Below are 57671 nucleotides of genomic sequence, written 5' to 3' on the forward strand. Positions count from 1 at the left end.
GCTCGACACGGACGGGCGATACGGCGTCTTCTTCGCTGCCCTCCGCATCGCAGCCATCGACTTGACAACCAAGCAATCCGTCAGTGATCTATCCGAACAGGTGTCAGCTATCTCCCCGGGCTAAACACTCGTCACAGGGATGAGGACGGAGGAGAGATTGCATGTTTTTGTCCATTGATCGGCTACGATCAACAGCAGTGGCGCACCGTCGGTACTCAAGGAATTCAAGCGCATCGCCATGCGTGCCGACAAAACCGACCAGAGCTTCAACGCCATTATCCATCTCGCAGCAGCCGTCATAAACTCAAAATGAATCTCAACAGGCCTTAGGCTAAGACCTTGCCGGCATTGAGAATACCGTTCGGATCAAAGGCATTCTTGATGCGCCGCATGAGTTCGAGTTCGGCCGAACTGCGGGAGCGATCGAGAAAGTCGCGCTTCAGGAGGCCGATCCCGTGCTCGGCGGAAACCGAGCCGCTATAGGTGCCGACCAGTCCGTAGACGACGGCGTCGACCGCGTGGGCCGTTTCCTCGGTTGCGCCTGGAACGGAAAAGGCGATGTGAAGGTTGCTGTCGCCGACATGGCCGAAGAACGACACGTGCGCTTCGGGGAACTTGGCCCGGAGCGCCGTGCCGCAATCCTCGGCGAAGCTGCCGATTGCGCCGATCGGCAGGCTGACATCGAAGTTGAGAAGCAGGGGCAGCCGATCCAGCGCGTGACCCTCGCGAATACGCCAGAAGGCTTGAGCCTCTTTTTGCGATTGCGCGATCAGCGCGTCGCCGATTACGCCGTCCTCCAGGGCTCGCCCGAGAAAGATTTCGAACCGTTCGCGTTCCGCTTCATGGCCCTGCAGGTCCTCTTCGACGATGACGGCGAAAGCGGGAGAGGCTTCGAAAAGCCTGAGCCCTTCAGCCTCGCAGTTGAAACGGAAATAGCTCTCCCACATCGCCTCATAGGCGGAGAGGCCGGCGAGTTCCTTCTGTGCCCGCTTGAGCAGAGCGACGACATTCTCATAGCTGTCGAGCGCGCAGAGCGCCGTCAGCCGCCCGGCCGGTAGCGGGCGCAGGCGCAATACCGCCCGCGTGATGATGCCGAGCGTGCCTTCCGAACCGATGAAGAGCTGCCGCAGGTCGTAGCCCGTGTTGTTCTTGATCATCTTGTTCATCGACGAAATCACGGTTCCGTCCGCAAGAACGGCCTCGAGCCCCAGCACATTGTCGCGCGCGACACCGTTGCGGATCACCCGGATGCCGCCGGCATTCGTGGCCAGATTGCCGCCGATCTGGCAAGAGCCGCGCGCCCCCAGATCGATCGGCAACAGGAAGCCGGCATTCTCGGCCGCGCGCTGAGCGACTTCGAGGGGTGTTCCGGCGAGCACCGTCATCGTACCTGCCGCAGCATCGATCTCCTCGATGCCCGAAAGTCTCTCCAGCGATATGGCAACGTCGCCAGCGCACGGATTGGCGCCGCCGGCGAGCCCGGTCAAGCCACCCTGCGGCACCACGGTCTGGCGATGCGCGTTGCAGATCCTCAGCGCGTCGGCGACCTCGGCAACGCTTGCCGGGCGAACGACCGCCAGGGGGAGGATCCGGCCCGTGAGGCTCGCATCGCCGCGGTGACGTTCGGCGATCCGGTCGCCGGTGAGCACGGCATCGCCGAGTGCGCTCGTGAGATCATCGATAACAGACATTGGACGGTTTCTAGCGCAGGATTCATTCGATCGGAACGATTAATTCGGCAGATCAACGCCCGGCGTCCAGACCGGGCGAATCCGCGCTTCCAAAGCCCGGGTTCACCGCCTCACGTGCCGGTGGCCGCGAGCACCGGCGCCTCCGCCTCTATCGGCGGTGCTTCCTTTTGTCCGCCCTTGCGGAATAGCTTCCATCGCGTCGGCCGGAAGGCGATGCGCGTGTGGTCGGTGGAGGCGGCGCGTTCCGGCGGCAGCTCGATCTCGACCGGAGGGTGCGTACGTCCGAGGTCGAGTTCCAGATGCCGGGTGCCCGCCACGCGCCGGCTGGCCGTGACGAGGCCGGCGAGGCAACCGCCGCAGCCGTCGATGAGTTCCACGTCGTGCGGGCGGAAATAGAGGGTTGCGGCGCCGTCCGGTTCGTTCCCGGCACGAAGGCCGATCGGGCGGTCCTCATGCCAGATTTCGCCATTGGCGAGGGTGACGTTGAGGCAGTTGGACTGACCGATGAAGCCGTAGACGAAGGGCGAGACCGGATGGTCATAGATCTCGTCGGGCGTGCCGACCTGCTCGATCGCGCCCTTGCTCATCACGACGACGCGGTCGGCAAGCTCGAGTGCTTCCTCCTGGTCGTGAGTGACGAAGATCGTGGTGTGGCCGGTGCGATCGTGGATTTCGCGCAGCCACCGCCTCAGCTCCTTGCGCACCTGCGCATCGAGCGCGCCGAAGGGCTCGTCGAGGAGCAGAACGTTGGGTTCGACGGCCATGGCGCGGGCGAGTGCGACGCGTTGGCGCTGCCCGCCCGAAAGCTGGGCCGGGTAGCGTTTCTCCAGTCCGGAGAGTTGCACGAGTTCCAGCAGGTCGAGCGCCCTGCGGCGGATGTCGGCAGCCGTCGGCCGTCGTTTGGCGGGCCGCACCTTCAGACCGAAAGCGACGTTGTCGAGCACCGTCATGTGGCGGAAAAGCGCATAATGCTGGAAAACGAAGCCGATGTTGCGCTCCTGCACGGTCTTCTTCGACGCATCCTCGTCGCCGAAGAAAATCGTGCCTTCGGTCGGGCTTTCGAGCCCGGCGACCAGCCTGAGCAGCGTGGTCTTGCCGGAGCCGGAGGGGCCGAGGAGCGCGATCAGTTCACCCGAGCGGATGTCGAGGGAAACGTCCTCGAGCGCGGGAAAACGGCCAAATTCCTTGCGAATATTCTGGACGCGGACTTCCATGGAGGTCTGGACCTTTCAGTGCCTGCGGCTGGCAGCGATCTCGTCGCTGTAGCGAAGTTCAAGAGCAGTCTTCAAAACGAGCGTTACCAGCGCCAGGAGCGCCAGGAGCGCCGCCACCGCGAAGGCGGCGACGAAATTATATTCATTGTAGAGGATTTCGACCTGCAACGGCATGGTGTTCGTTTGCCCGCGAATATGGCCGGACACGACCGAGACCGCACCGAATTCGCCCATGGCGCGGGCATTGCAGAGAAGCACGCCGTAGAGCAGGCCCCATTTTATATTGGGAAGCGTCACATGCCAGAAGGTCTGCCAGCCGGTGGCGCCGAGCGAAAGTGCCGCCTCCTCGTCGGCCGTTCCCTGTTCCTGCATCAGCGGGATCAATTCACGCGCGACGAAGGGGAAGGTCACGAAGACGGTGGCGAGCACGAGACCCGGAACGGCAAAGAGGATCTGGATGCCGTAGCTCTGCAGGATCGGCCCGAGCGCGCTGTGAGAGCTGAATAGCAGCACGAAAACGAGGCCGGAGATCACTGGTGAAACGGAGAAGGGCAGGTCGATCAGCGTCGTTAGAAACGCCTTGCCCTTGAACTCGAATTTCGCGATGGCCCAGGCGGCCGCCACCCCGAAGACGAGATTGAGCGGCACGGCGATCCCCGCGACGAGCAGTGTCAGACGGATCGCGGAAAAGGTCTCGGGGTCGCCAAGCGCCGTGAAGAACTCCATCGCTCCTTTGCGGAACGCCTCGATGAACACCGTGGCGAGCGGCAGAAGCAGGAAGAGCGCGACGAAACCAAGCGCAACGGCGGTCAGGACAACGCGTGAAAGCGGCGTTTCCGAGGTTGCAGCCGTCACAAGCGTATTAGAAGCGTAGCCGGCATCATGCGCCATAACCATATCTCCGTCTGCTCCACGCCTGGATCACATTGATGACCAGCAGCATCATGAAGGAAAGCAGGAGCATTACCGCGGCGATCGCGGTTGCTGCCGGATAGTTGAATTCCTCGAGGCGGATGACGATCAGAAGCGGCGCGATCTCCGAGACATAGGGAAGGTTGCCGGCGATGAAGATCACCGAACCATATTCGCCGACGCCGCGGGCAAAGGCGAGTGCGAAGCCGGTCAACCCGGCAGGCAGGAGACCGGGCAACAGGACCCGGCTGATCGTCTGGAAGCGGGTGGCGCCGAGGGTCGCAGCCGCCTCTTCGACTTCCTTGTCGATCTCTTCCATGATCGGCTGCACGGTACGCACGACGAAGGGCAACCCGACGAAGATCAGCGCCACGACGATCCCGGCCGGAGTGAAGGCTATCTTGATGCCGAGCGGAGCGAGCAGCGAGCCGATCCAGCCGTTCGGCGCATAAAGCGTCGTGAGCGCAATGCCGGCGACCGCGGTCGGCAGGGCGAAGGGCAGATCGACCATGGCGTCGATCACGCGCTTGCCGGGGAAGCGATAGCGCACGAGAACCCAGGCGAGGAGCACGCCGAAGACCAGGTTGACAACGGCGGCGATGAAGGCCGTGCCGAAGCTGATCGTCAATGCGTTGACCGTGCGCTCGTCAAGCGCCAGTTCCACGAATTTCGACCATCCGAGGCCGCTCGAGCGCCACAGCAGTCCGGAGAGAGGAATGAGAACGATGATGGTGAGCCATGCCAGCGTCACGCCGAGCGCCAATCCGAAACCCGGAATGACGCTCGGCTGCCGAAACCGCCACCGCGTGTTGCTGCGAGCGGCCATCGATATCATTGCCCCGGCCTGTAGATCTGATCGAAGACCCCGCCATCGCCAAAGAACTTCGGCTGAGCTTCCTTCCAGCCGCCGAAGTCGTCGATCGTGACGAGCTTCAATTCGGCGAAGCGCGCGGTGTCCTTGGGATCCGCCAGTTCAGGCTTGAACGGCCGGTAGTAGTGTTTGGCCGCGATCTTCTGCCCGACATCGCTGTAGAGATAGTCGAGATAGGCCTCGGCGACCTTGCGGGTACCCTTGCTGTCGACGTTGCCATCGACCAGCGCAACGGGGGGCTCCGCCTTGATCGAGATCGACGGCGTGACGATGTCGAAATTGTCGGGGCCCAGCTCTTCCAGTGACAGATAGGCTTCGTTTTCCCAGGCCAGCAACACATCGCCAAGGCCGCGCTGGACGAAGGTGGTCGTCGCGCCGCGCGCGCCGGTGTCGAGAACCGGCACATGCTTGAAGAGCTGCGCCACATATTCCTGTGCCTTCGCATCGTCCCCGTTATTGGCGGCACGTGCCCAGGCCCAGGCGGCCAGGAAGTTCCAGCGAGCGCCACCCGAAGTCTTCGGGTTGGGCGTAATTACCTGCACATCCTCCCTGACGAGATCGCCCCAATCCTCGATTCCTTTGGGGTTGCCCTTGCGGACGAGGAAGACGATGGTCGAGGTATAAGGCGCGCTGTTGTTATCGAAGCGGGACTTCCAATCGGCGGGAATTTTGCCGCTTTCCTTGGCGATCGCGTCGATATCCGCTTCGAGGGCCAGCGTCACGACGTCGGCCTCCAGCCCGTCGATGACCGAACGGGCCTGCTTGCCGGAACCGCCATGCGATGTCTGGATCGTCACGGTTTCGCCGGTGTCGGCCTGCCATTTTTCGGCAAAGGCCGCGTTGAACTCCTTGTAAAGTTCCCGAGTCGGGTCGTAGGACACGTTCAGGATCGTCGTGTCCGCAGCCGCGAGGCCAATCGAGCCAAGCTGCAGGCTTCCGACGATAAGCGCTAATTTGACTATTCCGGCAAGACTATTCGAGCTCATTTCGACCTCCATCTTTTGCCAGATAAAGCTATCGATTTGGTAGACTACTTCAACGCAAACTTATGACGCCTGGAGGCGGTTTCTTGAAAAGTCCTGTCAATATGCGAGCTGCTGAAAGAATGCCGTGCCCGTTATCGGTCTTGGCTCTCTGCCGCCGATAAAATAGCACGACATTTTAGAAATGCACTAAAATTGTGGACTAATGGTTTTCGGCTCCCCAACGGGCTCTTAAGGCTCGCCGAGCGCGGTCGTGACCGGGAGCCCGCTCAAAGGACGCGGCCGCGGGCGACGACCGTCCATGTTCCTTTTGGCATGCCGCTCTCGATGACGTGGACCGCGTCGACCATGTTGGTCACGACGCAGGCATGGTTCGGAACGATGCGGACCTGTTCGCCGACCTTTAGCCCGATCGGACCGTCCGAGACAAGGCGGCCATGCTCCTCGGAGAGCTGATCGATACGTATGTCGTCGCGGCCGAGCACGTGGCCGTAGCCGGTGAGACCCAGCAGGTCGGAGGTCAGGACCTTGCTGCCGGCATCGATGATCGCCCGGTTTTCGCTGGGAACCGAGACCACGGTCGCGAGAACGGTGAGGGCGCAGTCGTCCCATGACGCCACGCCACGGGCAACCAGCGACCGGTCGTTATAGATATACGTACCCGGCCTGTGCTCGCTCGCTATCGGCGCCTCGGCTGCCTGCATCATACCGGGCGTGCCCCCTGATGTAATGCACGGAACTTCGAGCCCCTCTGCCTCGATCAGCCGCTTCGCATCGCTCATGAAGGTCTGGACGCGTGCGGCGCCATCGGCCGGCGGATAGGTCATCAATCCGCCGAAGCGCAGCCCCGGTGCCTCGGCTATGCGCCGGGCAAGGCGCGCCGCCTCGGACGGAGTCCCGACGCCGCAGCGATCTGCCCCGGTGTTGCATTCGACAAGTACGGTCAAGGGCTTGCCGGCATCGGCGAAGAAAGCTGCGAGCCCGTCGACGACGGTCGCATTGTCCGCGACGACGCTGACCGTCGCCTTTTCGTTCAGTCGCGCGAGCCGCGCGAGCTTCTCGGTCCCGAGGAGGTTGTAGGTGATCAGCACATCCTCGATCCGGACGCTGCCGTCGACCATCGCCTCCGCCTCCGTCACCTTCTGGCAGGTGATGCCGATCGCCCCTGCATCGAGCTGCAGCTCGGCCATCTGCGGAAGCTTGTGGGTCTTTATGTGCGGGCGCACGCGGATGCCGTTCCGGTCGGCATAGGCTTGAAACGCAAGGACATTGCGCCGGGCGATATCGAGATCGACCAGCACGGCGGGGGTTTCGATCGGCAGTGTCATGCGGGCGTTTCCTCGATGCGAAGTGGATCGGCGGCGAATGTAGCCGATCCTGCTTGACAAGTAATGGCCCAAGGCATTTGATGGGTAAATCCGTTATTCAGGACGCATGTCCATTATACCGGAATATACGAGTGGGAGCGAAAGGGGAGGTCTTTCAATGATCAGCAAATTCACGGTCGCCGCGAGCTTCATCGCGGCCGTGCTGGCGGCCATGCCGGCGCAAGCACAACAGGCATCGAGCAAGCTCGATGAGATTCTGAGCCGCGGCCATCTGATACTCGGCACCGGCAGCACCAACGCGCCGTGGCACTTCAAGAGCGCCGAAGATAAGCTCCAGGGTTTCGACGTCGACATGGGCCGCATCATCGCAAAGGCGCTCTTCGGGGACCCGGAGAAGATCGAGTTCGTCAACCAGTCGTCCGATGCTCGTATTCCGAACATCACCACCGGCAAGGTCGATATCACCTGCCAATTCATGACGGTTACCGGGGAACGCGCTCAGCAGATCGCCTTCACTATCCCTTACTACCGGGAAGGCGTCGGCCTGATGCTGAAGGCGGACGGCGAGTATGCCGATTATGAAGCGCTGAAAGCTGCCGGCTCTTCGGTGACGATTTCCGTATTGCAGAACGTCTATGCCGAGGACATGGTCCATGCGGCCTTGCCGGAGGCGACGGTCGACCAGTATGAATCCGTCGACCTGATCTATCAGGCGCTCGAATCCGGCCGCGCCGATGCCGCCGCGACCGACCAGTCCTCGCTCGCCTGGTACATGACCCAGAACTCGGGGCGCTATAAGGACGCCGGCTATGGCTGGAACCCGCAGACCTATGCCTGCGGCGTCCGGCGCGGTGATCAGGACTGGCTGAACTTCGTCAACACGGCGCTGCACGAAGCCATGACCGGTGTCGAATTCGATTTCTATGCGAAGTCGTTCAAGACCTGGTTCGGCAAGGACCTCACCCCGCCGCAGATCGGTTTCCCCATCGAGTACAAGTGAGCCCTGCCAATGGCGGCTCCGCCTCTTGGTGGAGCTGCCTTGTTCCACGAAACGGCTGCTTCCATGACATATTCCTTGAACTTCGCGGCCGTGTGGCGCTCGTTCGACCTGCTTCTCGAAGGTCTGGCGCTCAGCCTCGGCCTTGCATTTGTCGCGATCCTCGCGGGTTGCGTGATCGGGTTGATCACGGCCTTTGGGCTCGTTTCCAGAAGGGCATTGCTGCGCAAGCCTGCCGGGCTCTACGTCACCGTGATCCGCAACACGCCGATCCTCGTCCTCGTCCTCTTCAGCTATTTCGCGCTTCCTGAACTCGGAGTCCGTCTCGGCAAGATCGAGAGCTTCGTCGCGACGCTTGCAATCTACTCGGGGGCCTATCTTGCCGAAGTGTTTCGCGGCGGCCTCATCGCCATACCGCCGGGCCAGCGCGAGGCGGGGCTCGCGATCGGGCTTACGGAGATGCAGATACGCACGTCGATCATCATTCCGCTGATGCTGCGCAGCGTCCTGCCGTCGCTTAGCAGTACGATGATCTCGCTCTTCAAGGACACCTCGCTCGCCGCCGCGATCGCGGTTCCGGAACTCACTTTCGAGGCACGCAAGATCAACGTCGAGACCTTCCGCGTCATCGAGACCTGGATCGTTGCGAGTTGCCTCTATGTCGCGACCTGCTCGTTGCTGGCCGCGCTTATGCGCGCCGCCGAGCGGCGTCTTGCAGTGCCGAGGTGACCGTCATGGATTTCTCGTTTCTCGACCAGCTCTGGCTTGCCCGGATACCGCTCCTCAAAGGGCTCGGCGTCTCCGTCTCGATATCGCTTCTCTCGATCGTCGTCGGCACCGTGCTGGGTGTCTTCGTCGGTCTGGCGCTCGTCTACGGGTTTCGTCCCTTCAAATGGGTCGTGCGCGGTTACACCGATTTCATCCGCGGCACGCCGGTGCTCGTCCTGGTGCTCGCAAGCTACTACGTCCTGAGCACGATCGGCATCGATCTCGGACCGTTCCAGGCCGGTGTTCTGGCCCTTGCCGTCTTCTGCAGCTCGCATGTCGGCGAACTGGTGCGCGGCGCGCTGCAATCGATCCCCAAGGGGCAGACCGAAGCCGCCAAGGCGATCGGTTTGACCTTTGCGCAAACCTTCGCCTATGTGCTCGCCCCGCAGGCGTTGCGGCAGGCACTTCCTGCCTGGGTCAACACAGCGGCCGAGATGGTCAAGGCATCGACGCTGCTTTCGATCATCGGCGTGAGCGAGTTGCTGTTGCGGACGCAGGAAGTGATCTCCCGCACCTTCATGAGCCTCGAATTCTATTTCTTCGCAGGCTTTCTCTATTTCGTCATCAATTACGGCATCGAGCGCTTTGGCCGTTACGTCGAGCGCAAGACCGCCGTTCCATCGTGAGGCTCGCAATCCGATGACCAACCTTCTCGAAATCCGCGATCTTCACAAACGCTACGGCACGGTCGAGGTGCTGAAGGGCGTCGATTGCTCGATGCGCCAGGGGGAGGTGATCAGCATCATCGGCTCCAGCGGCTCGGGCAAGACGACGATGCTTCGCTGCATCAACATGCTGGAGGAGTTTCAGGGCGGCACGATCGCCATCGACGGCCAGGAGATCGGCTACGAGACGGCAGGAGGCGCCCGCCGGCGCAAGTCCGAGCGGGAGATCGCCCGTCAGCGCGCACTGACCGGCATGGCCTTCCAGCAGTTCAACCTGTTTCCGCATATGACCGCCGCGGCCAATGTCATGCTCGGGCTTGTCAAAGTGAAAAAGATGGGCCGCGACGAGGCGAGGGTGCTTGCCGAGAAATGGCTCGACCGGGTCGGCCTGCTCTCGCGCAAGGATCATTATCCGGGGCAGCTTTCCGGCGGCCAGCAGCAACGCGTGGCGATCGCCCGTGCCATCGCCATGAATCCGAAGCTCATGCTCTTCGACGAGGTCACTTCGGCGCTCGATCCGGAGCTCGTCAACGAGGTGCTGCAGGTCATCAAGGGTCTCGCCGAGGATGGGATGAGCATGCTGATCGTCACTCACGAGATGCGCTTTGCCTACGAGGTCTCGTCCCGGGTGATCTTCATGAACCAGGGGCGCATCGGCGAGGAGGGGGATCCGCGCGAGATGTTCCTGAAACCAAGGACCGAACGCCTGGCGGAGTTTTTGAAGACCTCGACGTTCAACTGAGCAAGCAATGAATTTGATGAAGAAGTGGAGTGAAGCGTGACGATCAAGCGTTATGGAACGGGCGAAACCGGTGCGGGCAAGCAGCCCCTGCCATTTGCACGCGCCGTGGAGGCGAACGGGTGGCTCTATGTTTCCGGTCAGGTCGCCATGGAGGCGGGCGAGATCGTCGGCGGCGGGATCGTCGCGGAAAGCCGCAAGGCGATCGAAAACATGATCGCAATCCTGCACGAAGCCGGCTATGGGCTCGAAGATGTGGTGCGTGTCGGCGTCTGGCTCGACGACCCCCGTGACTTCTGGACCTTCAACGGCGTCTATGCGGAGTATTTCGGCGCCAACCCGCCGGCCCGCGCCTGCGTTCAGTCGCGCATGATGGTCGACTGCAAGGTCGAAGTTGACTGCGTCGCCTACAAGGCTAATCGAGGTCAATTCTGAAGGACCGGAATAGAAGCGGCAAGGAGGGCGCGGTGGTGGAGGCGGAAGACACGATAAATCGCAGGGCGAGGGGTCTCGACCGGGCTTTCGAAATCCTCGATTTCCTGCGTCTGCGGCGTCAGCCCTTGCGCCCCAACGAGATCGCGCAAGGGATCGGCGCGCCGCGTTCGTCGGTCTATGAGCTCGTCAACCTGCTCGTCCGCCAAGGGATCATCGAATATCGCGGCGATGACGGCCGCGTCTTTCTCGGGCGCAAGCTCTATTTCCTCGGCGCGGCCTATGCCGAACAGTTCGACCTGATGCGCGAAAGCGAGCATCTTCTGGCGCGGATCGCCGAGGAGACGCGCGAGACGGCGCAGATGTGCCAGCTCGAAGGCAACAAATATGCCGTCGTTCTGATGAACGAGGGGAGCCGCCCGTTCCGAATCTCCACCAATATCGGCGAACCGGTCGCCATTCCGTGGACCGCATCCGGCCGTCTCCTGGTGGATCACATGAGCGACGAGGAGATCCTGGCCTTCATACCGCAGGAGGATTTCGTCCTGCCGGATGGCACGCGCCTCGAGCCCTCCGAATTCATCGCTCAAGTCCGCAAAGCCAAGAAGGAAGGCTATTTCACCTTCAACAGCATCGTCGACAGCTTCACCCATTGCTTCGCCGTCCCGGTCTACGACGCGGAAGCGGTCTGCATCGCGACGCTCTGCCTCGTAGCACCGAAAGAGGACGGTCTGCGCAATCGCGAGGCCTATCTTCGCGTGCTGATCGACGGAGCTGGCGAGCTCTCCGAGAAGCTTGGCTATCGCAGTGACCGGGAGGCTTCTGCACGAGCGGCTGCCGGACGGTGACAGCCGTCTCCGCATTGGTGGTAGGTCGCTCTCCTCTCTATTCCATTCTGAGCGAGCGGCCGCTTTCCGGATCGAACAGATGCAGGGCCGTCTCGTCGAAGGTGAAGGCATGAGCCGATCCCATTCCGACTGCCGTGCGCGGCGGCAGGCAGGCGGTGATGCGCTGTCTGCCGACTGTGGCCGTGGTCACGAGTTCCGGCCCTGTGAGTTCCACAACCTCGACATGCGCGGTCAATCGCCGAGCCTCTGACCCGGCTGCGAGCCGCAATGCCTCCGGTCGAATGCCGACCTTCACGCGCCGTCCGGCCGAGGCGGCCCCGTTAAAGGCTGCCGGCAGGGGAAGCACCTCCTCGCAACCGTCGAGCTTCAGGCCTCTTGCGGTCACCTGGGCGTCTAGAATGTTCATCGGCGGCGAGCCGACGAAGCCGGCGACATAGAGTGTCGCGGGGCGGTCGTAGACCTCTTCCGGCGTGGCGAGCTGCTCGATGCGACCGTCGCGCATCACGGCGATGCGGGTTGCGAGCGTCATCGCCTCGATCTGGTCGTGGGTCACATAGACGACCGTCGTCTTCAGCATCTGGTGCAGGCGTTTGAGTTCGGTGCGCATCTCCATCCGGAGCTTGGCGTCGAGGTTCGACAGCGGCTCGTCGAAGAGGAAGACCTCGGGGTTGCGCACCAGGGCCCGGCCGATCGCGACGCGCTGGCGCTGGCCGCCGGAAAGCTGGCCGGGCTTCCGGTCGAGCAGGTTCTCGATCTGCAGCAGCCTTGCGGTGTCGCGCACCGCCTTGTCGCGCTCGGCCGGCGGCACGCGGCGCATTTCGAGGCCGAAGCCGATGTTTCGGGCGACGCTCAGGTTCGGATAGAGAGCATAGGACTGAAACACCATCGCAATGTCGCGATCCTTAGGATGGACTCCGAGGACCGAACGCTCGCCGATCAGGATGTCGCCGCCGCTCGGTTCGGCAAGCCCGGCAATGATGTTGAGCAGCGTGGACTTGCCGCAGCCGGAGGAACCGAGCAGCACGAGGAACTCGCCGCTTTCGAGCGCGATGTCGATGCCCTTCAGCGTTTCCACTTCGCCGTAGCGCTTGTGGATGTTGCGGATTTCGAGAGCGCTCATCGCCTGGATTCCTCGAGAAAGGCAGAAAGGGGCTTGCCGTAGCGGCGCGGAAGGGTGGAGATCGCTTCCGAGGCGATCGCAACCCCGGTCTTGAGGCAGGCTTCGAGCGGCATGTCGGCGGCGAGTGCCGCCAGGAAGCCCGCATTGAAGACGTCGCCGGCGCCGATCGTATCGACGACCTGAACCTGCGGCGCCGGCACGGAAAAAATTCCGCCGTCCCGATCGATGGCGAGCGCTCCATTGGGGCCGCGCTTGACGACGACGATGGCGTCCGCAGGCATTTCGCCCTTCAGGCTCAGCGCGGCTTCGGCCGGGTCGGACAGACCCGTAAGCGTGGTCGTCTCCACCTCGTTGAAGAGGGCGCAATGACAGCGTTTCAGCCAGCCGAGCGCCTTGAGCCGGTTGGTCTCCGTCCAGCCCTCGAGCGGCCACCCGGTGTCGAGACCCACTGCGATGTCGTGGGCGTCCGCCCAGTCGAAAAGCGCGTCGTAGGCAAGGGTGAGCGCGTCCGTCAGGAAGGAACCGGAAAGCAGCGCATAGCCGCCTCGAAGTCGGTTGCCGTCTAGCATCGAGTGCACTTGCGGGAAGCTGAACAGCGGCAGATGGCCGCGCGTCGTGAAGAAGGTGCGTTCGCCATCGGGGTGGGTGATGCCCACCGAAAGCGTCGTGCCGACCGCTTCCACCGGCCAGTCGTGCGAGCGCTTCCCGAACGCCTCCTTCAGCCAGGTGCCGAACTGATCGTTGCCGACATTGGCCGCAATCACATAATCCACGCCGAGCGAATCCCAGGCAAGAGCGTTGTTGCCGGCGCAGCCGCCGACGCGCAGTTCGTCATGATCGACGATGACCTCGGTGCCGGGCTTCGGCCAGGGTTCGGCCGGGCCGAGTATCAGATCGACGTTGACGTTGCCGATGGCTGCAAGCGGACGCATCGTCATTCGCTCCGGGTGACCTTGGTGGATCGCACCGGCGTCCCGGCGTTTTCGACGCGGGCGTCGGCAAAGGCGATCATCAGGGATTGTGCGACCGGAAGCATGGCGAGGATCGCGGCCATGCCGGCCGCCGGCTTGAAGGGGATTGTCGTGGCACCCGCGGCCGGAGGCTCGCCCGATGCGTCGAAGACGATAACCGGCGAGCCGGCTTCGGCTGCCGAGGTTGCCATGGCTCCGACGAGCTTGGCGGTCGGATCGGCGGCGCGGAAGAGGACGACGCCGACAGGAGGCCCCAGCATTTCCATCGGCCCGTGGCGCAACTGCCCGCCTTCGAGCGAAAAACAGGGCAGACGTGAGAGTTCCGTAAGCCCAAGGGCGATCGCTTCGGCGAGCCCCTGCAGTTTGCGGCCGGAGGTGACGATCGCGCCGACATCGGCGAGCGTTGCGAGCGCGCCGTCGATTGCCGGCGCCTCGGGATCCTTGAGGGCGTGAAGTGCGTCGGCCGGATCGGCGCCGAGGGCGGCGAGAACCGCCAGGTGCAGCGCAAAGGTCACCGTCAGGCTGCGCGTTGCCGCAAAGGCCCGCTCCGTCCCGCCTGATCCGACGAGCGAAGGCACGGCCTTGGCTAGGAATGCGTCTTCTTCGAGCGTCAGCCCGAATGTCTCGCTTGCGCCGCCGCCCGTTTCGCGGAACCAGCGCAGCACTTCCGCGCTTTCGCCCGATTGCGAAGTGACGAGAACGGTCTTGCCTTCGATCGATAGCGGTTCGCCGAGTTGTTCGGAAAGCGGGACGGCGACCGCCTCGATGCCAAGGGCGCGATAGAGCGGTTCGACGGCGCGGCCGACGGCATGCGAGCCGCCCATGCCGAGAAGCAGAAGCCGGCCCGTCGCTTTCAGCGATGCGGCGATCCGCTGCGCTGTGGCCGTCGCTCCCTCGTAGGAAGCGATCGCGTCGGCATGCTGGCGCGCCATCTCCCGGTCGATTGCAATGAGCCCTGCCGGGCGGTCCTTCGATATGCTCATGGTCATCCCTTGACGCCGCCGCTGGTGAGCCCGGAAATCAGGGCTCTTTGCATGATAAGGCCGATCAACACCGGGGGCAGGGCGGCAAGGACCCCGGCGGTTGCAATCAGCCCGTAATCCGAAACACGGCCGCCGGCGAGGTCGGCGATGGCGACCGTGAGGGTCTTGGCGCGCTGGTCGGAGGTGAAGAGCAGCGCGTAGAAGAATTCGTCCCAGGCGAGCAGGAAGGCAAAGAGCGCCGAGGTCGCCATGACAGGGGCGGCAAGCGGCAGCGTCAGGAGCCTCAGGATCTGGTCCAGCCGCGCGCCGTCGATCATCGCCGCGCTCTCGATCTCCCGCGGTATGGAATCGAAGCCCGATTTCAGGAGCCAGGTCGTGAAAGGGGCGAGAATGGTGAGGTAGACGAGCGCTAGGCCGAAGACGGAATTGAGCAGGCCGAAATAGGCAAGACCCATATAGAGTGGCACGGCAAGGGCGACAGGCGGCAGCATATAGGTGGCGATTACGGCATAGAGCGACCAGGCGACGGCCGGCGTGCGCGACACGGCCCAGGCGGCCGGAATGGCAACGACCACAGCGGCGAGCGTCGCCATTCCGGCGACCTTGAGGCTGTTCAGGAGCGAGGCGATGAAGGCCGCACCGGCACTGTTCTCGACAGCCGACAAAAGCGTGCGGTACCGCGAGAGGTCGATGTCGCTCGGCCACCAGGCCAGCGGTTTGGCACTGAGGTCCGCGGCAGGCGAAATGCTCATGATCAACAGCCAGGCGACCGGCGCGAGGATGACGACGGCCAGAAGCAGGGCACTCGCATGGATGAAGACGGAAAAGAGGGGGCTTTGGCGTTCCATCACGAAGCTCCGGCGGCCTTTCGAAGGAGCGCCGCATAGGCGGCGGCAAGAATTGTCACGAGCAGGGTGACGATGAGTGCAAGCGACGCGCCGGAGCCAGCGCGTTGGAAGGAAAACGCTTCCTGATAGACGAGGATCGAGAGCGTGCGCGTGCTGTTTGCCGGTCCGCCGCGCGTCATCACCCAGATGATGTCGAAGACCTTGAAGGCCTCGATGGTTCGCAGCACCAGCGCCACCAGCAGCGGGCCGGCGAGATAGGGCATGATGACGAAGCGGAAACGGTTGAACGGACCGGCCCCATCGACGAGAGATGCAGCGGTGATGTCGCGCGGCACGGCCTGGAGCGCGGCGAGTGCGATCAGCGCCACCAGCGGAAAGTTCTTCCAGCAATCCGCGACGATCAGCGCGGCGAGCGCCGTTCCCGGCTCGCCGAGCCAGGAGCGATAGCTGTCGAGGAGGCCGAGCTGCGTCAGCGCGGCATTGAGCGCGCCATACTCCGGATTGTAAATGAGCCGCCAGAGGGTCGCGTTGACCACCGTCGGCAGTGCCCACGGCAGGATCATCAATGCACGAAGCGCCGTTCGCCCGCGGAATTGCTGGTTGAGAAGGAGCGCGGCAAGGACGCCGAGCACCATTTCTGCGGCAACCGAAATGACTGCGAACCAGGTCGTGGTGACGAGTGCCCGCTGAAAGTTCGATCCGGTCAGCATTTTGATGTAGTTCGCCGGTCCTATGAAACCGCCCTCGGTGCCGACGAGCTTCGCATCTGTGAAGGAGAGCCGAACGGTGTCGACGAGCGGCCAGCCGATGACGGCGGTCATCACCACGAGGAGCGGCAACATCAGAAGCCAAGCGCGGGTCGAAATCCAGGTGCCGGTCATGAATTGAAACCTCTTCTTCGGTAGCTACCGGCAATACGCAATCAGGACCCTCATTCCTGTGCCTGTCACAGGAAACCAGCCAGCCCAGGTTCCTGGGCTGAAAGCTCCTTCAGCGCCGCAGACGCGGCGCCGAAGGATCGCTGTGACAAGCACAGGAATGACGAGGAAACGCCGTCGCCGCACCGACCGCGCGCTGGGGCGCCGGCCCGGACGGCGAACGCGTCCGCGACCGATCGAGCCGTCATCAGAGACCGCTGTTCTCGGCGGCACTCTTCAGGGCATCTTCCGCAGAAGACTGGCCGAGCAGTGCTTCCTGGATCGCCTGCTGCAGGGCGGTCGAAAGCTCCTGATATTTTGGCGTCGTCGGGCGCGGATACATGGCGGCAAGTCCGCGCTTGGCGGCAGCGATCAGTTCCTCCTGGCCCTTCGTCACTTCGGGGTCCTCATAGGAAGAGGCCCAGATCGGAAGGCTCAGCTTGGCATAGTCGTTCTGCGTCTCCTGCGAGGTCATATGGACGATGTATTTCCAGGCTTCTTCGGGGTGCTTGCTGGTCGCGGTGATGCCGAGCCCCATGGAGCCGTTGACCGCCGAAACCTCGCTCTTGCCGGCAGCGCCCGGGGCCGGAACGACGCCCACCTTGCCGGCCACCTTGCTCTCTTTGGGATCGTTGGCGAGATTGTACATGTAGGTCCAGTTGAGCGCGAAGGCGGCTTCGCCGTTCTGGAAGACCTTCCGTACATCCTCCTCGAGGAATTCCTTCGAGTTCGGGTTGGTGAGCCCCGACGTGTAGCTCGTTACCATGTAGTTCAGCGCATCGAGCCCGCCGCCGGTGGTGAAGGCCGGCTTGCCGCCGTCGAGGAATTTGCCGCCATAGGCGCTGACCAGCGTCGTGTAGTCGCAGATCGCCGCTTCCGCCTGAGACCAGCTCCAGGCGATCGGGCTTTCGAGCAACCCCTTGTCCTTGATCGCCTTGGCTTGCTCGGCAAGTTCCTCCCAGGTCTTCGGCGGTTCCTTGATACCGGCTTTGTCAAGGATTTCCTTGTTGTAGAAGAGATACTTCGTGTCGAGGATCCACGGCATTCCGTAGCGTTTGCCGTCATATTCCACGGTCGTCCATGCTCCCGGCAGGACGCCTTTGTTCATCTCGTCCGTGACGCGGTCCGTAACGTCGAGGAGGACGTTGTTGGTCGCGTATTCGGCAGGCCAGATCACGTCGAAGAGGACGACGTCATAGCCGCCGCCGGAACCCTGGGCGAGCACCGTCTTGTCGTGCAGTCCCTCATAGGGAACGAATTCGAGATTGACCTTGATGTCCGGGTTGGCCTTGGCGAAAGCCTCCGTCATGGCGCGGACATCGGCCTCGCTATAAGCGGCCTGTGCCATGAACAGCGCGTTCAGCGTCGTCTCGGCCTGGGCATGGCCGGTGAAGCCAGCCCCGATGAGGGTCGCGCCGATCAAAGCGTTGCGGGTGGATTTCAACATTGTCGCCTCCAGTAGCTGACCGTTGCAGTCTTCGCTGCGCGCCTGCCGCGCGCCGAACAGGAATTCCGCCGCTTCTCCGCGGCCGCCATCGACAAATCAAACCGGAGCGTTCGCGGGCATTTCGGGCCGCTTTCGTTCCCCCGAGGTTCTTCGACCTCTTAATAAGTCAATTGTCTTGACTTATTTCTTGTTCAATAGTCCAGATGTGTCAAGAGGATTTGTTCATGAACGAGATCCGCCCGATCCGGGCGAAGAGCGGCACCAATCAGGAAGGCGCGAGCGCACACAACCGCCGCGTCATGATTGACGCTCTGCGGCTGAACGGGCACTTGTCGCGGGCCGACCTGGCGCGTGCGACCGCACTCACCAAGCAGGCCGTTTCCAACATCATCGAGGAGCTCGAGAACGACGGGCTCGTGGCGTCGCTTGCCGCGGTGCGCAAGGGGCGGGGGCAGCCATCGACGCCCTATCGGCTGGTGCCGGAGGGCGCTTTTGCCATCGGTCTTCAGATCGACCGCCACGTGACGCGCACGGTCGCCGTGGACCTGGTCGGCACAGTCCTCGCCCGCAACGAGGTAATCCTGCCAGCCGGCGGTCCTGAGACGGGTGTCGGGGCCATACTGACGTTGATCGACGAAACACGGCAGGAACTTTCGGCCATCGCACCGCAATCCAGGGACCGTCTCGTTGGTCTGGGTGTTGCTATGCCCGGCCCGTTCGGCGTCGACGCCGAGGCCGACGATCCCTGGATGATGGCTGCCTGGCAAAGCTTTCCCTTGCTTGAAAGGCTCTCGGCGGGGACCGGTCTCGACGTGCGCCTCCAGAACGACGCGGCGGCGGCCGCGACCGCGGAAAAGATGGTCGGCGCTGCCCATGGAGTGGACCACGCCCTCTGCGTCTATCTCGGTTACGGGCTTGGAGCGGGGCTGATCCTCAATGGCGAACTCTATCGCGGCTCGCATGGCAATGCCGGCGAGATCGGCATGATTCTGAGCAGGCCGCGTGGCGGCGCCGACGACGGGAGGGCACCGCTGGAGCATCGCATATCGATCGCCTCGCTGTGCAAGATTCTCGAGATCGATCCCGCCGATGGCGATCTCTACGGTCGCATCGACGCCATTGCTTGTTCGAAGGATCGTCGCGTAGCTGCCTGGATCGCAGACGCGGCGTTCGAATTGCGGGCGACGATCCAGTTGCTCGAAACGGTTTTCGATCCGCAGACGATCATTCTGTGCGGCGGCATGCCGTCCGGGCTCGCCCGCCTTCTCATGGACGCTCTCCACCCGCTGCTGCCATCGATCGCCGAGCGGAGGCAACGCAGCGCGCCGCGGCTGCAACTGGGTTTCACGGACCCGTGGGCGGTTGCGATCGGTGCCGCGGCCGAGCCGATCAGTCGGACCTTCGATCCGCGGTTCTCGGCGATCCTGAAGACGCGGGCCGTGGGGTTGCCCTGAGCGCTGCCGGGGCGCCGAATCGCTCGCGGAAATAAGGATTGTTATTCTTACTTGAAATATTGCCGATATAGCGCTTAAATGCGCACCAGTCGGCGGGATCACATTTAACTGCTGCACGATTATTTGATTGCGTCTGCAACATTTCGCAGGCGGCTACTTTTTTATTTGCATGCCATTTTTATTATTTAAAATCAGAGGGATTGCGATATGTCTCTTCCCCATCTTCGGCGGCTCGAAGCCGAAGCGATCCATGTCATTCGAGAAGTTGTTGCAACATTCTCAAACCCGGTCGCGCTTTACTCGATCGGCAAGGACTCCTCGGTATTGCTGCACCTGGCGATGAAGGCGTTCTACCCCGCCAAGCCGCCATTTCCATTCCTGCATGTAGATACCAAATGGAAGTTCCGGGAAATGATCGAGTTTCGCGACCGGATGGCGCGAGAGCTCGGCTTCGATCTCCTCGTTCACGTCAATCAGGACGGGATAGATCAGGGCATAGGCCCTTTTACCCACGGCTCCAACGTGCACACCCATGTCATGAAGACGATGGGGCTCCGGCAGGCGCTCGAGAAATACGGTTTCGACGCGGCGCTCGCGGGCGCGCGGCGCGACGAAGAGAAGTCGCGGGCCAAGGAACGCATCTTCTCGATCCGCAGCGCACAGCACGGCTGGGATCCCCAGCGCCAGCGGCCCGAGATGTGGAAGACCTACAATACGCGGGTCGGGCAAGGCGAGACGATGCGGGTTTTCCCGCTCTCCAACTGGACCGAATTCGATATCTGGCAGTACATCCTGCGCGAAGAAATTCCGATCGTGCCGCTTTATTTCGCGGCCAGGCGCCCGGTTGTCAAACGAGACGGCATGCTGATCATGGTCGACGACGACCGCATGCCCATCCAGCCCGAAGAGGAGGTTACCCGACAGCTGGTGCGTTTCCGCACGCTTGGCTGCTATCCGCTGACCGGGGCGGTCGAGTCCGACGCCGTCACTGTTCCCGAGATATTGCGGGAAATGCTGACGGTGCGCACGTCCGAACGGCAGAGCCGACTGATCGACACGGATGAAGTCGGGGCGATGGAGAAAAAGAAGCGGGAGGGCTACTTCTGATGTCGTATGTTCAATCCATACCGCCGCATGACATTGAAGCGCATCTGGCCGAGCACGACAACAAGTCGATCCTCAGATTCATCACTTGCGGTTCGGTCGACGACGGCAAATCGACCCTGATCGGGCGGCTGCTTTACGATGCGAAGCTGGTCTTCGAGGACCAGCTCGCGAACCTCGGGCGCGTCGGCTCTCCCGGCGCCGCCAACGGCAAGGAAATCGATCTCGCCTTGCTTCTCGACGGGCTTGAGGCCGAGCGCGAGCAGGGCATCACCATCGACGTGGCCTATCGCTATTTTGCCACGTCCAAACGCAAGTTCATCGTCGCCGATACGCCCGGCCACGAGGAATATACGCGCAACATGGTGACCGGAGCTTCGACGGCGGATCTCGCCATCATCCTCATCGACAGCCGGCAGGGCATTCTCCAGCAGACCCGGCGCCATTCCTATATCGCTTCGCTGCTCGGCATCCGCCATGTCGTGCTGGCCGTCAACAAGATCGATCTCGTCGATTTTCAACAGCAGGTGTACGAGGAAATCGTCGCGGACTACATGGCTTTCGCCAAAGAGCTCGGTTTTGCCAGCATACGGCCGATCCCGATCTCGGCGCGCGACGGCGACAACGTCATCTCGGCTTCGGCCAATACGCCCTGGTACAGAGGGGCGGCGCTGCTCGAATATCTGGAAACGGTAGAACTCGAGCCAACGGACCAGGCAAAGCCTTTCCGCTTCCCGGTTCAAATGGTCATGCGGCCGAACGCGGATTTTCGCGGCTATGCCGGGCAGATCTCCTGCGGGAGGATTTCCGTGGGCGATCCGGTCGTCGTCGCGAAGACGGGGCAGCGCACATCGGTCAAGGCGATCGTGACCTACGACGGGGAGCTTGCGACGGCAGGGGAAGGCGAAGCGGTGACGCTGGTTCTCTCTGACGAGGTGGATGCGTCCCGCGGCAATATGCTCGTCGCCCCCGGTGCCCGGCCCTTCGTGGCGGACCAGTTCCAGGCGCATGTGATCTGGTTCGATGCGAACCCGATGATGCCGGGACGAAGCTACATCCTGCGCACGGAGACCGACAGCGTCAGCGCGACGGTCACCACGCTCAAGCACCAGGTCAACATCAACAGCTTCATCCGTGAGGCGGCGAAGTCGCTGCAGATGAATGAAGTCGGTGTCTGCAACATCTCGACACAGGCTCCGATCGCCTTCGACGCTTACAAGGACAACCGGGCGACGGGCAATTTCATCATCGTCGACCGGGTGACGAATGCCACGGTCGGTGCTGGGTTGATCGATTTTCCGCTCCGGCGCGCAGACAACGTCCACTGGCATGCGCTCGAGGTGAACAAGAGCGCGCGCAGCGCCATGAAAAATCAGCTCCCTGCCGTTCTCTGGTTCACCGGGCTTTCCGGCTCCGGAAAATCGACCATCGCGAACGAGCTCGACAGGATCCTCCACGCCCAGGGCAAGCACACCTACCTGCTCGACGGCGACAATGTACGTCACGGCCTCAACCGAGACCTCGGCTTTACCGAGGAGGACCGGGTAGAGAACATCCGCCGCGTGGCGGAGGTGGCCAAGCTCATGGCCGATGCCGGTCTGATCGTTCTCGTCTCCTTCATCTCGCCGTTCCGCGACGAACGGCGCATGGCGCGGGAATTGATGGAGGAGGGCGAGTTCATCGAGATCTTCGTCGACACGCCGCTCGACGAGTGTGCGCGCCGCGATCCGAAGGGGCTCTACGAGAAGGCCCTCGCCGGCCAGATCGCGAACTTCACTGGCGTATCCTCGCCCTATGAGGCCCCGGAAAATCCGGAACTCCATATACGCACCGTCGGCCACGAACCGACCGACCTGGCGCTCGCGATCGAGGAATTCCTTGACCGCAGGATGGAGGAGAAATGACGCCCCTTTGCGAAATGCTGGAGCGCATGGCGCTCGATGCGGGTGCGGCAATTCTCGACGTCTACGACGCCGGTCCCCAAGTCTGCTACAAGGACGATCAATCGCCCGTCACCGAGGCCGACGAGCGGGCCGAAGCGATCATTCTCGAGAGACTTGCGGCGGCGTTTCCGCACATCCCCGTGGTTGCCGAGGAGTCTGTTTCCTCGGGCCGCGTCCCGGATATTAGCGGCGGCACGTTCTTTCTCGTCGATCCGCTCGACGGCACGAAGGAATTCATCAATCGCCGCAACGACTTCACCGTCAATATTGCCCTCATCGAGGGCAATGTGCCGGTTGCCGGCATCGTCTATGCACCCGCGCAGCGCTGTGCCTATGTCGCCGATGGCGGCAGGGCGGAAAAGCTTCTGCTCGATCCCGCATGGGCACTCGAGCACCGGCAGCCGATCCGCGTGCGGATGCGGGGTGCGGAACTGACGGCGGTCGCCAGCCGCTCGCACAACAGTTCCGAGACCGAGGCCTTCCTCACCGGCCATGGCGTGATGAATTACGCTTCCGTGGGATCGTCGCTGAAATTCTGCCTGCTGGCGGAAGGCAAGGCGGACGTCTATCCGCGGTTCGGCCGCACGATGGAGTGGGATACGGCCGCCGGCGACGCGGTGCTGAAAGCTGCCGGCGGATCGGTCGTTCGCTTGGACGGCTCGCGCCTCCTGTACGGCAAGACGGTGCAGGAGGAGGACAGCGCCTTCGCAAACCCGCACTTCATCGCCTGGGCGGATATGTCCTTGCTACACCTGTCCGGTGCCGAGGGTCTTTCGCCGGCTTACGCGCTGTTGTGAACAGCGAGATGTCCGCCGTAGCGTTGTCAAAGGGACGAGTGACGCATGAATGGACAGGACAAGATCTGTGCTGGCAGCCCTGCGTTCTGCCGGTATCGGGATCTCAGCCGAGAGCAACTGAACGTGGAGTTCCAGGTCCATACGAGTTGGACCGACGGGCAGGCGACGGCGCTTGAAATCCTTCAAGCGGCCAATGAACGCGGTCTCGCCGCGCTGGCGTTCACCGAGCATGTGCGCGAGGACACGTCGTGGTTTCCGGAATTCAGGGACGAGATTCTCTCCGTTGCACGGGGTTTCGGCCATATGAGCGTCTATGTCGGCTGCGAGACGAAGGCCATGGCTGAAGACGGCAGGCTGGATGTATCGCAGGACGTGCTGGATCAATGCGATATCGTTCTCGGCGTCGTTCACCGGCTCCCGGACGGCCGCGGCGGCTATCTGGATTTCAAGCAGCTTTCCTATGAAGAGACGGCCGAGATCGAGTTCCGCCTGTCGATGGGAATGGTCAGGAACGCGCCCATCGACATCCTGGCCCATCCGGGCGGCATGAGCCTGAGGCGGCACGGGCGTTTTCCGGAAACCTATTTCAGGGACTTGATGAGAGCGACCCTCGAACGGCGGATCGCGATCGAGATCAACTCCTCCTACCTCGTCGACATGCCGGCGTTTCTGGCTCTGTGCGAGGACGTCAATCCATTCGTTTCGATCGGTTCCGATGCACACCGGTTGGACGAACTGGGCCATTGCAGAGATCAGTTAATCGAATTGGGAGCAGGGCGGTCATGAAGGTCTTTATCACAGGGGCAGGCGCCCTGCTCGGGCAAGGCATCATTCGCGCCCTGCGGCGCTCGACGTTGAACGCGAGGGTAATCGTGGGAGACCCAAGTCCGCTCTCGGCCGGGCTTTACTGGGGGGATGCCGCCTATCTCGTGCCGATGGCCAGGGACCCTTCCTATCTGGACCGGCTTGGCGAACTCCTGGGTGCCGAACGGCCCGACATCCTCATTCCGGGAACCGATGTGGAACTTCCGATCCTCGCGGCGAACAGGGAGGCGATCGAGAGAACCTACGGAACCAAAGTGATCATCAGTTCGCCGCGGGTGGTGTCGATTGCCAACGACAAATGGCTGACCTCCGAGTTCTTTCGCGAACGGGGCCTGGGATATGTTCCCTCCTGTCTGCCGGGCGACGAAGACACGCTGATCGAGGAATGCGGATTTCCGCTCGTCGTCAAGCCGAGAGTTGGCGCCCGTTCGATCGGCTTTAGTGTCGTGCGCAATCGGGAGCAACTGGCGCGCGCAATCGAGGAGCAGCCAGGCATCGTGATCCAGAAACATGTCGGCTCCGAAACGAGCGAGTACACCGCCGGGACGCTGACTTTCGACGGGAAATGCCGTGCGACGATCGTCATGCGCAGGGACCTTCGGGACGGCAACACCTACAGGGCATTTGCCGAGCCTTTCCCGGCGCTGAACAAGGCCATGGCAGAAGCTGCCGATGCCCTCGGCGCCTATGGCCCGGCGAATTTCCAGTTTCGTTTGGACGACGGTGTTCCCCGCATCTTCGAGATCAATGCGCGGTTCTCCGGAACGACGGCGGTCAGGATTCATGCGGGCTTCAACGAGGTGGAAATGTGCATCCGCCATCTCCTCTTCGACGAGCCGATCGAGCAGCCGCAGATCACGCCGGTGACGATATTGCGGCACTGGTCTGAAACCGTAGTGAGACCCGGCGATCTGGTCACTGCTTCTTCTGCGAAGCTCGACGAAACGGTGTAGGGGAAATGCGGCTGGCAGTTACCGGCGCGACCGGGTTCATCGGTGCCAGGTTGATCGATCGAGCCCTATCCAGGGGCTACGAGGTCACCGCACTTGCGCGCGATCCGGAGCGGGTGGCAGCCGGAATGGGCTCGGGCCTCCGGATCGAGAGATGGTCGGTTGGCGATCCCCTCCCGCCGCTCGGTCGAACCGATGCGGTCCTTCATCTTGCCGCCTACATTCCCGCCGATCTCAGCGATGCGCGTCAGGCCGCCAGATGTTTCGAGATCAACACGACCGGAACCATCCAGGTCGGCATGCAAGCGGCATCGCAAGGCGTGAAGCGATTTGTTCTGTTCGGATCGGCGCAGGTCTATGCTCCTGGCGCGGGCCTCGCTTCGGAAGCGAGCCCGGCCTTTCCCGTGCACCGCGCGAGCTATTATCTGGCGAGCAAGCTCGCCGCCGAAATCTGCCTGCTCGCCCTCGGCAAATCCAATGCCATGCCGGTGACGGTGCTCCGCCTCGCATCGGTTTACGGTCCCGGCATGCATGACACCGGCATGGTGCCTGTCTTCGTGCGGACGCTCGGAAACGGGCGCTCCCTGGTCATTCAGGACGGGGGCCAGTACAGCGTCGACCTCGTTTATGTCGACGACGTCGTGACGTTGGCGCTCGAGGCTGCGGAGAGAGCCGAAGGCGGCGTCTTCAATGCGGGGAGCGGGCGTGCTTCTACTTCACTGGAGGCCGCCCAGATCGTCGCCGATGCCGTCGGAGCAGAACGGCAGCTCATTGCCGTCGAGGGCGGCAGCACCGATGCGGCGCCGCGCGGCTTCAGGGCCCTCAATGTTTCCAAGGCCGCAAACGAACTGAACTATGCGCCGCTCTCCTTCCGTGAGGGGATCGAAGCATGGAAATCGATGACCGGCCTGACGGATTTCAGGACGGGAGCGTGAACGCTTAGAGGCTTCGAACAGGCAATTGGTTGAAGCGCTGCGCCGCGTGTCCATACGCGCGGCGCAGCTCCGACCCTTCCTTCACCGATCAGGCGAAAAGGAAATCGCTGCTCGAAAAGTTCGCGGCGCTAAGGGTGCCGTTGGGATCGTCCAGCAGAATGGAGAAGGCTTTGCCGGAGGAGTCGTAGCCTTTTACCAGCACGTCGCCTCCGGTGCCATCATAGGCGTAGACGGTGCCTGCAGCGCCTGAGCTGGAGTATTGCTTGATCCCGAGCTTCTCTATCACGAGGAAATCGACACCATCCTGGAAATCCATGACGGTATCCTGGCCGCTGAGCGCTGGGGCGCCTTTGAAGACGAAACGATCGGCGTCGGCTCCGCCCCATAGAATATCGGTTCCCGCCTCGCCAACGAGGACGTCCTGGCCGGCGTCGCCGCGCAGGGTATCGTTGCCGTCGCCGCCGAAAATGCGGTCGTAGTTGTTGCCGCCGCTCAAGGAATCGTTGCCGGTTTCGCCGTACAGCATGTCGTCGCCGTCATCCCCGAAGACCCGATCGTCGCCGGCGCCGACGAAGATCTTGTCATTGCCGCTGCCCCCGTGGGCCTCGTCGATGCCGCCCTCGGAGTCCAGCACGTCATGACCGTCGCCGCCGTCGAGATAGTTGTTCCCGTCTCCGCCATCGACGATGTCATTGCCGATGCCGCCATAGACCCAATCGTTGCCGGATTGGCCCTTGAGAGCGTCGTTGCCCTCTTCGCCATATATCCTGTCGTGGCCGGCGCCGCCGGCAACGGCCTGCTGCGTGACCTGTCCGGTCGCGGGATTTACCCGATTGTTGAAGCCGTCGTCTCCCGAACCAGCATAGATGATGTCATCGCCATCGCCTGCGTCGATATAATCTTCTCCTGCGCCGCCGAAAATCTTGTCGTGGCCCCGGCCGCCCAGGATTTGGTCATGGCCGTCGCCGCCATCGAGGATGTCGCTGCCATCGCCGCCATCTAAGATGTCGTTCCCCAATCCGCCCTTTAGCGTGTCGTGGCCAAGGCCGCCGTCGATCCGGTCGTTACCCACGCCGCCTTCGGCATAGTCGTCGCCGGGTCCGCCGACGATGAAGTCGTTGCCATCGCCGCCAAAAAGCTTGTCATTGCCCTCGACGCCATCGAGATAATCGTCGCCCGCGTAGCCCCAAAGCTCATCGTCGCTCAGAGCGCCGCGGATCGTGTCGGAAAGATTGGTTCCCTTCAGAATCATTTTAATTTCCTCTAGCTTTGGGCCGGAGGGCGGGTAAATTGAGAATAGGTCGCAAAGTGATACTTATCCTATAGTCTCTTGCCGCCATCAGGAATTATTTACGCTTCCAATAAAAATATATTAATACTATTTTTCCTAGAAATCATCAATTACTTTCAACTGCACTGAAAGATTTGATGAAATTCTCTTGTATGAACCTCACTGGAAAAACGATGTTGGGCCATAATTAAACGGGATAGTCATATGTATTTTCTTGTATTCAAGCCGCCAGAAAATCTGAATATTTTGCGGTCACCGCAGCAATCGCATACTCACTTTCGATGCGTTCGCGCGCCGCGCGCGCATAACGCGCATACTCCGCCTCCGGCAGGTCGAGAAAGGCACGCATCGCACCGGCAAGCGCTTGCGGGTCGCGCGCCGGTACTGCGATACCGGCCTTTCCGGCGATCGCGGCCGCGTCACCGACATCCGTCGTGACGATGGGCTTGCCGAAGCTCATCGCCTCCGCGATGACGTTCGGGAAGCCTTCGGTCCGCGAGGAGAGGACCAAAAGATCGATGCTTTGATAGAATGCAGGCATGTCGCCGATCTCCCCCCGGAGATCGACGGCGTGGGCCGGAAGACCGGCTTGTGCCATCAGCTCGACGACGGCCGGGTTGTCGCGGACCAGGCCATTGCCGGCCGCGGAGAAGACTGCCTGCGGGTGGGTCTTCACCACCTGAGCGGCCGCCTTGAAGAAGGTTCCGTGATCTTTCTGCGGGTGGAAGCGACCCACTATACCGATCCGCCGGGCCGTTCGCGGTTCGGGAGCCGCGACTTGCGGAAGGTCGAAGCCGTTGGGAATGACGATCGCGTTCCGATTTGCGTAGCCGTAGGCGCGATGCAGTTCGAGCGCGCGGGCGCTGTTGTAGATGATGCCGCTCGGCCGGTGCGACAACAGTTTCGCGGCCGCAATCGCGACGCGGGAACTGCGCGTAAGGGAAGCGGGATCGTCCAGCGACTGGCGCACGTTCCAGAAGACCGGCGCTCCATGCCGAGCCATGCCTGCCGCCAGGGTGCCGGCGACCATCGCGTGGTACATCCAGCAGAGGATCACGTCGGGCTGCTCCTTCCGGATCAGCCGGGCAAGCCGCAGGATCGCGCCCGGAAGCGCCGCGAGCGAAGCGGCGCCTAGCGAGACATAAGCGACCCTCGGATTGTCGGCGAGGCGACGGTTGCGCTCGGAAACGCCGATGAGAGAAACCACGACGATGCGCTCGTCCGTCGCTCCGTGCAGCAGCCGTGCCAGCATCGTTTCGGCTCCGGCACTCGCGGTGAAATTGGTGATGACATGCATTATCATCGCGGTGCCCCATGTCTGTCGCGGCGACGTTCTACATGGCTGATCTGCAGCACCATGAAATCCCTCAGTCGGCCAGGTGCATGCCGGCAAACAGCATCCTGTTGATCATGTGGACGTCAAACTTGGATTCCGCGAGCTCTCGCGACCGCTTTCCCATTTTCTCCGCCAGGTCCGGGTCCCGCGCAAAAGCGGCCATGGCGTCGGCGAGCGCTGCGACGTCGCGCGCCTTTACGACCATCCCGTTGGTTCCCGGCTGCACGGTGTCTCGGCAGCCCGGCAGATCCGTCGTGATTACCGGGCGTCCCGTCGCCAGGGCCTCGAGAATGCTCCGCGGAATTCCTTCACGGTAATAGGAAGGCAGGACGAAAACGTTGGACGCCGCGAGATAGGGCCGCACGTCCACTGTCGTGCCGAGGTAGTCGAGTATTCCCTCGCGTACCCAGCCATCGATTTCCTCGCGCGAAATCGCCGTCGGGTTGCTGTCGAAATGGCCGAGCAGCTGAAATCTGGCATGCGGGAAAGAACGGCGCACGATCCGTGCGGCTTCGACATATTCGACGACGCCCTTGTCGCGCAGCAGCCGGGCGACCATCAGGAAAGTTGGCCCGCCCCGAGGCGGCTTCGAGAATTCGAAATGGTCGAGATCGACGCCCGATCCGGAGATCATCGTCGGCGAGAGGCCGCCCTGCAACATTCGGTAGCGGCGAATGTCGTCGTCGTCCGCGTCGTTGTAAACGAAGACGACGCGGGCACCCCGCAGCGCCGAACGGTATAGCCGGACACACAGGTGTCGTATTGCCCGCGCCTTGAGCGAAGCACCGGCGGCTTCCGAGAATATATGGCCGAGCCCCGTGACGAGGAAGCAGCGCTCCTTTATCCCGAGCGTCCTGGCCGCGATCCCGGCGTAGATGATCGGCTTCATGGTATAGGGAAGGACGATGTCGGGCTGCAGGCGGGCGAAGTGGCGCCGCAGCGTCCAGAAGGTCCGCAGGTCCTCCAGCGGGTTGAGCCCGGTGCGCGCCATGGGGATCTGGATGAAGCGCACGCCGATGCGCGCAAGCTCCTGCTCGACCCGGGGGTCGTGTTCGGGTGCGAAGGCTATGACATCGTGCCCGGCGGCGACCAATCGCTTCAGCAGCTCGAGCCGAAAGATTACGAGAGAGGCTGTCAGGCTGGCGACGACGGCAACAACGCGCTTCTGCCGCAACGGGCGCGCCACTCCGTCGTGTTTTGCCGAACGGTCCGTAAAGTTCTCGGCTTCGGTTCGAGAAACCTTTTCAACAAGATCCACTGCTCGTCTCCCGGGATCGGCTCCACCGTCGAGCGGTGGTATTCAACGTTCAACTTCCAACTGCGTCGGCCGTACACGCGTGCCGCGCGGGGTGCGCCGACTGGTCTGCTGCAAGATCGGCGCGCGACACGGCTTCCGATCGGCGGACTTTCGCAGGCGGCCGCAATGCCGTCCCGATGTATCCGCACCGATCGTGTACGCCGTCGTCACCTTCCGGGCAGGCGGACCTCCGCGCCGTAGCCGCGTGGTGATTTCGCTGCCTTGGCCCTGATCCGGCTCTTCGGCCGCAACGGCGTGCGTGTGCTCGCCGCCGCCGTTTTTAAATCCGCCTCGTGCTCATATCGCGGCAGCAATTCGCGCATGACCGCCACGACGCTGGCCTCGTTGCCACGTTCCGAATAGCGCTGCAGGCGCGCGAACGCGTCCCTCAGCGTCGGCAGCGGAATGGGTTCAGGCACCGCTCCAAGGACGCCCGGCACCGGCGAGCTTATGCGCTTGTCGGTCTCGTCGAAAAGCTCCTCGAAGAGCTTTTCACCCGGCCGGCAGCCGATGATCTTGATTTCGATCTCCTGGTCCGGCGTGAAGCCGGCAAGCCGGATCATCCGGCGGGCGATATCGATGATCTTGATCGGCTCGCCCATGTCCAGCACGAAGATTTCGCCCTGGCCCAGCTGCTTTTCAAAGCCATAGGCGGAAGCCTGCAGGGTGAGTTCAACCGCTTCGCGGATCGTCATGAAGAACCGCGTCATATTCGCATCGGTCACGGTCAGCGGGCCGCCCCGGGCCAATTGACGCTTGAAGAGCGGGATCAGCGAACCGCTGGAACCCAGCACGTTGCCGAAGCGGACCGTCATGAAGCGCGGGCCGAGACCCGTTTCGATGCCGTTCAGGTCGAGCGCCTGGCAGTAGAGTTCGGCAAGACGCTTCGTCGCGCCCATGACGCTCGTCGAATTGACGACCTTGTCGGTCGACACCTGGACCATCGCGAGCGTGCCATATTTCTTGGCGGCGTTGGCGACATTCATGGTGCCGACGACATTGGTGAGCACGCCCTCGCAAGGATTCATCTGCACCATGGGCACGTGTTTCAGAGCCGCGGCATGAAAGACGAGTTCAGGCCGGTGCCGCTCGAATATCTCCTCGACCCGCTGGCTGCGGCGGACGCTGCAAAGATAGCTCCACCGCGGCACTTGGGGGAAGCTTTCCGTGAGCGTCATGTCGATTGCGTAGAGATTGTATTCCGTGTTGTCGATCAGGACGATCTCCGCCGGATCGCAGGCGGCGACCTGGGTCGTCAACTCGCTGCCGATCGAGCCGCCGGCCCCGGTGATGAGTATCCGGCGCCCGCGAACGAGGCGACCGATCGCCTCCCGGTCGAGCGCTGCCTGCGGCCGCTCCAGGAGGTCGGTCAGTTCGATCGAGCGCAGCTCGTAGGGGTTGTCGCCCTTGGCCCGCTTCAGCTCCGTCATCTGCGACAGGCGCGAGACGGCGATGCCCAGCCTTTCGGCGGATCGCAGCAGGCCGTCGGAGGCCTCCTCTCCAAAGGCCGCAGGGGCCTCGGTGAAGACGATATGACGGGGTTGCTTGCCCTGTTGCTGCAACTCCGCAACCACCCCTTCGAAGTCCTGGATACGGCCGGCGATCGGCACGCCGCGCAGGCTCATGCCGATCTGATCCTCGCTTCTGTCGAGGCATGCGACGGGCGTATAAGTCGCGTTGGGATCGCGTGCGAGAGCGCGAAGATAAAGGTCGGCGGCATCGCTCGCACCGATAAGCAGCAGCGGAATTCGGTTGTCGTCCTGCGCGTCCTTGCTGCGCCCGGGCCGCCTCAGCGCGAGTTCCTCGGCGCGGAAGCTCAACCTTGCTGCTGCCAGGAAGGCGATGAGCAGGAGAGACTGCATCGGAACGACGGTGCGCGGGATGTCGGTGAGCCTGGTGGAGAAAAACAGCAGCGTGACGAGCAGCAGGGAGGTCAGCAACACCGCCCGCAAAATGATGAAGAGGTCGGAAATGGAGCCATATTTCCAGTTACGGCTGTAAAGGCCCGAGAGGGGGAAAACGAGTGCGCATATAGCGAGGTATTGCGCACCGGACCAGAACAGCACCGAGGCGGTCTCCGGTCGTGCGGAAAGCTCTCCGACGCCGTAGCGCAGCAATAATGCCATCGCGAGCGCGACGCCGACCGATGCCAGGTCGGTGAGATAGAGGGCAGGATATTTTTGAACGCTGCGGACCGCTCCCCTTATCCGCCTGAAGCCGATATCGAGGGCGGCTCCGCAGATCGCCCAGAATATTCTGGCCGGTGCTCTGCTGCCCCCCTCTCTTCCCAAAATAGTCGGTAACGTCAGGAAATGATTACGAACTGCCTTCGCGGCGGCGTGTATACGCTGCATGACGGCCCCTTCCAATACTTATAAGCCCTACAGCTCCGCCGAACGACGAACGCACGACCCCCAAAGCTCTTATGGTGGCTAAGAACAGTGCGTCTGTTGTGTGTCTGTTCGACCAGCTCGAAAGGCTAGATAAAATGAATTCAACAAAAATAGGCGTTCGCGATCATTCCAACCGCAACGCAAAATTCCTTGGCATATTCGAATACCGTAATAAAAAAGCACGTCTTTAATGGGTTGTAAACAGTTTTCCAGTATTGGCCCAATTATAGTTTTCTACTGTTCTTATGTATTTTGCCCAGAAGCCTGGACCGGCTCCGACCCACCGAGCTTGCCGTGAACCGGGGGCCGCCTGTCCGAGATCCATTTCCATGCGTGCACCTCGATGCATTCCCCGTCGCCGCAAAGCACGATGAACCCTCGCTCCGTATGCGCCTGAATCTGCCCCCTCAGGCCGATATATTGCCTGGAGTTCTCGACCGGGGTTGCCGTATCGATGCGTATTTTCTGGCCTTTGTAGAATGTAAAGGCGCCCGGATAGGGATCTCCGACCGCGCGGATCAGCCGCAAGATGGATGCGGCCGGGTCATGCCAATCGATCCGGCCGTCCTCCGCGGTGCGCTTCGCGCAATAGCTTGCCTCCGCTTCGTTCTGCCCGATCCGGGCCGCGTTTCCCGCTTCCACCTGTGCCGCCGCCACGACGACCATCTCAGCCAGGTTTTCGGTGTGCCTTGTATAAAGACTGCGCGCTGTTTCGTCCGGGGCGACGGGAAATTGCCGCTGTAACAGGATCGGTCCCGAGTCGATGCCGTCGTCCAGCCAGAAAAGGGTCGAGCCCGTTCGTTCCTCACCCCGGAGGATGGTCCAAGGGATGACGCCGCGGCCCCGCAGACGCGGCAAGGCTGCCGGGTGAAAACCGACGGTGCCCGCGCGCGCCACATCCCTGAACGGGCGCCGGCAGACCTGCGACCAGCCGATAACGAGCGAGAGATCCGGGGCGGCCGCTGCAACGGCCTCCAGCGTCGCCTGGGAATTTATGTCTGTCGTGTAATGGATCGCGCTTCCGGCCGCCCGCCCGATCTCCCTGAGGTCCACAAAATCGGAATGGCGCCCCGCCGCTTCGGGCGGCAGCGTTATTACGAGCACCGGTGTGCGCTTTGCCCTTATCAGCGCTTCCAAAGCAATCTTGGAACTCTCGACGGCGCCGATGAATACGATTCGCATGGTCACACCATAAAGCTGAATGTGAAATCACTGACTGCCCGCGAGGGGGACTTCAAAGAAATGCAAGATCAATATCGCCCCATCGAACACAATTGCTACGGGGAAGTCCAGAGTCGTTCCGGGAAAAGCACTTTCGTCGTGAACCCGTGCATTTGCAACAGTTTGGGGAGTTTCGGTGTCGGCGAGGAGGCGTTCGATGCCGGCTGCCTGCAGCCCCTCGACGCAATCTTCTCGCCCGAGGTGCTTGCAGAATCGCAAGGAACTGTATCGGCCCCACCTTCGATAGGTACCGCTTTGCAGGCAAGCATTGGGCTTTGCCTCTCGATGCGGCGACGCAAGTCTCGGCAAATCGGCCGGATTTTGCTGAGTTGCTCCGCGCCCGTTACATGGGACGAAGCCGTCACCTTGTCTCGCAGCAGCAGCGGCGGCCTGGAAACTGCGATGTCTTGCGACATTCGCGTCGTTTCGGAACTCACAGTTTGCCGCGCCTGAGATCAAGCTCGGCTGGATAGGGGGCGGCGGCATGGCGGCACATCTGACGCATTCGATCAGGGCTTCGAATGCTGCTCTCATGCTTCTGACGGGGATCTCGTCAGCGCAAAAAGGGTCTCGCATGGGGGCTGGTGAGTGAAGTGGTCCCGCAAGGGGAGCTGATGGCGCGGGCACGGGCCATCGCAGTGTCATTGTATCGCGGCACCGCGACGGCCAAGGCGAATCTGAAGGCCGCGGTCTCGATGCCACTCGAAAAGGCGATTGAATACGAACGGGATCTGCAGACGATCTGTTTCGCGACGGAAGACGGGGCGGAAGCGCCGGATTTAAGGAAAAGCGCAGCCCGGTTTTCCGGCGCAGATAAACGGCCCGGCGGCATGGGCCGTCAGGACCGAGATCGGAAACATGCGGTGCACAGAATGCTCCGGCGTCTGCGGCCTGAATGGCGGCCGAATAAATCGGCACCACCAGCTAACGTTGCAAATTGCTGCGCCTCGGAAATTATGATACGTCTTGGCTGAGCGGATAACGCCGCCAGTCATTAGATAAGTTTTTGAATATTAAAAACGCATAAGAAGACGCCACGTCGTGGCAAATTTTTTAAGAGGGCGACACCCGCCCTGCGACGGAACGGTATTTCAAGTTCCGAGAAAAATATTCGCTTTTGGTTGAATGGATACGGATTGTCACGCCATGACCGTAAGTGCCAAAAAATTTTATTCATTGAGTTCCAACACGTTCGATCTGGTCTCGGAGTCAGCTTTTTTCGCCCGGTTGAAGATGCGTAATGGCACCTTCAAACTGACTCAGCCGTCCCGATTTCGGGAGCTGGAGGTCGCGTTCCGTCCGTTCATCGCCGAGCGCGCTACTTTCCTCCACGACATCCTGGATGTGGGTGTCTCCACCGGACTGACGACGGTGGAACTGTCAAAATTTCTCGAAAGTTGCGGCGCCGCGGTCCACATTACAGCGACCGATCTATTCGTAGAGGCCCACATCGTCGAATTTTCTCCCGGAATCACGGTCTTTTGCGACCCGGAAGGCTGGCCGCTACAATATGATCTGCGCGGCGTCGCTGTTCGGCCCTGGATCAGAAGGCTTGACTACGTGACGCTGGCATTTGCCCCGCTCCTGTTGGCGCGCGTCCTCTTGCAACCGCGCCTTCGCGACCGCGTACGGGAAGGCAAGAGCAGGCAGGTGCAAATGATCACGCGATCATTGCCCGAGAACGGCAAAATAAATTTCGTCGAAGACGATATTATGAGCCGGTCGCAGCACCTTGCCGGTCGGTTCGATCTCGTGAGAGCCGCAAACATTTTGAATACGAACTACTTCTCGCTGGATCAGATCCGGACAGCAATCGAAAACATCCACTCCTATCTCCGCGGTCCGGGCGCCCTGGTCGTGGTGACCCGAACGAACCGCGCGCAGGAAAACGCCGGAACCTTGTTCGAGCTCAAGGAGGATGGTTCTTTCGCCGCGCTGGAACGCGTCGGGGGCGGATCGGAGATCGAAAAGCTTCTGCTGGATTTCCGGGCATCGTGAGGCGGAGCCATACACGGCCGGAATGGAACGTCGCGGTCTCCCGAAGCGGAGATCAAACTTCTAGAGAATGGAAGGCTTCATGATGCCCTCGCAACCAGTTCGCATCGCTTATATCGCAGGTTACGGACGCAGCGGGTCGACCATACTCGACATTGCGCTGGGACAGCATGCTGCTGTGGTGGGGGCCGGAGAGATAACGTCGCTCACACGTCACGTCTGGCGTCACAACGAATATTGTGCGTGCGGCAATGCAATTCGCGACTGCTCCTTCTGGAGTTCAGTCCGCCGGGAGTGGTCCGCCGGCCAGGAACCCGGACTAATGGAGGAGTATTGCGCCCTTCAGCAAAAGTTCGAAGGGCTTTCGATGATGACGAGATTGCTCGGCGGCATGGGTCTCGGAAAACAATTTTCTCTTTATATGCTTCATACGAAGCGCCTGTTCAGCGCAATGCAGTCATGCTCGGGCCGGCAGGTGATCGTCGATTCCTCGAAGCTGCCGGGGAGGGCGATGGCCGTTGCACAGATACCCGGGATCGACATGCGGGTCATTCATCTGGTGCGTGACGGGCGCGGTGTAGCCTGGTCGTTGCTGAAGGGTTACGAGCGCGATGCCAAATCGGGCTTACAGAAGGAAATCAAGCCGAAATCAGTATTCAGGACAGCCTTGCGCTGGAGCATGGTCAATCTTGCGGTCGAATATCTCTCGCGAAAATTGGGCTCTGAAAAGGTCATGCGTGTCAGATACGAGGATTTCGCGTCTGACCCTGTTGCCGTTATGCAGCAAATCGGGACGTTCCTCGAGCTTGACCTCAGTCAGGTGGGTACATCGCTGCAGAATGGCGAGGCCATGGGGCCGGGACATCAGGTGGCAGGCAATCGGCTGCGCATGAACGCGTCGATCGCGCTCAACAAGGATGAAACGTGGCGAACACGGATGCCGACCCGTCAGCAGGTTTCGTTCGAGCGGCTGGGCGGCTGGATGCTTCGACGCTACGGCTATCGTTGAAGGTCGGTGTCATATTTCTGCGGGTTGGCGGCGCAAGAGCATGACGGTAATCTACCAGGCGCATGACGTAAGGGCATTTAGTTTCACAATAGCGCGTTGCCTGATGCTGGCGGGGTTGGTCTGCGGATCATGGGTCGCCTTCTCGCGGGAAGCTCTAGCCCAGGCGGCACTGGCCGAGCCCCTTTCACCCAAGCTTCCAGACGGGAGACAACGTGCCTTTCCCACGGCCGAAGGCTTCGGCGCCGGCTCTCTTGGAGGGCGGGGGGGCAAGGTGATCTATGTCGTCAACACGAACGAGTCGGGGCAGGGCTCCTTGCGTGCGTGCATCGAGGCATCCGGCCCGCGCATTTGTATTTTCCGCACGGGCGGCACCATTGTTCTTCGCGAAAGATCGCTGGTCGTTCGACATCCATTCCTGACGATTGCCGGAGAGACGGCACCGGGCGGCGGGATCGCCATCCGGAACGGCGAGACGCAAATACGCCCTTCAATCGAAATCGTGACCAATGACGTGATCATCAGGCACATTCGTCTTCGCCCCGGTCCGCATGCCGTGAAGGCTTGCTGTTCCGGAGGCCTCGGAATGTATTCCAACTCGGCGAAGGATATTATGCTTGATCATATCTCCGCCAGTTGGGGATCAGACGAGACGATCGATTCGGAAGACGCGAGCAACTTCACCTGGCAGTGGGGTATTGCGAGCGAACCGCTGCTGCGTGGCGGCCCCGGGAAAGACAAGCGTGCGCGCAACATGTTGTTCACGAAAGGCGGCAACGTCTCCGTGCATCACTCTCTCTTCGCTTTCGGCCAGTTCAGAAATCCGCTGATAAAGATGAAAATTCCCGGCGCCGTCGCGGATGTCGTGAACAACGTGTTTTTCTCGCCGAAGTGGCAATATGTCCTGAGCTTCGGCGATGAATGGGCGCGGATCCAGGCCAATGTGGTCGGCAACTACAAGATCGCTGGGGAAAAGCTGCGAAACGACCATATGGTTCATCTCTTCGAAGAAAGCGGACGCGGGCACGCGATTTATCTGAAGGACAATTACGACGAACCCTATCGCACCGGTGCCAGTCAGGATGACAGCCTCGTTTTAGCCGAGAAACAAAGAAGATTCGTTTCAGCCTGGGCATTTGATGCACCCGCGGTCCGCGCCTCTGCACCCGAAATTGCTTACGAGGAGGTCCTGACGGGTGCCGGTGCGACGAAGCCCCGCCGCGACGCCGTCGATCGCCGCATCACCGAGGCGGTCAGGAACCGCAGCGGGCGATTGCTCGTGAACGATCCGCAGGACGTCGGCGGTTGGCCGGACCTCGATGCCGGGGTGCCGTATCCGGACAGCGACATGGACGGTATCTCGGATGACTGGGAGGTCGAAAACGGTACCGACCCGGCAGATGCCAGCGACAGTCGACAAGACTTGGATGGCGACGGATGGACGAATCTCGAAGCATTTCTCCATTTCATGGCGGGCGATACCGTGGACTAGAGTCGGTCAGCCTTAAGCTGAATCGAACCGGGATTCCCTTTTTGTTGCGATTGTGATTCAAGATCATTGCTGGTGCGGAGGGCAGCAATGATGGTGCGACCTCTTTCTCTTGATTTACGCCACGCGTCGCCGACGCCTTGGCAGGAGGCATGACGGTGCGGGCGGCAGCGTTGCGCTTTGGAATATCAACGGCGACGGCGGTGCGGATCGGCCAACTCGACCGGTCCGGCCGCGGTTTGGCGCCGGCCAAGATGGGTGGCCATGTCAAACCCATGCTGCGGGGCGCGGCGGCCGATGAGGTTCACCGTCGGCTGGCGGCCAAGCCCGATTGGACGGTGCAGGCGCTTGCCGCCGATCTGAAGGCGGCCGGCATCGTTGTCTCTCATGACACCGTTTGGCGTTTCCTGCGCCGCGAAGGCAAGACATTTAAAAAAAAGCTGATCGCCAGCGAACAGGACAGGCTCAAGGTGGCGCGGTTCCGAAGCCGCTGGAAGACGATCAACATCGACTTGATCCGCGCCGCCTGGTGTTCGTCGATGAAACCTGAGTCAAAACCAACATGACGCGCACCCGCGGCTGGTGTCAGCGCGGCCAGCCGCTTAGAATACCGCATGGCCATGTGTGGACGCCCCCCTGACGGCATCAATGTGCCACGACCGCATCGTCGCGCCCTTCGTGCTCGATGGCCCGATCAACGGCATTGCCTTCACCGCCTAGGTCGAGCAATGCCTGGCACCAACCCTCAATCCCGGCGATATCGTCATCCTCGACAATCTCGGCAGCCATAAGGGCAAGCCTGCGCGCAACGCCATCCGCGATGCCGGCGCCCATCTGTTCTTCCTGCCGCCTACAGCCCCGATCTCAATCCGATCGAGATGATGTTCGCCAAACTGAAGACCCTGCTGAGCAAATCCGACGAGTGCAGCGTCGACGCGACATGAACACGCCTCCGCGAAGTCCTCAAAGCCTTCAGCCCGCACGAATGCGCCGCCTATCTCAGGCATGCAGGATAAGTTTCAACATAAGCCTGACAGACACTGAGGTCTCCTCATCCTGTGCTTGTGACAGGAACCAAAGATCCAGCAGCGCCGCGTTTGCGGCGCGGGAAGAGTTCTTTCATCCCATGGTGATCTAAGCGACATTCGACGGGCGCGTGATCGAAGGTCTCGCCGCGGGAGCATGAAGCGTGTTGACGTCCGTGTCCGCCCGTTCGGGGAATGCCCCATTGCCTCGGACGCGATGCCAGCGGCCGGCCGGGATGCGCTTGGACGTGATGACGAAACCCCCATAGCGGTGGCGCCTGTGGGTTTCCGGATTGACCTGATTGATCACAGTGCCGATCAGATGCGCATGGTTCATCCGGAGCTGCGTAGCAGCTTCCAGCAGATGCTCTTCAGTCGTTTTGCCCCAATTGGCTATGAGGATCACGCCATCGACAAAGGGCGCCAGCCAACTTGCATCGCCGGAGGCGAGCACCGGCGGAGCATGCAGCACGATGAAGTCGTATCCGCTTTGCTTAAGATCCATGATGAGTTCGCAGAGCTTGTCGGAGTCCAGCGATCTGAATGGCTCCGTCATCACGTGCGTCGCGTCGATGAACCCGAAACCGGGCAAGGTCGGAACGGACTGGACGATCTCGCCTATCACCGCTTGATTTCGGAGATAGCGTTCGATCGGTTCCGGTGAACGTTCCATGCTTTTCAGATAGGGAACGTTGTGGCGATTGAAGTCGAGATTCACGAAGGCGGTAGGGCGGCCGTCCGCTGCTGCGGCTGTTGCGATTCCCCAAGCTGTCGACGCGTTTGCGACGTCGTGGACGCAGGAGGTGACCATCACTATGCGGCGCAGTTGCTTCGCGTCGGAATAGCGACCGGCCATATAAACCGCCCGCTCCGCTTCGGCGGACGTGAAATTGCTCCAGTCCGGAATGCAAGAGGATCGCTTGGCGCCCGGAGAGGTCAGATGCTTCGGGACCTTCGGTATGTAGCCAAGATTCGGGATCCGCAGCAGTTGCGCGGCGCGTTGTCCGCTACGGACACGGGTGTCGGTTGTTTCCAGCAGGAGCGCGAGCACGCAGGCCAACAGCGTGGAACCGGCGAATGCCGCCGGAATGATAAGGCCTGGCTTGGGAAACGACGGTGAACTGGGGAGTTCCGCTGTCGATACGATTCGTGCGCTGGGTTTCAGGGACTCGGCTTCGAGATCGGACAGGATTCGCTGGACCTCATCCTCGATCATGCTTCGAATGCCTGCTATCTGCGAATCCGCATCGATCATCTGAGGATGATTCTTGCCGTATTTGGCAGCGAGTTCGGCCTTGCTCTGCAGCAACCGGGCCTCTTCGTTCCGCAGCGTAATCAAAAGCGGCTGTGTCATGCTCTGTCGAAGGAAAGCCACTGCACCGCCGGTGTTAAGCGCGCGTTCCTTGTCCGCGACCCGCTCGTCCTGTTTGAATTCGAGCGAGGCTTCGACATAGAGGGTGGCGATCGTGTTTGCGATTTGCTGGGCGAGTTTCGGATCCTGATTGGTTACGACAAGCCGTACGGCGAGGCTTTCGCCGGTTCGGCTCACCTCGAACTGGGACAGCAGCGCTGAGATCGCGTGATCCCGTTGCGCCCTCACATCCGGTACTACTCGATCGGAAGTCGAAGACCTGCGAATACCGATGAATTCCTTGATGTCGTCCACAAGGCCCTGGTCGTCCGACTTGTCCCCGCCCGGCGCATATGGATTGAAGCTAGGATCACCGATGAGGTTCAACCGGTCCACGATGCGGCCGGCGAACTTCCGCGACTGCAACACGTCCATTTCGGTTTCCGCGGCCGAGCGGTCGCGGTCGATGGACGTCAAAGCTGCATCGGTGGCAAATGGCCGGACATCTTTGCGCTCCAGCACCACCTCCGAGCTGGCGGTATAGGTTTTGGGGAGCGAAAAAGAAACAATTGCAGACAGCAAGGTGCAACCGACGATGATTGACGCAAGAAACCAGAATCGCCTCTTTACCACGGCCCAGAGATCGAAGAGGCCGACTGTAGTCCCACTCTGCTGAGCGGCAAACTCGATGGTTTCTCGGTGATGAGCGCGGGCAGATAGGCTGCCATCGGGAACGAATGTCGTCATGGAAACCTGCTAATATCAAAAAATTTTCTATATTCAGTTACTTTAGTAAAATATTGAATAAGGCGCAATGAATTAGTTCGATGCTGCCAAAATTTACTTCGGCTGCACAAGCACGTTGTCTTTGACCAACGCCCTCGGGCATGCCGTGGCGCAGATGAAGTCGCAGATACTATGTCGATACGCCCTGATCAAAAACGAAGGGCGTCACAAGCTTAAGGATACCCCGGATTTCGCGGCACGGCCAGTAAAAATCGTAACCTGAATGTGCTCAGTTGCTGACGGTGGCCGTTTGATTGGGACGTCGCTTGCATGGTTCACGGGGTTTGAGCCTTGGTCGGTCCGACACCTCTCAGCTGCGTAAGGCCCAGTCCGAAACACAGAAGAATCGGCATGGTCCAATATCGCGCATACATATGCGGATTGAAGAGAGCAATTACCAAGAAGACCAGGATTGTCGTCACCACCGCCGCGAGCGCGCGTTTGTCTCCGCCAACCTTCAAAATCGCGAGCGCCAGCAGCATGCCGACGCCCGAAAACATCAACCAGCCGACAAGCGCGAGCAATCCGCCTTCGACCCAGAGGAGAAGATAGATATTGTGAACCGGGGCGCTTTGAACGCTTCTCTCACGGAATTGATCCGCACCGAGCCCCACGAGCCGGATCTGATCCTCCGAGATTATATGCATCGCCTCCTCCATCAGCGCGGCTCTGGAGAGGAACGTCCCCGCTTCGGATATGTCTCCGGAGGACAACGCGCCCAAAACGCGTGTCTGGAATGTCTTAGGCAGCATCTCCTTACTGCCGAATAGTGCCGCGCCGCCAACGACGATGGCCACTCCAAGTGCCAGTCGCAAGAGCAGCCGCGGCGTCGAAATCATCGCGATGAAGACGGCAAGGCAAAGCGCCGTTGAAAACAGCCCGCTGTTCGAACTCGTCAGGACGACCGTGACGATGACGATCGCGAGAGCGGGCAAAGCGAGGTACGATTTCAGGCGGCCCGAAGACCAGAAAAACAGCAGAATCGGCAGCGTCAGGGCGTTTATCGCCGCGGCAAGGTTTGGGTTGCGCAAAACGGTAGCGAGGCGCTTCCCGCCGGTCACGACGCCCTTACCCTCTCCGGGCACATACCCGACCGTATAGAACGTGATGATTCCGTGAATATCGATGAGAATGACGCTGGCCAGAAAGATGGCGGCCAGCCGATAGGCTTCCCTCGGGTCCTCACGAATGAGGATGACCATCAAGATCAGGTAGGCGAAGAGATATTGCCCCATCACGATCAGCCCGCGTTGCGGACTGCCGTGAAACAGGCTGCCAAGCATGATCCCGATGAACAACAGAGTGAAAGCGCAAAGCCATATCGACGTCGTTTGTTCGAGCGGTCTGCTCCTGATACGCCCGGTGATCAGAAGAAGGAACAGGCTCAAGCAAAAGAAGAAATCGCTGAACGTGAAGAAAAGTTCGGAAAACCGGAATGTCGCGTACGGCGCCAGGAAAACGGCCAAATAGACGACGGCACGTTCGATCGCCGCAAGGCGAAGGTTCTTTCTGCTGGGCTGGCTCGCATAACGAAATTGATGTGCCGCTGTAAAACCGGTTTCTGACACGATCGCCTCACAACTAGCGAGAGCGGGATATGTCCCGTCCGCACTCTTCCTCATCCCGCTCTGGCGGAGCGCTGCATGGCGGTGATGCCTGTCAGCTCTTCATAGACCGATGTAATCGCATGTACGTGACGCTCGAAGCTGAAACGGGATCGTACTTCGCCGCGCGCCGTTTCCACGATGCGATCGCGAAGCGCCGCATCGCTGAACAGTTTCAGGCACGCCCTGGCGAATTCATCCGGATCGTCGGCGCGCACGAGCATGCCGGTCCGGCCATCTTCGACCACTTCCGGATTTCCGCCCGAGTCGGCCGCGACGACCGCCGTGCCGAGAAGCATCGCTTCGACGAGGGTTCTTCCGAGCGGTTCGTTGACGGCCGTCACCAGCAAAGCGTCCAGTCCGGCGATCCAGGGCTCGCCCGGATAACGGAAACCCATGAAGTGTATGCGATCGGCAATTCCAAGCGCCTCGGCACGCGCTTTCGCGGCCTCGTCAAGGCCGTTGAGCGCATTGCCGAAAAACAGACCCGCAACCTTGGTCTCAGGCGAAAGCCGTTTCAGGGCGGCAACCGCTTCGACGAACAGGATCGGTCGCTTACGCTCCACCAGGGTGCCGACATAGCCGAGAAGCTTCGTCTCGGGCGTACACCCGATCGCGGCCAGCACATTGTCGCGGGCTTGCTTCCGCTCGAATCCGGCCATCTTCGTGACGTCGAAGGGGCTGTGCACGACACTGCATTTGCCCGCGGCCGAGAAGAGCCCGGGGCGGGGCGATGCGAATTTCGATACGGCCACAAGGCGGTTGGGAAGCCATGGCGCGACACGGCGCAGACCGAACGAAGTCGCGTCGCCGCGATGATGCCAGAGATGCTTCGACCCTGCGACGCGCGCAGCGAGACCCCAGATGAGGTGTGTGCGGCCATCGTTCGTGTGTACGATCGAGGCATTGTTCGCTCGCAGGAATCGGACGAGCGCGGGCAGTGTGCGCATAACATTGACGATTGCGGCGCCGTTGCGCGGAGCCGCCCGCTTCAGGCGGTTCAGAACCGGAGCGGCGACAAAGTCGATGCCCTCACGGCGAAACAAATCTGCGACCGGTCCATCGGTGTCGTGCAGCACGACCAGTGGCATGAAACGCGATCTTGGGAGATTTCGTATCAGGCCCAGCGAGGACATGTGACTCCCGCCGACAAGATCTCCAATGAAGGGAAGGCACACAACCACCTGATCGCCGCTGCCTATGCTGGGCGTTTCCGCTTGGCTCAGATCAACTGCTGCAGAAGACGTCATTGCCTTAGATCCCAGGGAGCTGATGAAGGGCTTGATCACCCGGTACGCCGGGCCGGATGTCATTTCTCGGGGCCTCTGTTTCTCAGCCAGCCCGTCAGATCCCTTCCGACGAGGGCGCCGAGTTTTTCCGTTTCAGGCGCGAAGTAATCGGTCATCCGCGCGCGCAGATCATGGCTGAGCGGTGCGTATTGAAGCTCACCGGCGATCAGCGAGCGCAGTTTCTTGAAACCGGTATTCTGCCGGAATGGAGCAGCAACCGGCTTTAAGGGACGCAGGAGACGGCGCAGGGTCGGATTGACGACCGGTTCCGATTTGTCCTTCACCTTTTTTGCAAGCGGCTTCAGCGGAACATCGGCTTCAAGCCCGAGGAAGCCGCGGACGCGGGCGAGTTGGACGCGGGCGTCGACCTTCAGGTCCTCGTAGAGGAGCACCAGAAGCTGCTCCATGGGGAAGCGATCGAGATAGCCCTGCAACTGCTGAAAATAAAGACCGCCGTTCAGGAAGCGCCCGCCCGCTCCTTGTCGCGGATCGAGGTACTGGGCGATGTCGCGCCCGACCTCGGCGCGGCGATAAAGCATGCAATAATCGGAATAGGCCCGGTCCACCGGATTGCGAAGCTGAGCTATCAAGCGGGCCTGGGGCAGTCTTTCCCTTATTCTCTCCGCCGCTTCCGGCACATCCATGTAGGAGTTGGATTTTTCACCGCGCAGCCGCCGGTGCTCCTGGCCTGCGAAATGTTCCAGATACCATTCGTCGCCGCGCTCGTAATAGCGGCTGAAATAGTGCAGTTCGGGATCGGGCATGAATATGCCCGGGTCCTGCTGCAACGATTGCTGAAGCCACGTCGTCGCGCTCTTCGTCGCTCCGATGATCAGGAAGTCGATATCCCGCATTTCCATCTTTGGCCCTTTCATCGATCGCCTCCAGGGCGATTGCACCGAAACGAACGGTTCGCCGCCCCCCAACAGGGGCTTTGGTCCTGGGTCAAACAGTGCTTCCGAAATTCGCTAGCGTGAATGGGGTGCAGCTACGGTCGGCCGTCGGTGTTGAATGTATAGGTTGAGGTTCCGTGGCGAAGCAGCAGAATTTGCGCGAAAAATCCGGAAAAGCGACCTCAGTTTTAAGTGTTAATCCCAGCAATATTTGAAATAAATAAAATCTGACGGCGAATTTCACAGAAAAACAGGCTGGAGGCAAGATGCTTCTTTAACTTTGCGTTTCAACCCTCACGGCGCAGGGGTTCGGCGGTAGCTCAGCATCATGGTGGACAGCCAGATCGAGGCCATGACGATGTGGGCAACGTTCGCTCCCATCGCGCCTATGACCGGAATAAGGGCGAAGGCGGTGGCATGAAAGCCGATCGCTGCGATCGTTACGCTGCGCAGTATTTCGTTTTCGCGTCCCATTGCGAGAAGTGCCGAGCGGATGACCGCACCGCACAGCGTCATGGTCACTGCGACCGACTGCACCACGACGAGGGGGCCCGCAGCTGCGAAATCAGGCCCGGCGGCCCAGGTGAGCAGCGGGTCGATCACGAGGTAAAGACTGCCGATCAGCAGCAGGCCGCAACCGAGAAGCAGTCCCTGCATCTGCGCGACCGCGCGATGGAAGGCGCCGAGGGCTTTGGTTGCCCATGCCCGGGCGAGTTCCGGATAGAGGACTGCCTGAACCTGCACGCCGGCCTGCTGTGCGATGCGGCCGATGCGTTTTGCAATGTGATACAGGCCGGCGGAGGTCGGATCGGCAAGATAGCCGACGAGCAGCGTATCGAGCTCATTTGCGCTTGAACGAATGGTGAGCGAGAGGTTCGCCGAGATCGCGAACTTCCACAGACCCGGAAACCGCTTGGTAATGCCGCGAAGCGGAGCGCTCATGAGGCCCGAAAGGACGCCCTGCCGTCGCAGTTCGGCAAGCGAGAAAATCACCAGGACGACGGTGCCGAGAATCTGAGCCGCCATCCAGATCAGCGCGAATTCGAATAGGCCTGCGCCGGTGGCGACGCCGATGGCGCAAAGAACGACCCTCAGAACGCTTGTGACGACCTGGCCATAGGCGATCGCCATGAAGCGCCCGTAGAGGCGCAGCACGGCGGTCGGCATGCCGGAGACCTGGAACGGCAGGACCGTGCAGTAGAGAATGGCAAGGTTCGCCCCGTCCCCCGATATGCCGAACCAGGGCGCGGCTACCAGGATTAGCAGGACGGCAACCAGCCATCCCGCCAGTGCCGCGGAGATGTCGAGCAGCAGGCCGAATTTGAGTAAGGCCGGAAGTTCGGTCGCATCGTCGGCGTTCTCCGCGAGCGAATGCGCGCCATACTTGATCAGTGGCTGCCACGACTGGAAGCTGACGATCCGCTCGACCGCGCGCGTGTAGGAGAAGCATAGCGCGAGGACACCGTAGCCTGCCGGACCGAGTGCCCTGGCCGTGAGCGCAAAGCCGATAAGGCCGATGACCGAGCTCAGAATGTTTCCCGTGAGCAGGTGCGCAATGCTTTGCAGGCGCTCCAGCATCGTTTTCTCTCGACTGAGAATTTGCCGCAAGCTGCCGATTTTCTTGAGAAGTTTCTTTCGGAACGCCACTGGAACCGCCTATGATTTAAGAGATAAGATAATAGGTATATGCAAATGCTTTGTGCGGAGCCGGTAGTCGTACGCCGCTCAGGAACGGACCATCCGCCATGATTTCTTGTGTAGCCTTAAGTGAATCTCGTCAGGGGAAGAGCCGGCGAAAACCGTGCCGACAAGCTCGCAAGCCGTCCGCATTTGTTGCAAGGTGAACCGCCCTTTCCCCCGCCGACGCTCCTCTAAAGACGCAATAAGTTTCTGCAACGGTTTGAAATATTATAAAATTTTCATCCATGAGAGGGATGGCTCAAGGATCAAATCCAACAATGAGGCTGCGAATAGTTAAAAACCTTTGACGTGATAGCGCATCGAAGAATATAGTCGCCTAATATTTTTTGGTAGAGTTTTCTTTATTCCTTTTTGGAGGCTGTGAGATGGGGATTTCACCGGCCGTTTATGGGACGATTTTGCCCCGTTTGAAGCTTGGGGCGTTCCTGCTGCTGATGGTACTTTGGGCGCTTGCGTTCCCGATAATTACGTCTATTCCCGCTCAGGCCGGTGATTACCGGCTCAACTCGGGAGATGTTCTGACCTTCGACTTCCTTGACGATGCCGACTTGCCGGTTACTGCGACCGTCTCGGGCGCCGGCGTAGCGCAGTTTCCGCTCATCGGCGGGGTTGAGGTCGTCGGCCTCACGGTGCCGGAAGCGCTCGCGAAGCTCCGCGGCGAGTACCGCAGGCGCGACGTTCTCGTCGATCCGAAAATCTCTCTCGATATTTCGACTTTTCGGCCGATCTTCGTGCTCGGAGAGGTCAAGACCCCGGGCTCGTTTCCTTTCTACAGCGGGCTGACCGTCGAGCAGGCAATCGGTCTTGCCGGAGGCATGCAGGTCGCTGCGGCGAGCGCATCCGACCGGATCGTCGCACGCGCCCGTCTGCGTGCGGAGGCGGAGGCCGCCAACGCCGAGATCATCCACGAGGCCATCTATGCGGCGCGGCTTGTGGCTCAGTTGAAATCCAGCGACAAGATTGACCTTGCCGATGTGCCTCAGGTGGCTCGCGACTATGTAAACGGCGTGCCCCTCGATGGCGTAATCGAGCTCGAAGAAAAGATTCTAAGGGCGGACCTCGCCGCAAATAAGTCGCAAGCGCAGATCCTGGCCGAGGGCATAACCCAGTCAGAGGGCGGCATCGAGATACTGAACCAACTCATCCTGCAGCAAAAGGACGTGGTCCAGAACAGCAAGGAAGATGTGGAGCGTATCGCTACCTTGCGCAAACGCGGGCTGAACACCGAAAGCGATCTTTCCCGCGCGGAAAACAATGCTTCGGCCGAACAGGCGCAGCTTCTGGAGACCTTTGCCACACTTGCGCGATCGCGCCAGGAGTTGAGCGGGTTGAAGCTGCAGTTGGCAAAGCTTGCAGCCGACCGTGAGAAGGACATACTGACGCAGCTTCAGGCGCGTGAGATCGCTATCAAAAAGCTGATTTCCGGAAAGCACTCCGCCGAAGAGCAAATACTCCTCATGGCCGCGGTGGCCGAAGACGAGTCCAAGAAAAATCAGATTTCATATACCTATGAGATTCGCCGTAACCCGGTCGGCGGCACCCCGACGAGCATAAAGGCATCGACCCTGACTGAACTCGTGCCGGGCGACGTACTCATGGTGTCAATTGCCGGAATGTAAGACTTAATTTCAGATATTTTTAAAACAGGCTTTAAGCGCCCTGCGCCAAGGGAATATTGAGTTGAAAACCTACAGAGAACCTGCGGCCGTCAGCTTTGGCTTGCCTGCCTCCTTGGGATTTTACCGTCTCAAGCGTTTCCTCGATTGCCTGTTTGCCGGAACCGTTTTCGTCCTGTGCCTGCCGCTGATGGCGGTCACCGCAGCGGTCGTTTGGGCTAGCCTCGGCCTGCCACTATTCTTCACCCAGGCGCGTGCCGGTGCGGGGATGCGCGTCTTTACCGTTGCCAAATTCCGCACGATGACGGATGCGCGGGCGCCTGACGGCACGCTTTTGCCGGATGGGTTGCGGCAGACCGCCGCAACCGCTCTGTTGCGGCGGCTGCGTTTCGATGAGCTGCCGCAACTCATTACGGTGCTTTCCGGTGACATGTCGATGGTAGGTCCGCGCCCGCTTCCCTTGGCGACCGTCGCCGGCTTCGGCGAACTCGGCCGCATGCGCTGCCGCGTCGCCCCGGGCATGACCGGCTGGGCACAGGTAAACGGCAATACGCGGCTTTCGGACGAAGAGAAGATCGCTCTCGACCTCTGGTATGTCGCACACGCCGGTCTCTGGCTGGATGCGCGGATCCTCCTGTTGACCGTGAAGACGCTGGTCATCGGCGAGCGGGTTCATGCACGGCATCTGCAAGAGGCCAGGGAGTTTGTTTCGCGTCGTGTTGGCGCGGAGACGCCGAAGGCGTGATGCGGCGGATGAGCACGCGCCAAGGCGACAATATTTTTGATCAGGAGGTTTTATGGGTGGCGGGCAGATATCTTTCGGGCGCACTCTGGTCGTGGCGCCGCATCCCGATGACGAGGTGCTCGGCGCAGGCGGGACGATCGCAAGGCTCGCGGCCGAAGGCGAAGAGGTGTTCGTCGCGGTCGTGACGGAGGGAAAGCCCCCCGCCTTCGATCCGGAGGGAACTGCCCGGATACAGGCGGAAGCGAGGCAAGCGCACCGCGCGTTGGGCGTGACGGAAACCATATGGCTCCGGCTGCCGGCGGCACAGCTTGCGGAAACGGCGCATGCGACCGTCAATGCCGCCTTGCTCGAGCTCGTTCGCCGGCTGTCGCCGCAAACCGTCTTATTGCCCTTCGTGGGCGACATGCACATGGACCATCAGTTGACCTTCACGTCGGCGCTGGTCGCCTGCCGGCCGCATCAGGCGGAATTCCCGAAGCTCGTTCTCGCCTACGAGACCCTGTCCGAGACCAATTGGAACGCGCCCTATCTGTCCCCGGCATTCGTGCCGAACGTCTTCGTCGATATCAGCGAACATCTCGAGGCAAAGCTCAAGGCGATGGAGATGTTTGCTTCGCAGGTACGCCAGCCGCCGCATGAGCGCTCGATTGCGACCCTCAGGGCGCTGGCGACCTTGCGCGGCGCGACCGTGATGCGGCAAGCGGCCGAAGCTTTCGTATTGGTCCGGCACGTCGTTTAGGTTGAGGAACGGCGTCACACGGAATTTCTCATTAACGCCATAAGACCCAATTCAATTCGGAGGGACAGATGGGACGCTGGCCGGTTTACGACGAGGAGCAGATCGAGGATGTCGTGTCGGTCCTCAGATCTGGCGAAGTGAATGCCTGGACGGGACCGCACGTACGCAACTTCGAGGCTGCGTATGAGCGCTTTCTCGGCGTAAAACATGCGGTGGCTCTCGCCAACGGAACGGTGGCGCTGGACCTCGCGCTCTACGCGCTCGGACTTGAGCCGGGCGATGAGGTCATCGTGACGCCGCGCAGCTTTATTGCCTCGGCCTCCACGGTGCCGATGGCGGGTGGAGTTGCGGTTTTCGCCGACGTAGATCGCGACAGCCAGAACATCACGGCGGAAACCATAAGGGCGAAGCTGACGCCGAAGACCAAGGGCGTCATCGTCGTACATCTGGCCGGCTGGCCCTGCGACATGCCCGCCATCATGGCGCTTGCCCGCGAAAAGGGGCTGTGGGTGATAGAGGATTGCGCTCAGGCGCACGGCGCCGAAATAGACGGCCGCCCGGTCGGCAGTTTCGGTGATATCGCGGCTTTTTCCTTCTGCCAGGACAAGATCATCACCACTGGAGGCGAGGGCGGGCTCGTGGCGATGAACGACGACGAGCTCTGGAAGAAGGCCTGGAGCCGCAAGGACCACGGCAAATCGTATGACGCCGTCTACAACAGGGAGCACCCTCCGGGTTTCCGCTGGCTGCATGAGTCCATCGGCACCAACTGGCGCATGATGTCGATCCAGGCGGTCATGGGATCGCGTCAGTTGCAGCGCCTGACGGAATGGCGCAGCATAAGAGCGCACAACGCGGCCATTATCGCCAGAGCGGCCGAGGAGATCGAGGCTTTGCGCACGCCCCTGCCGCCTCGTGGGATTCAGCACGCGTGGTACAGGTTCTATACGTTTCTTCGGCCGGAGCGCCTGCGGCCAGACTGGAGCCGGGACCGGATCATTGCCGAAATCAACGGCGCCGGCGTCGCATGCTTCAGCGGCAGTTGCTCGGAAATCTACCTGGAAAAGGCCTTTACGGACATCGGCATGGTCCCGACGCAGAGATTGCCCGACGCGCGCGAGCTCGGCGAGACGAGCCTGGCCTTCCTGGTCGATCCCGCGCTCGATACGGCGGCAATGGAGAAGACGGCGCATGTCCTGCGGGAGGTGTTTGCAAGGGCCAGCATCGGCAGGCCAGCCCTCGATGCCGCGCGGCGTTAGAGCAGCTTTATCCGCAAATGGGTGCGCAGGCGCGGGGTCAGACGTTCAATCCCGTGTGGCCGACCAGACGTTTGGCGGCGACCGTCAGGTCGGCCGCGCACAAACGCTCGACCTCTGCGACCTGCGCCTCGTCCAGGTAGTCCCTGAACCCACCTGCCTTGCCACGGCGCATCCGCAGGCTTTCCACGTCGTTCCGATCGTAGTCATGAGCCGGAATGCCTTCTACCCGTTCCCTGTCCTGCATGGCCTCGAACCGCCCGGCCTCGACTGCAGCCCGGAGCGCCGCTCGATCGACCGGACAGCGGAGAAATTTCAGCACCGCCTCGGTTCGTCCTTCCGTGTCGGCGGAGAGCCCCTCGTAGCTCAGAACGAAGTGCGCGCGGTTGGACAAACCGGCTGCCCAGCGATTGAGATAACTGATCATCTTGGGCATACCCTGGTCATGGTCCTTTATGAACTCCGTAAGGGTGCCGGCGAAACGGTGTTTGTGCCGGGTCGCATGGAAATAGGCCGACACGATCACGTCGCGCGGGTCTCTTACCATCATGATGACCGGACGCCTGAGGAACAGGCTGGCGCGATAGTCCAGGTGACTGACGAGGATCGTCGGGATTGCGTCTTTCGCCTCGCGGAAGCGGTAGCCCGGCATGCCGCGCACCGGGTCGAGATCGAAGTTCGGTACGATCGAAAACATATTGTGAAGGTCAATAGGCTCCGGCACCCGCGAGATTGCCGCGAGATAGTGGGAAAGAACGTATCGAAACCAGGTGCGGCCCGATTTTGGATAGGAGATCAGGAAGCTGTCGGCTTGGGCAGCATGGCTGGTAAGCCGTACCCGCTTCTCGACCCGACGCCATGCCCGCCTGAGAATGCTTGCCATGGTTTGTCCCTCAAATTGAGATCACCGGCGTGCGGTGCACGCATGGTAAATGTAGTTTTGGCGCACTGATCGCGCAGAATAGAACAATATGTCGTTACAGAAATAATTCTACCGCCTATTTTCATAAGGAGATTTGGAATGAAAAAATAAATTCTTTGAGTATGCAGTGGTCGCGCGTCTTGTGTGGTATTGATTCTTTGAAGCAATTAATTAAGCTTATGGTGCCGGTCGTCCCGTGGCTGGCAATTTCAGGCATTCGTTTTAGCAATTTGAATATGAAATGAAAAACAAGCATTCTGTCAATAACGTGCTTGCATAGGGCGTGAGGCGCGCCCGGTAACATTCCAAACAGCATTGGTGAAGATCGTGATGTTTTGCATCGCGAAGACGGAATGGAGGCACCAGATGATGTCCCTTGGGCGAAGAGAAACCGTTGCTGTGGCGGCAGCCATGACTCCTGTGCGTGACGTTCGCGGGGCTTCAGGGGAGGGGAATTTCGAAATGAACGGCAGTTCGAATTCCCCAGCGCTTGAGGCGTCGAATATTTCCGGAGCACGTGTGACGATCGTCCTGCCGGGCCTTGGCGCCGGGGGCACGGAGCACGTGGTCAACCTTGTCGCCAACCATTGGGCCCGGCTCGGCTGCATGGTCACTCTGATCACTCTCGAGCCGCCGGATGCGAAGCCCTACTACGAATTGGATCCGAAGATCGCGATCAAACGTCTCGATTTGCCGCCGCAAAGGGCTGGGAAGATCGAGGCGGGCCTGCTCGTGCTCAAGAGAATTTCTCGCCTGCGTTCCGCCATTCGCCGCTCGCAACCCGATTTCGTGTTGAGCTTCCTGACCCGAACGAACGTACTGACGCTGCTGGCGACGGTTGGGCTGCAGGCTCCGGTGATCGTTTCCGAGCGCAACAATCCGGCCCTCCAGCCTTTCGGTCCAGTCTGGAAATGGGTTCAGCGCCGTCTGTATCCGCGTGCGTTCGGTCTGGTGACGATGACCAGGGGCGCGCTCGACTATTTTCCGGAGAAGATGCGCAGCAGGGGGTGGGTGATCGCCAATGCCGTCGACCTGCCCGGCGAATGGCAGAAGAGACGCGGCAACAATATCTTGACCGCGGTTGGCCGGCTCACGCGTCAGAAGGGCTTCGATCTCCTGATCGAGGCCTTTGCACGGATTGCCACGAGGCACCCCGAATGGAAGCTCGTCATCTGGGGCGAGGGCGATGACAGGAAATCGCTCGAGGCACTGCGGGACGCGCTGGACCTGAAGGACAGGGTTGAGTTACCGGGCGTGACGCAAAGACCGGGGCTATGGGTGGAGACGGCCGACGTCTTCGTATTGTCGTCCCGTTACGAGGGATGGGGTATCGTCTTGCTCGAGGCCATGGCTGCAGGGCTTCCCGTGGTTTCTTTTGCATGCGAGTGGGGCCCCTCGGACATGGTGAAGCATGGCGAGGATGGAATCCTCGTTCCCAGCAACGATGTGGATGCGCTTGCCGAGGCACTGTCTAGGGTGCTCGGCGACGGTGAACTCAGGAGCCGTTTGGCTACCAATGCCGAGGCGAGCGCCAGGAGATACTTGCCAGAACGCATACTTTCGCAGTGGGACGCAGTCGCATCGTCGGCCCTGAAACACTCGGCCCGCGAACATGCCTCCACAGTGTCGGCTGCTGAAGCCGGTTCGGCTTGAGCCGGACCATAATCCGGAGAGCCTTGCGCCGGCCTACTTACCGGACGCGCAAAAATCGCCGTGGCACTTTGATCTGCTGCATGCCTTCCGTTACCGGATGGGATCAAAGAAGACATGTTTGGGCGCCGCGCTTCGGCGTGAGGCCCCGATCCATGCACCCTTCGGAGTGCACGGGATTGCGGGGTGACGCATATGTGTTGATATGCCACTATCATCGCCGAGTGGTCTGGCGATCAGGGGGCTATCGCATGGGTGCAGGTGTAGGGCGCGTCGCAGCAGTGGTGGCCTTTTTTCTCCAACTGATCTTTGCTTCTGTGGCTCTCTCGGCGGCCCAAGACCAGGGGGCAGCGCCTCCGGCCAAGGTGCAGCAGCTCATTCAGCTGCTGGATGATCCCGAGGTCCGTCAATGGATCGAGACTAGGCAGGGGATCGAGACCAGGCAGGCGGCCTCCGGGCCCGTTACCGTCACGCAGCCCCAGAGCTTCGCTTCGCGCTGGATGGCCGAGGCCAGGAGGCACCTTGCTGCGCTTCTGAATGCCGCGCCGCGCGTATTGCCCGAATGGCAGGCGGCGAGAGACCGTGTGTACGGGGACATGGAGGGCCAGGGAAGATTGCCGATCATCTGGGCGTTTGCCCTGGTTCTGCTGATCGGCTACGGCGCCGAGTTCCTTCTGCGCCATCTCCTGCGACGAAGCGCCAGCCGCAACAACGTGCAGGCAGGAAGCGGGTTGGCGGCCTTCGTTCGCATCGCGCCGCTTGTCGCCTTCGCCATTGCGGCCGTCGCTGCTTTCGTGATCGCCGATTGGCCGCATCACCTCGGGGCAGCGGTGGCGCCGCTCCTTATCGCCTGGATCGTGGCTCGACTTCTGATCGCGATCGCATCGGCCGTGTTGACGCCGGCCATCTCGGAGGGGGATCAGGCAAGGTCGTATGTATCGCTTGCTCCGCATCGTGCCCGTTACTGGCTCAGGCGGTCCGTATACTTCATCTGCACCGTCGCTTTCGTATGGGCCGTCGGCGATATGATGCGCGCGCTCGCGTTTCCCGAAGACGTGCGCAACCTCACCGGCGCGGTCCTGGGCCTCTTCGTTCTCGGACTGGCGATCGACACGACCTTGCGCCGGCCGATTGCCGAGATGGCGCCCGCGCGTCGCATCCTGCGAAATGCCTTGATCGTTTCCTTCCTAGTCTTGCTCTGGGTCTTCTGGGTTGCAGGCATGGATGTGCTGTTCTGGCTCGGCGTCTATGCCCTCGGTCTGCCGCCTCTGCTGCGCTTCACCAGCGCCGCGACCAGAACGATGCTGGATGCTGCCGCGGCGGAGGACTTCCGCGTCCTGCGCAATGTTCTGATCGAGCGAGGGGCGAGGCTGGTGATCATCGCGCTCGCGGCCGTATGGCTTGCCATGACCTTCCGCATCGACGGCGCGCAGATGATGCAGGACGATGCCTTCAACCGCATCTTCCGTGGCGTGCTGGCCGGCATCGTCATACTGCTTGCGGCCGATCTCGTCTGGCAGCTTGCCAAGGAATCCATCAACGTGCGCATGGCGCGCGCCAGCCTGACCGTGCAGGATTCCGCCGAGTTCGCGCGCAACACGCGCCTGCGCACGCTGCTGCCGATCCTGCGCAATTTCCTTGCGGCCTTCATCGCGGTCGTCGCCGGTATGATGGTGCTTTCGGGGCTTGGCGTCGCAGTCGGTCCGTTGATCGCCGGCGCTGGGGTCTTCGGCGTCGCCATCGGCTTCGGCTCCCAGACGCTCGTCAAGGATATCATCAGCGGCATCTTCTACATGATGGACGATGCCTTCCGGGTCGGCGAATATATACAGAGCGGCAGCTATAAGGGCACGGTGGAGTCCTTCAGCATCCGCTCCGTCAAGCTGCGACATCACCGGGGACCGGTGTTCACCGTGCCCTTCGGCTCGCTCGGCGCGGTGCAGAACATGAGTCGCGACTGGGTCATCGACAAGTTCCTGATCAATGTTTCCTATGACTCCGACGTCGCCAAGGTGAAGAAGGTCGTGAAGGGCATCGGGGCTTCCTTGCTCGAAGACCCGGAGCTCGCGCCGATGATCATCGAAACGGTGAAGATGAAAGGCGTGGAGCAGTTCGGCGATTACGGCATAACGCTGAGCTTCGCCATGAAAACCAAGCCGGGCCACCAGACCCAGGTGAGAAGAAGGGCCCAGGCCATGATCAAGGAGGCCTTCAAGACCAATGGCATCCAGTTCGCCTCGCCCACGGTCCAGGTGGCCGGAGACGACGTGCAATCGGCGCCGGCGGCAGCTGCCGCGACACGCGACGCGATCGCCAAGAAGAACGCGGCGCTCGCCCAGGGCGGGGAGGCAGCGGCGGAATAGCCGGGGCACTGCAGCCGCACGTCGTCGGGCCGGGGCCTGTTGACATCGCGACGGGAGGCGGGATAGCTCGCGCCGAATGAACATCGTCTTTCATGCGCCACTGAAATCACCCGACCACCCTGTCCCTTCCGGCGACAGACAGATGGCACGCATGCTGATCGAATCGCTGCGGCTGGCAGGTCACGACGTCAGCATTGCCTCGGAGCTGCGCACCTTCTCGCGTGATGCCTCGGATGCGGCATTTTCAGCGTTCCGCAAGGAGGCCGAAGGGGAGATTGCGAGGCTTCGGCGGCTCTGGCAGTTGAAAGGGCCGCCCGACCTCTGGTTTTGCTACCACCCGTACTACAAGGCTCCGGATCTCATTGGTCCCGCGCTTTCCGCGGAATTCTCCATTCCATACGTTACTGCCGAGTGTTCTTATTCCTTTCGGCGCAACCTGGGGTCATGGAAACTTGCGCAAGATGAGGTCGCCGCCGGTGCAAGGCAGGCGGCGGTCAATATCTGTTTCACCCATCGTGACCGCGAGGGTCTCGAAGAGGCGGTACCCGAAGTGCGCTCTGCGCTGCTCGCCCCTTTCATCGATGTGTCGCCGTTTCGTGACCTGCGAAGGACCGGGGCCGGCGGCAACCGCCTGCTTGCCGTCGCGATGATGCGTCAGGGCGACAAGATGGATAGTTATCGCATGCTTGCCCGCGCGCTCGCCCTTGTCGCTGATGTGCCCTGGACGCTCACGGTGGTGGGCGACGGCCCTGCACGGGCTGACGTATCGGAAGCCTTTTCGGCCTTTCCCGCAGGACGGCTGGATTGGCTTGGCGAAAGGTCGCCTCAGGCGATTCCGGAGATTCTCGCCGGCGGCGACCTCTATGTCTGGCCGGGCTGCGGGGAGGCCTACGGCTTGTCCTATCTGGAGGCGCAGGCTGCAGGCCTCGCGGTCGTCGCGCAGCGCACGGCGGGTGTGCCGGAAGTCGTACGTGACGGCGAAACGGGATATCTGACGACGGCCGGGGACATCGACGCACTGGCGGCAGCGGTGCGGCGCTTCCTCGTGGACGGATCCCTACGCAGACAATTTGGCGAGCGCGCGCGGCGCTTCGTTTTCGAGCACCGCTCGCTTCCCGCCGCCGCCGCACGTCTCTCGGGGATCTTCGCCGATTTCGTTGGGAGTGCGAAATGACGATCGCATCGATCTGGGAAACGCTGGCCGACAGGCTCGATCGCCTGCAGGAGGCAGGCCAATCGGTCGACTTTTGGCTGCGGGACGACGACGCCGTCGAGCCGACGGCCGCGCTCCACCGATTGCTCGACCTCACCGACCGCTTTTCGGTGCCGGTGATCTTGGCCGTCATTCCGGCAGGTACCGATGAGCGCCTTTCGCGCTGCATTGCCGGCCGACCGCTTGTCGATGTTGCCGTCCACGGGTGGTCCCATCAAAACCATGCCCCCGCTACAGAAAAACGCCAGGAACTAGGAGGTCACAGGTCGCGCGAGATGGTGGCGTCCGACTTGCGCGCCGGTTGGGCGCGTCTGCGCGCGCTTTATCCTGCCGCTATGGTGCCGCTCCTCGTTCCGCCATGGAACCGGATCGACCCGGGGCTGGTGCCCGGACTGCACGAGATCGGCTTTAGGGCCCTTTCGGTTTTCGGACCGGAGGACGGGAAAAAATCCGCCGTGTTACGCGTCCCGGGGCTGCAGCTCATAAACGCCCATGTGGATGTGATGGACTGGCACGGCACCCGCGGCTGCCGCCCTCATGGCGAGATCCTTCGCGACATCGATCGCCGGCTGGATGAAATCGAGAAGGGCGGCGGGACGGTGGGAATTCTCACCCACCACCTCGTTCACGACGAGAGCGTATGGGAATTCCTATCCAGACTTTTCGACATCACCGCCTCGCACGCTGCCTGCCGCTGGCGCAGGGTTGCGGATCTTTTAGGCCAATGACAATTTCCAGCCCGATGGCA

The 57671-nt window shown here is 61.3% G+C and carries 49 protein-coding genes and 2 pseudogenes; 28 read left to right on the forward strand and 23 right to left on the reverse strand.

Annotated features, from left to right (window positions below):
* A pseudogene (locus BHD07_RS27090) lies at positions 1-124 on the forward strand (IS481-like element ISRm20 family transposase); the annotation flags it as partial.
* Positions 125-326: 202 nt separating this feature from the next.
* On the opposite strand, the gene BHD07_RS27095 reads toward BHD07_RS27090, so the two are convergent.
* The 6 genes from BHD07_RS27095 to BHD07_RS27120 form a co-directional block, all read right to left on the reverse strand.
* Positions 327-1691, reverse strand: coding sequence for an FAD-binding oxidoreductase (locus BHD07_RS27095; RefSeq protein ID WP_324763844.1), 1365 nt, complete (start codon positions 1689-1691; stop codon positions 327-329).
* A 110-nt stretch (positions 1692-1801) separates the two neighbouring features.
* Positions 1802-2905, reverse strand: coding sequence for a sulfate/molybdate ABC transporter ATP-binding protein (locus tag BHD07_RS27100; protein WP_338283863.1), 1104 nt, complete (start codon positions 2903-2905; stop codon positions 1802-1804).
* Between the two features lie 15 nt (positions 2906-2920).
* Positions 2921-3796 (reverse strand): sulfate ABC transporter permease subunit CysW, encoded by an 876-nt coding sequence (gene cysW, locus BHD07_RS27105; RefSeq protein WP_018097152.1) that lies wholly within the window; start codon positions 3794-3796, stop codon positions 2921-2923.
* On the reverse strand, positions 3786-4652 hold the full coding sequence (cysT, locus tag BHD07_RS27110; RefSeq protein ID WP_180980771.1) for a sulfate ABC transporter permease subunit CysT: 867 nt from the start codon (positions 4650-4652) through the stop codon (positions 3786-3788). Before cysT ends, cysW begins: the two co-directional genes overlap by 11 nt.
* Positions 4649-5674 carry a sulfate ABC transporter substrate-binding protein gene (locus BHD07_RS27115; protein WP_324763842.1) on the reverse strand — a complete coding sequence of 342 codons (1026 nt, stop codon included), beginning with the start codon at positions 5672-5674 and terminating at the stop codon, positions 4649-4651. Before BHD07_RS27115 ends, cysT begins: the two co-directional genes overlap by 4 nt.
* Positions 5675-5940: 266 nt before the next feature.
* On the reverse strand, positions 5941-6999 hold the full coding sequence (locus BHD07_RS27120; RefSeq protein ID WP_324763841.1) for a D-TA family PLP-dependent enzyme: 1059 nt from the start codon (positions 6997-6999) through the stop codon (positions 5941-5943).
* 157 nt (positions 7000-7156) lie between these two features.
* Between BHD07_RS27120 and BHD07_RS27125 the strand changes: the two genes are divergently transcribed.
* The 6 genes from BHD07_RS27125 to BHD07_RS27150 all read left to right on the forward strand — a co-directional run bounded on the left by BHD07_RS27125 (position 7157) and on the right by BHD07_RS27150 (position 11448).
* Positions 7157-7999: a transporter substrate-binding domain-containing protein gene (locus BHD07_RS27125; protein ID WP_102764196.1), complete on the forward strand. Its 843-nt coding sequence runs from the start codon at positions 7157-7159 to the stop codon at positions 7997-7999.
* 63 nt (positions 8000-8062) lie between these two features.
* The gene (locus BHD07_RS27130) at positions 8063-8725 is read left to right on the forward strand and encodes an amino acid ABC transporter permease (protein WP_026168824.1); all 663 of its coding nucleotides are present in this window, start codon (positions 8063-8065) and stop codon (positions 8723-8725) included.
* Between the two features lie 5 nt (positions 8726-8730).
* Positions 8731-9390 carry an amino acid ABC transporter permease gene (locus tag BHD07_RS27135; protein ID WP_324763840.1) on the forward strand — a complete coding sequence of 220 codons (660 nt, stop codon included), beginning with the start codon at positions 8731-8733 and terminating at the stop codon, positions 9388-9390.
* A gap of 13 nt (positions 9391-9403) precedes the next feature.
* Positions 9404-10171 carry an amino acid ABC transporter ATP-binding protein gene (locus tag BHD07_RS27140; RefSeq protein WP_338283864.1) on the forward strand — a complete coding sequence of 256 codons (768 nt, stop codon included), beginning with the start codon at positions 9404-9406 and terminating at the stop codon, positions 10169-10171.
* A gap of 36 nt (positions 10172-10207) precedes the next feature.
* Positions 10208-10603, forward strand: a complete 396-nt coding sequence (locus tag BHD07_RS27145; protein ID WP_100670589.1) for a RidA family protein — start codon at positions 10208-10210, stop codon at positions 10601-10603.
* 32 nt (positions 10604-10635) lie between these two features.
* Complete coding sequence (locus BHD07_RS27150) at positions 10636-11448, forward strand: IclR family transcriptional regulator (RefSeq protein ID WP_198516650.1); 813 nt, start codon at positions 10636-10638, stop codon at positions 11446-11448.
* Positions 11449-11485: 37 nt separating this feature from the next.
* Here the strand turns inward: BHD07_RS27150 and BHD07_RS27155 are convergent, their stop codons facing one another.
* The 6 genes from BHD07_RS27155 to BHD07_RS27180 form a co-directional block, all read right to left on the reverse strand.
* Entirely contained in the window at positions 11486-12568 is a 1083-nt protein-coding gene (locus tag BHD07_RS27155; protein ID WP_338283865.1) for an ABC transporter ATP-binding protein, read from the reverse strand.
* Positions 12565-13506 (reverse strand): PfkB family carbohydrate kinase, encoded by a 942-nt coding sequence (locus tag BHD07_RS27160; protein ID WP_198516649.1) that lies wholly within the window; start codon positions 13504-13506, stop codon positions 12565-12567. The genes BHD07_RS27155 and BHD07_RS27160 overlap by 4 nt, the downstream gene beginning before the upstream one ends.
* Positions 13503-14528 (reverse strand): SIS domain-containing protein, encoded by a 1026-nt coding sequence (locus BHD07_RS27165; protein WP_338283866.1) that lies wholly within the window; start codon positions 14526-14528, stop codon positions 13503-13505. Before BHD07_RS27165 ends, BHD07_RS27160 begins: the two co-directional genes overlap by 4 nt.
* Entirely contained in the window at positions 14525-15370 is an 846-nt protein-coding gene (locus tag BHD07_RS27170) for a carbohydrate ABC transporter permease (protein ID WP_338283867.1), read from the reverse strand. The genes BHD07_RS27165 and BHD07_RS27170 overlap by 4 nt, the downstream gene beginning before the upstream one ends.
* Positions 15370-16251 (reverse strand): carbohydrate ABC transporter permease, encoded by an 882-nt coding sequence (locus tag BHD07_RS27175; RefSeq protein ID WP_100670577.1) that lies wholly within the window; start codon positions 16249-16251, stop codon positions 15370-15372. The genes BHD07_RS27170 and BHD07_RS27175 overlap by 1 nt, the downstream gene beginning before the upstream one ends.
* Positions 16252-16495: 244 nt before the next feature.
* A complete protein-coding gene (locus BHD07_RS27180) occupies positions 16496-17734 on the reverse strand; it encodes an extracellular solute-binding protein (protein ID WP_018097137.1) in 1239 nt (412 codons plus the stop codon).
* A gap of 224 nt (positions 17735-17958) precedes the next feature.
* Here BHD07_RS27180 and BHD07_RS27185 point away from each other — a divergent pair, with 224 nt between their 5' ends.
* The 7 genes from BHD07_RS27185 to BHD07_RS27215 all read left to right on the forward strand — a co-directional run bounded on the left by BHD07_RS27185 (position 17959) and on the right by BHD07_RS27215 (position 25742).
* The gene (locus tag BHD07_RS27185; RefSeq protein ID WP_324763833.1) at positions 17959-19188 is read left to right on the forward strand and encodes an ROK family transcriptional regulator; all 1230 of its coding nucleotides are present in this window, start codon (positions 17959-17961) and stop codon (positions 19186-19188) included.
* Between the two features lie 207 nt (positions 19189-19395).
* On the forward strand, positions 19396-20295 hold the full coding sequence (gene cysD, locus BHD07_RS27190; RefSeq protein WP_100670571.1) for a sulfate adenylyltransferase subunit CysD: 900 nt from the start codon (positions 19396-19398) through the stop codon (positions 20293-20295).
* A complete protein-coding gene (nodQ, locus tag BHD07_RS27195; protein WP_018097134.1) occupies positions 20295-22196 on the forward strand; it encodes a bifunctional sulfate adenylyltransferase/adenylyl-sulfate kinase NodQ in 1902 nt (633 codons plus the stop codon). Before cysD ends, nodQ begins: the two co-directional genes overlap by 1 nt.
* The gene (gene cysQ, locus BHD07_RS27200; protein ID WP_324763832.1) at positions 22193-23032 is read left to right on the forward strand and encodes a 3'(2'),5'-bisphosphate nucleotidase CysQ; all 840 of its coding nucleotides are present in this window, start codon (positions 22193-22195) and stop codon (positions 23030-23032) included. Before nodQ ends, cysQ begins: the two co-directional genes overlap by 4 nt.
* Before the next feature lie 45 nt (positions 23033-23077).
* Entirely contained in the window at positions 23078-23818 is a 741-nt protein-coding gene (locus tag BHD07_RS27205) for a PHP domain-containing protein (RefSeq protein WP_324763831.1), read from the forward strand.
* Positions 23815-24810: an ATP-grasp domain-containing protein gene (locus BHD07_RS27210; RefSeq protein WP_324763830.1), complete on the forward strand. Its 996-nt coding sequence runs from the start codon at positions 23815-23817 to the stop codon at positions 24808-24810. Before BHD07_RS27205 ends, BHD07_RS27210 begins: the two co-directional genes overlap by 4 nt.
* A 5-nt stretch (positions 24811-24815) precedes the next feature.
* Positions 24816-25742, forward strand: coding sequence for an NAD-dependent epimerase/dehydratase family protein (locus BHD07_RS27215; RefSeq protein WP_324763829.1), 927 nt, complete (start codon positions 24816-24818; stop codon positions 25740-25742).
* An 88-nt stretch (positions 25743-25830) separates the two neighbouring features.
* On the opposite strand, the gene BHD07_RS27220 is transcribed toward BHD07_RS27215, so the two are convergent.
* From BHD07_RS27220 to BHD07_RS27240, 5 genes are all read right to left on the reverse strand, one after another.
* The gene (locus BHD07_RS27220; protein WP_324763828.1) at positions 25831-26994 is read right to left on the reverse strand and encodes a calcium-binding protein; all 1164 of its coding nucleotides are present in this window, start codon (positions 26992-26994) and stop codon (positions 25831-25833) included.
* Positions 26995-27253: 259 nt separating this feature from the next.
* Complete coding sequence (locus BHD07_RS27225; RefSeq protein ID WP_324763827.1) at positions 27254-28336, reverse strand: glycosyltransferase family 4 protein; 1083 nt, start codon at positions 28334-28336, stop codon at positions 27254-27256.
* Positions 28337-28400: 64 nt separating this feature from the next.
* On the reverse strand, positions 28401-29627 hold the full coding sequence (locus BHD07_RS27230) for a glycosyltransferase family 4 protein (protein ID WP_324763826.1): 1227 nt from the start codon (positions 29625-29627) through the stop codon (positions 28401-28403).
* Between the two features lie 206 nt (positions 29628-29833).
* Positions 29834-31921 carry a polysaccharide biosynthesis protein gene (locus tag BHD07_RS27235; protein ID WP_324764629.1) on the reverse strand — a complete coding sequence of 696 codons (2088 nt, stop codon included), beginning with the start codon at positions 31919-31921 and terminating at the stop codon, positions 29834-29836.
* 381 nt (positions 31922-32302) lie between these two features.
* Complete coding sequence (locus tag BHD07_RS27240; RefSeq protein WP_324763825.1) at positions 32303-33241, reverse strand: methionyl-tRNA formyltransferase; 939 nt, start codon at positions 33239-33241, stop codon at positions 32303-32305.
* A 21-nt stretch (positions 33242-33262) separates the two neighbouring features.
* On the opposite strand from BHD07_RS27240, the gene BHD07_RS32005 reads away from it, so the two are divergent.
* The 6 genes and pseudogenes from BHD07_RS32005 to BHD07_RS27265 all read left to right on the forward strand — a co-directional run bounded on the left by BHD07_RS32005 (position 33263) and on the right by BHD07_RS27265 (position 38786).
* Positions 33263-33733, forward strand: coding sequence for a hypothetical protein (locus tag BHD07_RS32005; protein ID WP_445190503.1), 471 nt, complete (start codon positions 33263-33265; stop codon positions 33731-33733).
* A 131-nt stretch (positions 33734-33864) separates the two neighbouring features.
* Positions 33865-34254, forward strand: coding sequence for a hypothetical protein (locus tag BHD07_RS32010; RefSeq protein WP_379940584.1), 390 nt, complete (start codon positions 33865-33867; stop codon positions 34252-34254).
* 151 nt (positions 34255-34405) lie between these two features.
* Positions 34406-35278: an ATP-binding protein gene (locus BHD07_RS27250; RefSeq protein WP_164866880.1), complete on the forward strand. Its 873-nt coding sequence runs from the start codon at positions 34406-34408 to the stop codon at positions 35276-35278.
* Positions 35279-35345: 67 nt separating this feature from the next.
* Positions 35346-36284, forward strand: coding sequence for a sulfotransferase family protein (locus tag BHD07_RS27255; RefSeq protein ID WP_324763824.1), 939 nt, complete (start codon positions 35346-35348; stop codon positions 36282-36284).
* Between the two features lie 40 nt (positions 36285-36324).
* A complete protein-coding gene (locus tag BHD07_RS27260; protein ID WP_324763823.1) occupies positions 36325-37773 on the forward strand; it encodes a thrombospondin type 3 repeat-containing protein in 1449 nt (482 codons plus the stop codon).
* Positions 37774-37863: 90 nt separating this feature from the next.
* Positions 37864-38786 (forward strand): annotated as a pseudogene (locus BHD07_RS27265) (IS630 family transposase).
* A gap of 118 nt (positions 38787-38904) precedes the next feature.
* Here BHD07_RS27265 and BHD07_RS27270 read toward each other — a convergent pair.
* From BHD07_RS27270 to BHD07_RS27290, 5 genes are all read right to left on the reverse strand, one after another.
* Positions 38905-40893: a GumC family protein gene (locus BHD07_RS27270; RefSeq protein WP_324763822.1), complete on the reverse strand. Its 1989-nt coding sequence runs from the start codon at positions 40891-40893 to the stop codon at positions 38905-38907.
* 314 nt (positions 40894-41207) lie between these two features.
* Positions 41208-42500, reverse strand: coding sequence for an O-antigen ligase family protein (locus tag BHD07_RS27275; protein ID WP_324763821.1), 1293 nt, complete (start codon positions 42498-42500; stop codon positions 41208-41210).
* A gap of 50 nt (positions 42501-42550) precedes the next feature.
* Entirely contained in the window at positions 42551-43786 is a 1236-nt protein-coding gene (locus BHD07_RS27280) for a glycosyltransferase family 4 protein (protein ID WP_338283868.1), read from the reverse strand.
* A gap of 59 nt (positions 43787-43845) precedes the next feature.
* Positions 43846-44685: a sulfotransferase gene (locus BHD07_RS27285; RefSeq protein WP_324764628.1), complete on the reverse strand. Its 840-nt coding sequence runs from the start codon at positions 44683-44685 to the stop codon at positions 43846-43848.
* Positions 44686-45012: 327 nt separating this feature from the next.
* A complete protein-coding gene (locus BHD07_RS27290) occupies positions 45013-46365 on the reverse strand; it encodes a lipopolysaccharide biosynthesis protein (protein ID WP_324763819.1) in 1353 nt (450 codons plus the stop codon).
* 419 nt (positions 46366-46784) lie between these two features.
* Here BHD07_RS27290 and BHD07_RS27295 point away from each other — a divergent pair, with 419 nt between their 5' ends.
* The 4 genes from BHD07_RS27295 (at position 46785) to BHD07_RS27310 (ending at position 50778) form a co-directional block, all read left to right on the forward strand.
* The gene (locus tag BHD07_RS27295) at positions 46785-48038 is read left to right on the forward strand and encodes a polysaccharide biosynthesis/export family protein (RefSeq protein ID WP_324763818.1); all 1254 of its coding nucleotides are present in this window, start codon (positions 46785-46787) and stop codon (positions 48036-48038) included.
* A gap of 61 nt (positions 48039-48099) precedes the next feature.
* Positions 48100-48780 carry a sugar transferase gene (locus BHD07_RS27300; RefSeq protein ID WP_324763817.1) on the forward strand — a complete coding sequence of 227 codons (681 nt, stop codon included), beginning with the start codon at positions 48100-48102 and terminating at the stop codon, positions 48778-48780.
* A 52-nt stretch (positions 48781-48832) separates the two neighbouring features.
* Positions 48833-49519 carry a PIG-L deacetylase family protein gene (locus BHD07_RS27305; RefSeq protein ID WP_275599002.1) on the forward strand — a complete coding sequence of 229 codons (687 nt, stop codon included), beginning with the start codon at positions 48833-48835 and terminating at the stop codon, positions 49517-49519.
* Positions 49520-49587: 68 nt separating this feature from the next.
* Entirely contained in the window at positions 49588-50778 is a 1191-nt protein-coding gene (locus BHD07_RS27310) for a DegT/DnrJ/EryC1/StrS aminotransferase family protein (RefSeq protein ID WP_324763815.1), read from the forward strand.
* 37 nt (positions 50779-50815) lie between these two features.
* Here BHD07_RS27310 and BHD07_RS27315 read toward each other — a convergent pair whose 3' ends face one another.
* Positions 50816-51658 (reverse strand): sulfotransferase domain-containing protein, encoded by an 843-nt coding sequence (locus tag BHD07_RS27315; RefSeq protein ID WP_324763814.1) that lies wholly within the window; start codon positions 51656-51658, stop codon positions 50816-50818.
* A gap of 501 nt (positions 51659-52159) precedes the next feature.
* Between BHD07_RS27315 and BHD07_RS27320 the strand changes: the two genes are divergently transcribed.
* The 4 genes from BHD07_RS27320 (at position 52160) to BHD07_RS27335 (ending at position 57651) form a co-directional block, all read left to right on the forward strand.
* Positions 52160-53350, forward strand: coding sequence for a glycosyltransferase family 4 protein (locus tag BHD07_RS27320; RefSeq protein WP_324763813.1), 1191 nt, complete (start codon positions 52160-52162; stop codon positions 53348-53350).
* Positions 53351-53598: 248 nt separating this feature from the next.
* A complete protein-coding gene (locus tag BHD07_RS27325; RefSeq protein ID WP_324763812.1) occupies positions 53599-55710 on the forward strand; it encodes a mechanosensitive ion channel family protein in 2112 nt (703 codons plus the stop codon).
* Between the two features lie 76 nt (positions 55711-55786).
* Positions 55787-56884, forward strand: coding sequence for a glycosyltransferase family 4 protein (locus tag BHD07_RS27330; protein WP_324763811.1), 1098 nt, complete (start codon positions 55787-55789; stop codon positions 56882-56884).
* Positions 56881-57651 (forward strand): polysaccharide deacetylase family protein, encoded by a 771-nt coding sequence (locus BHD07_RS27335; RefSeq protein WP_324763810.1) that lies wholly within the window; start codon positions 56881-56883, stop codon positions 57649-57651. Before BHD07_RS27330 ends, BHD07_RS27335 begins: the two co-directional genes overlap by 4 nt.
* The last annotated feature ends 20 nt before the right edge of the window (positions 57652-57671 follow it).

The organism is Sinorhizobium sp. KGO-5 (genome assembly GCF_036245905.1).
GTDB lineage: Bacteria > Pseudomonadota > Alphaproteobacteria > Rhizobiales > Rhizobiaceae > Sinorhizobium > Sinorhizobium meliloti_A.

What these genes read in the sequence shown, in the direction of transcription:
- BHD07_RS27095 (WP_324763844.1), bottom strand. Translation starts at nt 1,691, where the DNA reads ATGTCTGTTATCGATGATCTCACGAGCGCACTCGGCGATGCCGTGCTC.
- BHD07_RS27100 (WP_338283863.1), bottom strand. Translation starts at nt 2,905, where the DNA reads ATGGAAGTCCGCGTCCAGAATATTCGCAAGGAATTTGGCCGTTTTCCC.
- cysW (WP_018097152.1), bottom strand. Translation starts at nt 3,796, where the DNA reads ATGGCGCATGATGCCGGCTACGCTTCTAATACGCTTGTGACGGCTGCA.
- cysT (WP_180980771.1), bottom strand. Translation starts at nt 4,652, where the DNA reads ATGATATCGATGGCCGCTCGCAGCAACACGCGGTGGCGGTTTCGGCAG.
- BHD07_RS27115 (WP_324763842.1), bottom strand. Translation starts at nt 5,674, where the DNA reads ATGAGCTCGAATAGTCTTGCCGGAATAGTCAAATTAGCGCTTATCGTC.
- BHD07_RS27120 (WP_324763841.1), bottom strand. Translation starts at nt 6,999, where the DNA reads ATGACACTGCCGATCGAAACCCCCGCCGTGCTGGTCGATCTCGATATC.
- BHD07_RS27125 (WP_102764196.1), top strand. Translation starts at nt 7,157, where the DNA reads ATGATCAGCAAATTCACGGTCGCCGCGAGCTTCATCGCGGCCGTGCTG.
- BHD07_RS27130 (WP_026168824.1), top strand. Translation starts at nt 8,063, where the DNA reads ATGACATATTCCTTGAACTTCGCGGCCGTGTGGCGCTCGTTCGACCTG.
- BHD07_RS27135 (WP_324763840.1), top strand. Translation starts at nt 8,731, where the DNA reads ATGGATTTCTCGTTTCTCGACCAGCTCTGGCTTGCCCGGATACCGCTC.
- BHD07_RS27140 (WP_338283864.1), top strand. Translation starts at nt 9,404, where the DNA reads ATGACCAACCTTCTCGAAATCCGCGATCTTCACAAACGCTACGGCACG.
- BHD07_RS27155 (WP_338283865.1), bottom strand. Translation starts at nt 12,568, where the DNA reads ATGAGCGCTCTCGAAATCCGCAACATCCACAAGCGCTACGGCGAAGTG.
- BHD07_RS27160 (WP_198516649.1), bottom strand. Translation starts at nt 13,506, where the DNA reads ATGACGATGCGTCCGCTTGCAGCCATCGGCAACGTCAACGTCGATCTG.
- BHD07_RS27165 (WP_338283866.1), bottom strand. Translation starts at nt 14,528, where the DNA reads ATGACCATGAGCATATCGAAGGACCGCCCGGCAGGGCTCATTGCAATC.
- BHD07_RS27170 (WP_338283867.1), bottom strand. Translation starts at nt 15,370, where the DNA reads ATGGAACGCCAAAGCCCCCTCTTTTCCGTCTTCATCCATGCGAGTGCC.
- BHD07_RS27175 (WP_100670577.1), bottom strand. Translation starts at nt 16,251, where the DNA reads ATGACCGGCACCTGGATTTCGACCCGCGCTTGGCTTCTGATGTTGCCG.
- BHD07_RS27180 (WP_018097137.1), bottom strand. Translation starts at nt 17,734, where the DNA reads ATGTTGAAATCCACCCGCAACGCTTTGATCGGCGCGACCCTCATCGGG.
- BHD07_RS27185 (WP_324763833.1), top strand. Translation starts at nt 17,959, where the DNA reads ATGAACGAGATCCGCCCGATCCGGGCGAAGAGCGGCACCAATCAGGAA.
- cysD (WP_100670571.1), top strand. Translation starts at nt 19,396, where the DNA reads ATGTCTCTTCCCCATCTTCGGCGGCTCGAAGCCGAAGCGATCCATGTC.
- nodQ (WP_018097134.1), top strand. Translation starts at nt 20,295, where the DNA reads ATGTCGTATGTTCAATCCATACCGCCGCATGACATTGAAGCGCATCTG.
- cysQ (WP_324763832.1), top strand. Translation starts at nt 22,193, where the DNA reads ATGACGCCCCTTTGCGAAATGCTGGAGCGCATGGCGCTCGATGCGGGT.
- BHD07_RS27205 (WP_324763831.1), top strand. Translation starts at nt 23,078, where the DNA reads ATGAATGGACAGGACAAGATCTGTGCTGGCAGCCCTGCGTTCTGCCGG.
- BHD07_RS27210 (WP_324763830.1), top strand. Translation starts at nt 23,815, where the DNA reads ATGAAGGTCTTTATCACAGGGGCAGGCGCCCTGCTCGGGCAAGGCATC.
- BHD07_RS27215 (WP_324763829.1), top strand. Translation starts at nt 24,816, where the DNA reads ATGCGGCTGGCAGTTACCGGCGCGACCGGGTTCATCGGTGCCAGGTTG.
- BHD07_RS27220 (WP_324763828.1), bottom strand. Translation starts at nt 26,994, where the DNA reads ATGATTCTGAAGGGAACCAATCTTTCCGACACGATCCGCGGCGCTCTG.
- BHD07_RS27225 (WP_324763827.1), bottom strand. Translation starts at nt 28,336, where the DNA reads ATGATAATGCATGTCATCACCAATTTCACCGCGAGTGCCGGAGCCGAA.
- BHD07_RS27240 (WP_324763825.1), bottom strand. Translation starts at nt 33,241, where the DNA reads ATGCGAATCGTATTCATCGGCGCCGTCGAGAGTTCCAAGATTGCTTTG.
- BHD07_RS27250 (WP_164866880.1), top strand. Translation starts at nt 34,406, where the DNA reads ATGGATACGGATTGTCACGCCATGACCGTAAGTGCCAAAAAATTTTAT.
- BHD07_RS27255 (WP_324763824.1), top strand. Translation starts at nt 35,346, where the DNA reads ATGGAAGGCTTCATGATGCCCTCGCAACCAGTTCGCATCGCTTATATC.
- BHD07_RS27260 (WP_324763823.1), top strand. Translation starts at nt 36,325, where the DNA reads ATGACGGTAATCTACCAGGCGCATGACGTAAGGGCATTTAGTTTCACA.
- BHD07_RS27270 (WP_324763822.1), bottom strand. Translation starts at nt 40,893, where the DNA reads ATGACGACATTCGTTCCCGATGGCAGCCTATCTGCCCGCGCTCATCAC.
- BHD07_RS27280 (WP_338283868.1), bottom strand. Translation starts at nt 43,786, where the DNA reads ATGACGTCTTCTGCAGCAGTTGATCTGAGCCAAGCGGAAACGCCCAGC.
- BHD07_RS27285 (WP_324764628.1), bottom strand. Translation starts at nt 44,685, where the DNA reads ATGGAAATGCGGGATATCGACTTCCTGATCATCGGAGCGACGAAGAGC.
- BHD07_RS27295 (WP_324763818.1), top strand. Translation starts at nt 46,785, where the DNA reads ATGGGGATTTCACCGGCCGTTTATGGGACGATTTTGCCCCGTTTGAAG.
- BHD07_RS27305 (WP_275599002.1), top strand. Translation starts at nt 48,833, where the DNA reads ATGGGTGGCGGGCAGATATCTTTCGGGCGCACTCTGGTCGTGGCGCCG.
- BHD07_RS27310 (WP_324763815.1), top strand. Translation starts at nt 49,588, where the DNA reads ATGGGACGCTGGCCGGTTTACGACGAGGAGCAGATCGAGGATGTCGTG.
- BHD07_RS27315 (WP_324763814.1), bottom strand. Translation starts at nt 51,658, where the DNA reads ATGGCAAGCATTCTCAGGCGGGCATGGCGTCGGGTCGAGAAGCGGGTA.
- BHD07_RS27320 (WP_324763813.1), top strand. Translation starts at nt 52,160, where the DNA reads ATGAACGGCAGTTCGAATTCCCCAGCGCTTGAGGCGTCGAATATTTCC.
- BHD07_RS27325 (WP_324763812.1), top strand. Translation starts at nt 53,599, where the DNA reads ATGGGTGCAGGTGTAGGGCGCGTCGCAGCAGTGGTGGCCTTTTTTCTC.
- BHD07_RS27330 (WP_324763811.1), top strand. Translation starts at nt 55,787, where the DNA reads ATGAACATCGTCTTTCATGCGCCACTGAAATCACCCGACCACCCTGTC.
- BHD07_RS27335 (WP_324763810.1), top strand. Translation starts at nt 56,881, where the DNA reads ATGACGATCGCATCGATCTGGGAAACGCTGGCCGACAGGCTCGATCGC.